This is a genomic window from Providencia sp. NPDC089933 (genome assembly GCF_049545585.1).
Taxonomy (GTDB): Bacteria; Pseudomonadota; Gammaproteobacteria; order Enterobacterales; family Enterobacteriaceae; genus Providencia; species Providencia huashanensis.
Genome location: NZ_JBMWDT010000014.1, coordinates 1 through 57,671, shown reverse-complemented (window position 1 = coordinate 57,671; position 57,671 = coordinate 1). Strand labels below are relative to the sequence as shown.

General features: G+C 40.0%; 64 protein-coding genes. 28 read left to right on the top strand and 36 right to left on the bottom strand.

Annotated elements, in window-relative coordinates; translation table 11 throughout:
• Positions 1-28: 28 nt before the first annotated feature.
• On the bottom strand, positions 29-448 hold the full coding sequence (locus ACPEH5_RS18105; protein WP_281111257.1) for a DUF805 domain-containing protein: 420 nt from the start codon (positions 446-448) through the stop codon (positions 29-31).
• A 36-nt stretch (positions 449-484) separates the two neighbouring features.
• Here ACPEH5_RS18105 and ACPEH5_RS18100 point away from each other — a divergent pair, with 36 nt between their 5' ends.
• The 5 genes from ACPEH5_RS18100 to ACPEH5_RS18080 all read left to right on the top strand — a co-directional run bounded on the left by ACPEH5_RS18100 (position 485) and on the right by ACPEH5_RS18080 (position 6,804).
• A complete protein-coding gene (locus tag ACPEH5_RS18100) occupies positions 485-1,114 on the top strand; it encodes a DUF1454 family protein (protein ID WP_181468839.1) in 630 nt (209 codons plus the stop codon).
• Positions 1,115-1,292: 178 nt separating this feature from the next.
• Positions 1,293-2,063, top strand: a complete 771-nt coding sequence (gene tpiA, locus ACPEH5_RS18095) for a triose-phosphate isomerase (RefSeq protein WP_042846683.1) — start codon at positions 1,293-1,295, stop codon at positions 2,061-2,063.
• Positions 2,064-2,488: 425 nt separating this feature from the next.
• Complete coding sequence (locus tag ACPEH5_RS18090) at positions 2,489-3,433, top strand: OmpG family monomeric porin (RefSeq protein ID WP_131680474.1); 945 nt, start codon at positions 2,489-2,491, stop codon at positions 3,431-3,433.
• A gap of 425 nt (positions 3,434-3,858) precedes the next feature.
• Positions 3,859-5,739: a glycoside hydrolase family 3 protein gene (locus ACPEH5_RS18085; protein WP_042846685.1), complete on the top strand. Its 1,881-nt coding sequence runs from the start codon at positions 3,859-3,861 to the stop codon at positions 5,737-5,739.
• Between the two features lie 108 nt (positions 5,740-5,847).
• Entirely contained in the window at positions 5,848-6,804 is a 957-nt protein-coding gene (locus ACPEH5_RS18080) for an OmpG family monomeric porin (RefSeq protein WP_042846686.1), read from the top strand.
• 157 nt (positions 6,805-6,961) lie between these two features.
• Here ACPEH5_RS18080 and ACPEH5_RS18075 read toward each other — a convergent pair whose 3' ends face one another.
• The 6 genes from ACPEH5_RS18075 to ACPEH5_RS18050 all read right to left on the bottom strand — a co-directional run bounded on the left by ACPEH5_RS18075 (position 6,962) and on the right by ACPEH5_RS18050 (position 12,971).
• Positions 6,962-7,975, bottom strand: a complete 1,014-nt coding sequence (locus tag ACPEH5_RS18075) for a sulfate ABC transporter substrate-binding protein (protein ID WP_042846687.1) — start codon at positions 7,973-7,975, stop codon at positions 6,962-6,964.
• Positions 7,976-8,213: 238 nt separating this feature from the next.
• A complete protein-coding gene (gene pfkA / locus ACPEH5_RS18070; protein ID WP_042846688.1) occupies positions 8,214-9,191 on the bottom strand; it encodes a 6-phosphofructokinase in 978 nt (325 codons plus the stop codon).
• Positions 9,192-9,595: 404 nt separating this feature from the next.
• Positions 9,596-10,540: a phosphatidate cytidylyltransferase gene (locus ACPEH5_RS18065; protein WP_042846689.1), complete on the bottom strand. Its 945-nt coding sequence runs from the start codon at positions 10,538-10,540 to the stop codon at positions 9,596-9,598.
• Positions 10,537-11,178, bottom strand: coding sequence for a lysophospholipid acyltransferase family protein (locus ACPEH5_RS18060; RefSeq protein ID WP_042846690.1), 642 nt, complete (start codon positions 11,176-11,178; stop codon positions 10,537-10,539). The genes ACPEH5_RS18065 and ACPEH5_RS18060 overlap by 4 nt, the downstream gene beginning before the upstream one ends.
• Positions 11,179-11,408: 230 nt before the next feature.
• Positions 11,409-12,161, bottom strand: coding sequence for a M48 family metallopeptidase (locus ACPEH5_RS18055; protein ID WP_048605737.1), 753 nt, complete (start codon positions 12,159-12,161; stop codon positions 11,409-11,411).
• 228 nt (positions 12,162-12,389) lie between these two features.
• On the bottom strand, positions 12,390-12,971 hold the full coding sequence (locus tag ACPEH5_RS18050; RefSeq protein ID WP_042846692.1) for a HutD/Ves family protein: 582 nt from the start codon (positions 12,969-12,971) through the stop codon (positions 12,390-12,392).
• A gap of 318 nt (positions 12,972-13,289) precedes the next feature.
• On the opposite strand from ACPEH5_RS18050, the gene ACPEH5_RS18045 reads away from it, so the two are divergent.
• On the top strand, positions 13,290-14,024 hold the full coding sequence (locus tag ACPEH5_RS18045) for a hypothetical protein (protein ID WP_423727132.1): 735 nt from the start codon (positions 13,290-13,292) through the stop codon (positions 14,022-14,024).
• A gap of 31 nt (positions 14,025-14,055) precedes the next feature.
• On the opposite strand, the gene ACPEH5_RS18040 is transcribed toward ACPEH5_RS18045, so the two are convergent.
• Both ACPEH5_RS18040 and ACPEH5_RS18035 read right to left on the bottom strand, forming a co-directional pair.
• Positions 14,056-14,307: an ogr/Delta-like zinc finger family protein gene (locus ACPEH5_RS18040; protein ID WP_112860265.1), complete on the bottom strand. Its 252-nt coding sequence runs from the start codon at positions 14,305-14,307 to the stop codon at positions 14,056-14,058.
• 50 nt (positions 14,308-14,357) lie between these two features.
• Positions 14,358-15,482, bottom strand: a complete 1,125-nt coding sequence (locus tag ACPEH5_RS18035) for a phage late control D family protein (protein WP_423727131.1) — start codon at positions 15,480-15,482, stop codon at positions 14,358-14,360.
• Positions 15,483-15,636: 154 nt separating this feature from the next.
• Between ACPEH5_RS18035 and ACPEH5_RS18030 the strand changes: the two genes are divergently transcribed.
• From ACPEH5_RS18030 to ACPEH5_RS18005, 6 genes are read left to right on the top strand one after another with little or no spacing between them, the layout of a single operon-like run.
• On the top strand, positions 15,637-16,824 hold the full coding sequence (locus ACPEH5_RS18030; RefSeq protein WP_423727130.1) for a phage tail sheath subtilisin-like domain-containing protein: 1,188 nt from the start codon (positions 15,637-15,639) through the stop codon (positions 16,822-16,824).
• A gap of 3 nt (positions 16,825-16,827) precedes the next feature.
• Positions 16,828-17,340, top strand: a complete 513-nt coding sequence (locus ACPEH5_RS18025; RefSeq protein WP_181468846.1) for a phage major tail tube protein — start codon at positions 16,828-16,830, stop codon at positions 17,338-17,340.
• 55 nt (positions 17,341-17,395) lie between these two features.
• A complete protein-coding gene (locus tag ACPEH5_RS18020) occupies positions 17,396-17,695 on the top strand; it encodes a phage tail assembly protein (RefSeq protein WP_181468847.1) in 300 nt (99 codons plus the stop codon).
• The gene (locus tag ACPEH5_RS18015) at positions 17,695-17,847 is read left to right on the top strand and encodes a GpE family phage tail protein (protein ID WP_336298706.1); all 153 of its coding nucleotides are present in this window, start codon (positions 17,695-17,697) and stop codon (positions 17,845-17,847) included. The genes ACPEH5_RS18020 and ACPEH5_RS18015 overlap by 1 nt, the downstream gene beginning before the upstream one ends.
• Complete coding sequence (locus tag ACPEH5_RS18010) at positions 17,844-20,666, top strand: phage tail tape measure protein (protein ID WP_423727129.1); 2,823 nt, start codon at positions 17,844-17,846, stop codon at positions 20,664-20,666. The genes ACPEH5_RS18015 and ACPEH5_RS18010 overlap by 4 nt, the downstream gene beginning before the upstream one ends.
• Positions 20,667-20,671: 5 nt before the next feature.
• Positions 20,672-21,100, top strand: a complete 429-nt coding sequence (locus tag ACPEH5_RS18005) for a phage tail protein (RefSeq protein WP_423727128.1) — start codon at positions 20,672-20,674, stop codon at positions 21,098-21,100.
• A 27-nt stretch (positions 21,101-21,127) separates the two neighbouring features.
• Here the strand turns inward: ACPEH5_RS18005 and ACPEH5_RS18000 are convergent, their stop codons facing one another.
• From ACPEH5_RS18000 to ACPEH5_RS17925, 16 genes are all read right to left on the bottom strand, one after another.
• On the bottom strand, positions 21,128-21,658 hold the full coding sequence (locus tag ACPEH5_RS18000; protein ID WP_423727127.1) for a tail fiber assembly protein: 531 nt from the start codon (positions 21,656-21,658) through the stop codon (positions 21,128-21,130).
• 15 nt (positions 21,659-21,673) lie between these two features.
• Entirely contained in the window at positions 21,674-23,152 is a 1,479-nt protein-coding gene (locus ACPEH5_RS17995) for a phage tail protein (protein ID WP_423727126.1), read from the bottom strand.
• Positions 23,149-23,760 (bottom strand): phage tail protein I, encoded by a 612-nt coding sequence (locus tag ACPEH5_RS17990; protein WP_423727125.1) that lies wholly within the window; start codon positions 23,758-23,760, stop codon positions 23,149-23,151. The genes ACPEH5_RS17995 and ACPEH5_RS17990 overlap by 4 nt, the downstream gene beginning before the upstream one ends.
• A complete protein-coding gene (locus ACPEH5_RS17985) occupies positions 23,753-24,661 on the bottom strand; it encodes a baseplate assembly protein (RefSeq protein ID WP_423727124.1) in 909 nt (302 codons plus the stop codon). The genes ACPEH5_RS17990 and ACPEH5_RS17985 overlap by 8 nt, the downstream gene beginning before the upstream one ends.
• A gap of 3 nt (positions 24,662-24,664) precedes the next feature.
• Positions 24,665-25,003: a GPW/gp25 family protein gene (locus ACPEH5_RS17980; protein ID WP_181468853.1), complete on the bottom strand. Its 339-nt coding sequence runs from the start codon at positions 25,001-25,003 to the stop codon at positions 24,665-24,667.
• Positions 25,000-25,629, bottom strand: coding sequence for a phage baseplate assembly protein V (locus ACPEH5_RS17975; protein WP_423727123.1), 630 nt, complete (start codon positions 25,627-25,629; stop codon positions 25,000-25,002). Before ACPEH5_RS17975 ends, ACPEH5_RS17980 begins: the two co-directional genes overlap by 4 nt.
• The gene (locus ACPEH5_RS17970; protein ID WP_423727122.1) at positions 25,626-26,267 is read right to left on the bottom strand and encodes a phage virion morphogenesis protein; all 642 of its coding nucleotides are present in this window, start codon (positions 26,265-26,267) and stop codon (positions 25,626-25,628) included. Before ACPEH5_RS17970 ends, ACPEH5_RS17975 begins: the two co-directional genes overlap by 4 nt.
• Positions 26,268-26,280: 13 nt before the next feature.
• On the bottom strand, positions 26,281-26,691 hold the full coding sequence (locus ACPEH5_RS17965) for a phage tail protein (protein ID WP_423727121.1): 411 nt from the start codon (positions 26,689-26,691) through the stop codon (positions 26,281-26,283).
• 151 nt (positions 26,692-26,842) lie between these two features.
• Positions 26,843-27,352, bottom strand: coding sequence for a lysis system i-spanin subunit Rz (locus tag ACPEH5_RS17960; protein ID WP_423727120.1), 510 nt, complete (start codon positions 27,350-27,352; stop codon positions 26,843-26,845).
• Entirely contained in the window at positions 27,342-27,887 is a 546-nt protein-coding gene (locus ACPEH5_RS17955; RefSeq protein WP_423727119.1) for a lysozyme, read from the bottom strand. The genes ACPEH5_RS17960 and ACPEH5_RS17955 overlap by 11 nt, the downstream gene beginning before the upstream one ends.
• A complete protein-coding gene (locus ACPEH5_RS17950; RefSeq protein ID WP_112860283.1) occupies positions 27,887-28,168 on the bottom strand; it encodes a hypothetical protein in 282 nt (93 codons plus the stop codon). The genes ACPEH5_RS17955 and ACPEH5_RS17950 overlap by 1 nt, the downstream gene beginning before the upstream one ends.
• Positions 28,169-28,170: 2 nt before the next feature.
• Entirely contained in the window at positions 28,171-28,371 is a 201-nt protein-coding gene (locus ACPEH5_RS17945) for a tail protein X (protein WP_423727118.1), read from the bottom strand.
• Entirely contained in the window at positions 28,371-28,856 is a 486-nt protein-coding gene (locus ACPEH5_RS17940) for a head completion/stabilization protein (RefSeq protein ID WP_154632856.1), read from the bottom strand. The genes ACPEH5_RS17945 and ACPEH5_RS17940 overlap by 1 nt, the downstream gene beginning before the upstream one ends.
• 93 nt (positions 28,857-28,949) lie before the next feature.
• Positions 28,950-29,747 carry a phage terminase small subunit gene (gene gpM / locus ACPEH5_RS17935; protein ID WP_423727117.1) on the bottom strand — a complete coding sequence of 266 codons (798 nt, stop codon included), beginning with the start codon at positions 29,745-29,747 and terminating at the stop codon, positions 28,950-28,952.
• Between the two features lie 53 nt (positions 29,748-29,800).
• Positions 29,801-30,853, bottom strand: a complete 1,053-nt coding sequence (locus ACPEH5_RS17930) for a phage major capsid protein, P2 family (protein WP_154632858.1) — start codon at positions 30,851-30,853, stop codon at positions 29,801-29,803.
• 29 nt (positions 30,854-30,882) lie between these two features.
• Entirely contained in the window at positions 30,883-31,731 is an 849-nt protein-coding gene (locus tag ACPEH5_RS17925) for a GPO family capsid scaffolding protein (RefSeq protein WP_423727116.1), read from the bottom strand.
• A gap of 150 nt (positions 31,732-31,881) precedes the next feature.
• Here ACPEH5_RS17925 and ACPEH5_RS17920 point away from each other — a divergent pair, with 150 nt between their 5' ends.
• Positions 31,882-33,597, top strand: coding sequence for a terminase large subunit domain-containing protein (locus tag ACPEH5_RS17920; RefSeq protein WP_423727133.1), 1,716 nt, complete (start codon positions 31,882-31,884; stop codon positions 33,595-33,597).
• Positions 33,598-33,599: 2 nt separating this feature from the next.
• Positions 33,600-34,631 (top strand): phage portal protein, encoded by a 1,032-nt coding sequence (locus ACPEH5_RS17915; RefSeq protein WP_423727115.1) that lies wholly within the window; start codon positions 33,600-33,602, stop codon positions 34,629-34,631.
• A gap of 382 nt (positions 34,632-35,013) precedes the next feature.
• On the opposite strand, the gene ACPEH5_RS17910 is transcribed toward ACPEH5_RS17915, so the two are convergent.
• From ACPEH5_RS17910 to ACPEH5_RS17865, 10 genes are all read right to left on the bottom strand, one after another.
• On the bottom strand, positions 35,014-36,147 hold the full coding sequence (locus ACPEH5_RS17910) for a helix-turn-helix domain-containing protein (protein ID WP_423727114.1): 1,134 nt from the start codon (positions 36,145-36,147) through the stop codon (positions 35,014-35,016).
• A 10-nt stretch (positions 36,148-36,157) separates the two neighbouring features.
• Positions 36,158-36,751, bottom strand: coding sequence for a hypothetical protein (locus tag ACPEH5_RS17905; RefSeq protein ID WP_423727113.1), 594 nt, complete (start codon positions 36,749-36,751; stop codon positions 36,158-36,160).
• Between the two features lie 201 nt (positions 36,752-36,952).
• Positions 36,953-39,355, bottom strand: coding sequence for a replication endonuclease (locus ACPEH5_RS17900; protein WP_423727112.1), 2,403 nt, complete (start codon positions 39,353-39,355; stop codon positions 36,953-36,955).
• Positions 39,348-39,671, bottom strand: a complete 324-nt coding sequence (locus tag ACPEH5_RS17895) for a DUF5405 family protein (protein ID WP_112860296.1) — start codon at positions 39,669-39,671, stop codon at positions 39,348-39,350. Before ACPEH5_RS17895 ends, ACPEH5_RS17900 begins: the two co-directional genes overlap by 8 nt.
• A gap of 3 nt (positions 39,672-39,674) precedes the next feature.
• Entirely contained in the window at positions 39,675-40,481 is an 807-nt protein-coding gene (locus ACPEH5_RS17890; RefSeq protein ID WP_423727111.1) for a DNA adenine methylase, read from the bottom strand.
• Entirely contained in the window at positions 40,474-40,770 is a 297-nt protein-coding gene (locus ACPEH5_RS17885) for a DUF3850 domain-containing protein (RefSeq protein ID WP_423727110.1), read from the bottom strand. Before ACPEH5_RS17885 ends, ACPEH5_RS17890 begins: the two co-directional genes overlap by 8 nt.
• Positions 40,771-40,772: 2 nt before the next feature.
• Positions 40,773-40,994 carry a TraR/DksA C4-type zinc finger protein gene (locus ACPEH5_RS17880; protein WP_423727109.1) on the bottom strand — a complete coding sequence of 74 codons (222 nt, stop codon included), beginning with the start codon at positions 40,992-40,994 and terminating at the stop codon, positions 40,773-40,775.
• Positions 40,987-41,208, bottom strand: coding sequence for a hypothetical protein (locus ACPEH5_RS17875; protein WP_423727108.1), 222 nt, complete (start codon positions 41,206-41,208; stop codon positions 40,987-40,989). Before ACPEH5_RS17875 ends, ACPEH5_RS17880 begins: the two co-directional genes overlap by 8 nt.
• 72 nt (positions 41,209-41,280) lie before the next feature.
• Positions 41,281-41,715, bottom strand: coding sequence for a DUF5347 family protein (locus tag ACPEH5_RS17870; RefSeq protein ID WP_423727107.1), 435 nt, complete (start codon positions 41,713-41,715; stop codon positions 41,281-41,283).
• A gap of 185 nt (positions 41,716-41,900) precedes the next feature.
• The gene (locus ACPEH5_RS17865) at positions 41,901-42,182 is read right to left on the bottom strand and encodes a Cox family DNA-binding protein (RefSeq protein ID WP_423727106.1); all 282 of its coding nucleotides are present in this window, start codon (positions 42,180-42,182) and stop codon (positions 41,901-41,903) included.
• Between the two features lie 108 nt (positions 42,183-42,290).
• Here ACPEH5_RS17865 and ACPEH5_RS17860 point away from each other — a divergent pair, with 108 nt between their 5' ends.
• Together ACPEH5_RS17860 and ACPEH5_RS17855 are read left to right on the top strand one after the other, a co-directional pair.
• A complete protein-coding gene (locus ACPEH5_RS17860) occupies positions 42,291-42,590 on the top strand; it encodes a helix-turn-helix domain-containing protein (protein WP_423727105.1) in 300 nt (99 codons plus the stop codon).
• Positions 42,591-42,656: 66 nt separating this feature from the next.
• Positions 42,657-43,628, top strand: a complete 972-nt coding sequence (locus ACPEH5_RS17855; RefSeq protein WP_423727104.1) for a phage integrase — start codon at positions 42,657-42,659, stop codon at positions 43,626-43,628.
• A 256-nt stretch (positions 43,629-43,884) separates the two neighbouring features.
• Here the strand turns inward: ACPEH5_RS17855 and ACPEH5_RS17850 are convergent, their stop codons facing one another.
• Complete coding sequence (locus ACPEH5_RS17850; protein WP_048605735.1) at positions 43,885-44,454, bottom strand: Spy/CpxP family protein refolding chaperone; 570 nt, start codon at positions 44,452-44,454, stop codon at positions 43,885-43,887.
• 150 nt (positions 44,455-44,604) lie between these two features.
• Between ACPEH5_RS17850 and cpxR the strand changes: the two genes are divergently transcribed.
• The 12 genes from cpxR to ACPEH5_RS17790 form a co-directional block, all read left to right on the top strand.
• A complete protein-coding gene (cpxR, locus tag ACPEH5_RS17845) occupies positions 44,605-45,303 on the top strand; it encodes an envelope stress response regulator transcription factor CpxR (RefSeq protein WP_042846693.1) in 699 nt (232 codons plus the stop codon).
• Positions 45,300-46,670 (top strand): envelope stress sensor histidine kinase CpxA, encoded by a 1,371-nt coding sequence (gene cpxA / locus ACPEH5_RS17840; RefSeq protein WP_042846694.1) that lies wholly within the window; start codon positions 45,300-45,302, stop codon positions 46,668-46,670. The genes cpxR and cpxA overlap by 4 nt, the downstream gene beginning before the upstream one ends.
• Positions 46,671-47,153: 483 nt before the next feature.
• Entirely contained in the window at positions 47,154-48,593 is a 1,440-nt protein-coding gene (locus ACPEH5_RS17835; protein ID WP_129467178.1) for a capsule assembly Wzi family protein, read from the top strand.
• A gap of 621 nt (positions 48,594-49,214) precedes the next feature.
• Entirely contained in the window at positions 49,215-50,012 is a 798-nt protein-coding gene (locus ACPEH5_RS17830; protein ID WP_240133649.1) for an alpha-1,2-fucosyltransferase, read from the top strand.
• Complete coding sequence (gene gmd / locus ACPEH5_RS17825; RefSeq protein WP_144140849.1) at positions 50,012-51,118, top strand: GDP-mannose 4,6-dehydratase; 1,107 nt, start codon at positions 50,012-50,014, stop codon at positions 51,116-51,118. The genes ACPEH5_RS17830 and gmd overlap by 1 nt, the downstream gene beginning before the upstream one ends.
• A 10-nt stretch (positions 51,119-51,128) precedes the next feature.
• A complete protein-coding gene (gene fcl, locus ACPEH5_RS17820) occupies positions 51,129-52,091 on the top strand; it encodes a GDP-L-fucose synthase (RefSeq protein ID WP_144140851.1) in 963 nt (320 codons plus the stop codon).
• Positions 52,092-52,105: 14 nt separating this feature from the next.
• Complete coding sequence (locus tag ACPEH5_RS17815) at positions 52,106-52,582, top strand: GDP-mannose mannosyl hydrolase (RefSeq protein ID WP_144140853.1); 477 nt, start codon at positions 52,106-52,108, stop codon at positions 52,580-52,582.
• 6 nt (positions 52,583-52,588) lie between these two features.
• Positions 52,589-54,004: a mannose-1-phosphate guanylyltransferase/mannose-6-phosphate isomerase gene (locus ACPEH5_RS17810; protein WP_240133648.1), complete on the top strand. Its 1,416-nt coding sequence runs from the start codon at positions 52,589-52,591 to the stop codon at positions 54,002-54,004.
• 19 nt (positions 54,005-54,023) lie between these two features.
• Complete coding sequence (locus tag ACPEH5_RS17805; protein WP_240133646.1) at positions 54,024-55,454, top strand: phosphomannomutase; 1,431 nt, start codon at positions 54,024-54,026, stop codon at positions 55,452-55,454.
• Between the two features lie 65 nt (positions 55,455-55,519).
• Positions 55,520-56,284, top strand: coding sequence for a glycosyltransferase (locus ACPEH5_RS17800; protein ID WP_281111254.1), 765 nt, complete (start codon positions 55,520-55,522; stop codon positions 56,282-56,284).
• A gap of 23 nt (positions 56,285-56,307) precedes the next feature.
• Positions 56,308-57,543: an O-antigen ligase family protein gene (locus ACPEH5_RS17795; protein ID WP_144395995.1), complete on the top strand. Its 1,236-nt coding sequence runs from the start codon at positions 56,308-56,310 to the stop codon at positions 57,541-57,543.
• A gap of 32 nt (positions 57,544-57,575) precedes the next feature.
• The coding region (locus ACPEH5_RS17790) for a hypothetical protein (RefSeq protein WP_349488890.1) at positions 57,576-57,671 on the top strand (96 nt) is incomplete at its 3' end.

Below are 57,671 nucleotides of genomic sequence, written 5' to 3'. Positions count from 1 at the left end.
AGGGTAGTTTTGGCTCCATAGCCTCACGCTATAGATACTCAACGGGTTCTGTTTTCTCACCATACTGATTCGCACTTTCCATTCCCAAAAAAGCGCCGCAATCTAAAACCATGATCATGGTAATTAGCAAAGGTAAAAAACGGCCTATTCCCCATTGCCATATCGGCTCAAATTGGCTGACATCTATCGAAAACAGGACAAATGCGAGTACGATTAACCCGAACCAGCCCCCTGACTTACCTCGGTCATGTAAACGCTTCACAAAAATCGCTGCTAGGGGATAAAGTAATACAATAAAGAAAACTAAAGAGAATATTTCAGGCAATAAAAATACATTTTGTAATAGTGCAACAGCCGTTATTAAAATAAAAGTGGCGGCAATACCTACCCAAAATGGCCGGCGACCGATACGACCTTTGAAGGAAAAAGCCCATTGTTGTAATGTCATTACCTATAATCCTGATACAATATGAAAACCCAAAGAATGAGTGTCAAAAAAATGCCCCAAACCTTATTTCGTTCTATATACGCCATCATAACCATTTTTGCGCTTAGTGTGCCACAATTGGTCTTGGCTCAGAAAGTGCCAACAATGCCAGATACCGACGTTGAAGTCGCCTATTTAGCTCCTGATGCCCCTTCTTTTGACCTCACCATTCCTAAATTGCGCAATCAATTTAACCAAACTTATAAAGATTTATATCTTCACGAATATAAAGTGATTGCCAGCCAAGACATTTCCGCACCTTATATTCGGGCAGCTTCTCGTATAAACCAATACATATACTCATCCGCGGTTTTAGAGCGTGGAAGCGAAAAAATTAAGAGCTTACAAATTACGCTACTCCCCGCAGAAAATAGCCAAGAAGCACAAGCAAACCAACAGTTAATGGAACGCTATACCATCGCAATTATCCACCAATTTGCCCCCGATGTCCCACTTGATAAAGCTCCTGAACTCACTGAGGCATTAAATAAAATTATGGCAGACAAAAACACAAACCGGGCTGAAGAAGCTCGCTTCGGGGTATTGAGGTATATTTTAGTAAAAAGTGACAATAATGTGCTTACTTTTGCTGTTGAACCGATTAAGCTAGAACAACAAACGCCCTAAACGGGTAGTGATCACGCTCTCAGAATAAGCATGATAAAAAGCAAAGCTATTATCATCTATTGTTCTTATAATACGAAAGGTGAATGGCGACAAAACTGTCACGTTGCGCGTACAACATCAGCGCGTAATGAATAACTTATTGATTAATCATTCAAACTCTCTGGTTGGAGGAAACAACATGCGACATCCATTGGTAATGGGTAACTGGAAACTAAACGGCAGCACCCATATGGTCAATGACCTGATCGCAGGTCTGCGTAATGAACTTAGCAGCGTTGATGGCTGCGATGTAGCAATTGCGCCACCAGCAATCTACCTGACTCAAGCTAAACATGCATTGGCAGGTAGCCGTATTGCATTAGGTGCACAGAACGTTGACGTTAACCTGTCTGGCGCATTCACAGGCGAAACATCTGCTGAAATGCTGAAAGATGTCGGTGCCAAGTACATTATTATTGGTCACTCAGAGCGCCGTACCTATCACAATGAAAGTGATGAATTTGTTGCTAAAAAATTCGCTGTATTAAAAGAACAAGGTTTAATCCCAGTTCTGTGCATTGGTGAAACAGAAGCAGAAAATGAAGCAGGTAAAACTGAAGAAGTCTGTGCTCGCCAAATCGATGCTGTACTGAATTCATTAGGCGCAGAAGCATTCGAAGGTGCAGTAATTGCTTATGAACCAATTTGGGCTATCGGTACTGGTAAATCCGCAACTCCAGCCCAAGCACAAGCAATTCATAAGTTTATCCGTACTCATATTGCGAAAAAAGATGCTGCAATTGCTGAGCAAGTGATCATCCAATACGGTGGTTCTGTGAATGCAAGTAATGCTGCTGAGTTATTTACTCAACCAGATATCGACGGCGCTTTAGTTGGTGGTGCATCACTAAAAGCTGACGCATTTGCAGTCATTGTAAAAGCAGCAGCTGAAGCGAAAAAAACTAAATAACCTTATTAGGTTATTCATGTTTATTCTTAACCGCCATTTATTGGCGGTTTTTTATTAGATAATAGTTATATTTAATGGAATATATTAAATACTTTCTAATACTTTTTGTTCACATAATAAAATATAGCTTTAGATTTAAAACCTGAAGTTATTTAAATTTAAAATAATTAAAATTAATCTTCAAATTAATTAATAAACAAATGATTAAGAAAAACCAGAGAGCATAATTAAGACAACATTCAAATATAAACAAAGTAAAAATAAAACCATTAAAATCAATTGACTATATAGATTTACTCTTTTACATTACAAATATCATCCCTCATAAATCAAATAATAACAGTAGACTAAAAATAAAATATAATTCAGATTTATCCAACTTAAAAAATCAACAATGATTATTCATCTCATCATAAAGGATAAATATGAAATATATAGTTAGTCTAATTTATAGCATCATAATTATATTCCCGACTATTTGCTTTTCTGAAAAAAAACAGGATGCTTGGCATATAAAAACCAATGTTTATCTAGAAATAGAAGAATATCGCGGTCAACGTGATGCATTCAACAATAAAGTCTACGACAAAATCAGCACTGTTGGGAAATTAAAGCTAACCAACCCCGCATCAGACTGGCATTTTGCTCTAGAACACAGGGAATCATTAAGAAACCATGGGCGTAATTTTAGCCCATCTCGGGACGCTTATATTCGCAACCGAACCCAATTTGATATCACAAAGAAATTGGTTAAATCAAAACAATCTGATCTCGACCTTAGCTTCCGCTATCGTAAAGAATCCAATGACTCTGCTCCAGACACCAAAGCTCGCTCATCAAATCGCTTATATGCATTAACTCCATCAGGTAACTATTATTTTAACGATAATTTGTCATTTAATTTTTGGCTTTCTTATCTTTACTATAGTAACTATTTTAATTCCAATAGTTATGAAGCAGAAACAGAATATGGTATCACTTATCAACATTCCGATGCATTGAAAGCCAAACTAACCGTTTATATAGATAAACTATGGGATAACAGTTTCAGTGACCGGTTTATACAGTCACAGCTTCGGGCATATTTTCCCATTACTCTTAATGACAATTGGCAGTTTACACCTTACTTTCGCTACTATTTAAGCGAACACACTTATGATGAAAACCATTACTTAACGCAAAAAGCTAAAAATGGTTTCCGAATTGGTGCTGATGTGGAATACCATGTTACTCCCTCATTAACGTTATGGGGAGGTGCCGCTTACGAACCCACTACATGGCAATATTCTAAAAAGAATGACATCACCTCTGGCGATAATAATAAACAAATACTCTATCTTGGAAAAATTGGGGTAAAATATACTTGGTAACCCTTAATTCATAGGGCTTAGTTATTTTTTATAGAAAAATAAGCCACGTTGCTTTTATATGTGGCTTTAATATTTTTGCTCGCCATTTACTAATTTTATAAAATTAAATCAAATAAAAACCAAATTGCCCGATGAAACAATAAAGCATAAACAAGATACAAAGATATATATACTATTTAACCATATTTAAGGCTTAGGTCACACAACGAAATAATACCAAAATGAAATTATTCCAGGTAATAATAAACTATTCCGGGATAATTATTGTTTAATATCATACAAATGAATCTGCTATATCTAAGTCACTATTTCCTCGCTATTCCCATTACCTTAAAATGAAGAATAGTATCAACTGTGATTTTTCTCACATCATAAATAAATTTTGGCACTTATTATTCCTCGAAAAATAACCTAGAGAAAATAATATGAAAAAGCTTACCTTACTGGCTGCATGCCTTTTCAGTGCATGGTCAATCGCCGACCCAATGACACAAGCCCAGCTCAATGATTTATGGAAAAATAAACAGAAATCAGCTGAAGAAATCGTTAATAACATGTCTGAAGCAGAAAAAATCGGCCAGTTATTTATGTTGGATTTCAGATATTGGAATAACGATAGCAATGGTGACCCAGCCCCATTCCTTGCTATGAATGATGAAGTCTCTAAAGTGATCAACCAATACCATTTAGGGTCTGTTATTTTATTCCGTGAAAACTTAATAGATACACCACAAACCGTTGAACTTATTAATCAATTACAATCATCTCGTAGTAATTTACCCTTATTTATCGGCACCGACCAAGAAGGCGGATATGTAACACGCTTGAGAGTTGGGACTGAAATGCCGGGAAATATGGCCTTAGGCGCGACTCGTAACCCGGCACTTGCTGAACTGACAGGGATGATCCACGGATATGAGTTATCTAGCCTTGGGTTTAACATCAACTTTGGCCCTGTCGTTGATATTAATAACAACCAAAATAACCCTGTGATTGGTGTCCGCTCGTATTCTGATGATAAAAACCTAGTTGAAACATTGTCCACCAGCTATATAAAAGGGATACATAAATATAACCTACTGACTTCTATTAAACATTTCCCAGGACATGGTAATGTTTCCGCCGATTCCCACGTTGATTTACCTGTGGTGAATTCTGATACAAAAACGTGGCATTCTACTGAACTCGCCCCATTTAAATATGCTTTAGCACATGGCGCAGATGCGGTCATGACCGCTCATATTATTGTCCCTGCCCTTGATGACCATAAAATCACAACGTTGGCGGGGAAAAAAGTTGGCACCCCAGCAACCTTATCCAAACCTATTTTACACGGTATCTTACGCGATGAGCTAAAGTATGATGGGCTAATTATCACTGATGCAATGGACATGGGGGCAATAGCTGACAACTTTGACATTAATTGGGCCGTCGAAACATCGCTGTTAGCGGGTTCCGATATTGTATTAATGCCAATAAAGATGTGGGATACAGAAGCAATTACACGCCTAGATAACATGTATCGTTACTTAGAAACACAAGCGGCGAAAAACCCTGAGTTAAAAAAACGTATTGATGAGTCGGCGAAACGAGTCGTCTTGAAAAAACTTCAACAAGAAATTACGGCGCAGCCTATTAACCTCACTGAGGCTAAACAAATTGTAGCGTCTAAAAGCCATAAAGACCTAGAAAATATGGTTTCTGAACAAGCAATTACATTAATTAAGAATGATAATATTCTGCCCTACCAGCTAAAACCTCAAAACCGTATCTTAGTTATTTCTGATGAAAAACCACGTAATGCGTTAATCCAGAAACAGTTAAGTGATATTGCGGAAGAAACAGACGTAATCATTAATAGCAGCGACAATGTAATAAAACTAAATGAAAATACGCTATCAAAAAGCGAGGCTAGAGATATCGTTAAAAAACAAGATTTAATTTTACTGACAACCTATAACCTGAAAGATACCCCAACAAATGCTCAGCTAATTATTGATGCTGCTAATAACGCAAATATACCGCTTGTTGTTATTTCTTCACGTAATCCATATGACATTGCCTATTTAAATGATGTTAAAGCTAACATTGCTATTTATGGGATCACTGGCTTCGATGTGACTAATAATAACCGCAATTCGTTGGAAACTAATATCCGTAGCGGGCTACGTACGCTGTTTGCTAACCGCGCTGCACAACCTCTAAACCCACCTCAAGGGTTGCTCCCCGTCAATATCAAAAACCCACAAGGGGACAAAATCCTATTCCCTTATGGTCATGGTGAAAACTACCACACCACATATTAATTCTTATTAACAAATTAGCCTTTATACCTCCACGGTATAAAGGCTAGATACTCACGTCCGTCACAACGGCACTAAAAATAAAAAACACATAAAAAATAAAGGGTTAAAATGAAAACTTCACTGAATGGTTTATTTCTTACCGCACTATCTGGGCTAACAGCATCTGCTTTTGCGGCAGAGCCAGTAAACAATGATTATTGGCGAATATCTTCTAACGTATATATGGAACTCGAAAAATTTGAAGGCCACCATAATACTAATGATCGCAAAGTTTTTGATAAAACCAGCATGATAGGCCAGCTATTTTTAGTTAACCCAGAGTCAAAATGGAGCTTTTTCCTTGAGCACAAGGAATCATTACGTAGCTATAACCACGACTTTTCAACTTCAAAAGATTCGTTTATTCGTAACCGTACACAAATTGGCGCAACGCGAAAAATGTATTCAAGTGATATTGGGCAGTTCAACTTAAATGTAACTTACCGAAAAGAATCAAATGATTCTGCACCGGGTACACAAGCACGCCCATCGAATACCATGTTTTGGTTAATGCCTAGTGGAACCTATAATTTTAACGACAAATGGGCATTTAACTTCTGGGATGCGATATACCACTACGATAATTTCCATGCAGCGAATAGTTATGAGTGGGAGTCTGAACACGGTTTAGTCTATAAAATCAATGATTCTGCAACCGCAAAAGTCTATATGTATACCGACTGGACATGGGATAAAGACTTCAATAAGACGTGGGAACAAAATCAAATTCGCGGCTACTTCCCAATAACACTCAACCAAGATTGGAGCGTTATGCCCTATTTTCGCTACTATTTAAATGAACATAACTATGATAGTAACAAACGTACAACGCAAAAAGTGAAGGATGGCTATCGCGTCGGGACTCAAGTTTTCTATAACTTAACACCAAAACTCACTCTCTGGGGTGGCTTCGCCGTTGAGCCAAGCACTTGGGAAAACCCTAAAAATGCAGGGATCACCTCTGGAAGCAACAACCGCCAAACCTTCTATCTTGGCCAATTAGGTGTGAAATATCAGTGGCAATAAATTAACCTCATTCCTAGTCTGCCCCTCACAGGCTAGGAATGATATCCCACTGATTATTAGTTAGACTCAAAATAGTTCGCGCTAAGCTCCCCTAGATGCATACACCAATGGTTAATCAACGTAGCCAACAGCACTACAGTGTGAAATATAAAACGTATTAACGCTGAATAATTTCATCAAACACCCCACCATTGGCAAAATGCGTGCTTTGTGCCGCCTGCCATCCGCCAAAGCTTTCATCGACGGTCAGCAATTTAAGCTCAGGAAACTGCTGACGATATTTTTTAGCAACTTCACTATTTCGTGGGCGATAATAGTTTTTCGCAGCGATTTCCTGCCCTTGTAAGGAATATAAATGGGCTAAATAAGCTTCAGCAACAACTCTGCGGTCTCGTTTATCAACGGTTTTATCCACCACAGCGACTGTTGGTTCAGCTAAAATAGAAATGCTGGGTGTCACTATTTCAAACTGGCCATTTTCCCCTAATTCATTGATAGCGAGTAACGCTTCATTTTCCCAAGCTATCAATACATCACCGATCCCACGCTCAACAAAGCTATTCGTTGCACCACGAGCGCCGGAGTCTAATACTTCAACATTTTGATAGAGCCGCTTTACAAATTGCTTTGCTTTTTCAGAGTCTTGTTGGTTTTTATCTAAGGCATAGCCCCATGCGGCTAAATAATTCCAACGAGCCCCCCCAGATGTTTTCGGGTTAGGCGTCACCACAGAAACATCCGGACGAATTAAATCATCCCAATCTTGGATATTTTTGGGGTTATCTTTGCGGACTAAAAAAACAATAGTCGATGTATAAGGAGCTGAGTTATCAGGAAGTTTTTTGGCCCAGTCTTTATCAATACGGCCACTTTGCGCGATAGCATCCACATCATAAGCTAATGCCAATGTCACCACATCTGCTTCTAAGCCATTCATCACCGATATCGCTTGCTTACCTGACCCACCATGAGATTGGCGAACAGTCACACTATCACCGGTTTTATTTTTCCAATAATCGCTAAACTCCTGATTATATTGTTGATAAAACTCTCGGGTTGGATCATAAGATACATTCAACAACTGAATATTTTTCGCCCAAGTGCCTGTAGTTAATACTAATAGCAACGCTGCTGCCAATCGAGACTTTGTCACCTGCCATGAATGCGTCATCTTTTACCCCATCAAGTTTTAGATAAGGAAGAGGCTGACAGATAGAATCAATTACGAGAAATAATTAAAAAGAAAAACTTATGCGTATGGGGAATATGTAGAATAAAAAACAAGCGGGTCGCAACAAGACTACAAAACGAATATTAACTCAACAACCTAGCTGTCTAGGGCGAAAAATAGCATCAAACCTGCACAGTAGAAACCAACCATGCAGGAGAGATTTGCAATTACAGAGGGATTAATACAATTTTTTCGCTGTATCGAACCAGTCTTTCTTGAAGACCCTTTTCATATTCATTACAGCATCAATAATATCATGGTGTACTAATTTCTCATTTTGGATACCAACACAACGCCCGCCATAGCCTTCAAGCAGCAACTGTATTGAATAAGCCCCCATGCGAGAAGCTAAAATACGGTCATAAGCCACTGGGGAGCCACCGCGCTGAATATGCCCAAGAACCGTCGCACGTGTTTCGTGATGCGTCTCTTGTTCAATATATTTTGCTAATTCACCAACATCACAAACGTGCTCAGTGATAGCCACAATCGCATGGCGTTTGCCTTTTTCGATGCCGCGTTTAATCTCTGATAACAGCTCTTCACGGTCAAATGCCATTTCCTGTTCTGGTAATACCAAAAACTCACAACCGCCGGCAATGGCTGCGGATAGCGTTAAGTCACCACAATAGCGCCCCATCACTTCAACAATAGAAATACGTTTATGGGATGTTGAGGTATCACGTAGGCGGTCAATCGCTTCAACAACGGTTTCAAGCGCAGTAAAATAACCGATAGTGTAATCCGTACCCGCGACATCATTGTCGATTGTCCCCGGCAGGCCAATACATGGGAAACCAGCTTCTGTCAGTGACTTAGCCCCTAAATATGAACCATCACCACCGATAACCACTAATGCATCTATATGGTTTTTCTTCAGATTTTCAAACGCAACAGCGCGCACTTTTTCATCACGGAATTGTGGGAAACGTGCTGAACCTAAAAAAGTACCACCACGGTTAATCATATCCGACACACTGTATCGGTCTAATTGTTTCATTCGGTTTTCATACAACCCGAGGTACCCATCAAAGATACCCATGACCTCTAAGCCTTCGCCTAGCGCTGCGCGTACCACGCCGCGGATCGCTGCATTCATGCCCGGTGCGTCACCACCACTCGTTAAAACCCCAATTCTTTTAATCTGCTTGACCATGATGACCTCTGATTAATGAATATAAAATTGCAAATCTATAAACTCATTGAGTTACTTAATTTTTTCGTGCTAACTGCGTTTAACTACAAAGCTGAATTGATTCACCTAGCAAATAATACGGCAAATAGGTGATTATGCCTCTGCTTTCCATCAAGCTTTTATGCTTTATTGTGATCTAGTTTACATAATTCTAGCTGATGACCCCAATAGGTAAATATTTCAGCACTAAATAAATGTAATGCCCTAGACTAACCAGCTATAGCCCTAGATCGCATCTTAGTTTGAAATAAAAATTAAGTATTGATGATAACACTTAAATTCATCCTATGCTGTATCTGTCAAACAAAAGAAAAGCACCTTACGGTGCTTTTGAATAAACGAACAAAAACGAAAACGAAATACCTTTATGTATAGTAATATCGCGTTAAATGGAAAAAAATTGGAGCAGCAAAACACAGTGAGTCAATTCTATCTAACATCCCCCCATGCCCCTCAATAATAGCGCCGAAATCTTTAATTCCGCTATCCCGCTTAATCGCTGACATGCATAAACCACCAACAAACCCCATAATCGTGATCGCTAATGACATCAGCCCGGCAACCCACCAGCTAAAAGGTGTCACCCAATAAAGGGATATCCCGATCAACACAGAAGATAAAATGCCACCGACAAAACCTTCTATCGTCTTGTTTGGGCTAAGTTTTGGCACAATAGGGTGCTTACCCATCAGTTTGCCAAATACATATTGAAGCACGTCTGAAATCTGCGTCACGATGATCAAGAAAAGTAATAATTTTGCATTTTCCCCTTCATAACCTTCAATATTTAACATCAACAAAGCAGGAACATGGCTTAAACAGAAAACAGCGACTAGCATTCCCCATTGAATTTTAGCGGTACGTTCAAGAAAATGAAAAGTATCCCCAGCTAAGGCAATTCGGGTCGGTAAAAACAAAAAGACAAAAACAGGAATAAAAATCGAAAATAACCCATACCATTCAATACCAACAAGCAAGTATTGCAACGGAATGAACACGAAGAAGCACCAAAATAGGGCTTCATGGTCACTTCTACGTGTTGGCGTTAACGTAATAAACTCTCTTAGTGCGAAGAATGATATCAAGGCAAATAAGATCACCACACCAATATTACCTAACACAACGGCAAGCACACAGATAATGCACATAACCCACCATGCACGTATACGCGCATTTAAGTTATCAATGGTTGGGTTACTTTTCTCACCAGAATAGCGATAAGCTAAAATGCCGCCGATCACACTCGCAAACACTAATATACCAAATACACCAGATAATAATAAAACGAGCTCACTGTCCCAAATACTCATGGCATCAACTCCTCAAGTGCTGCTTTTGCGCGTTGCAAAAACACCGTTTTATTTTCATTTTCCATTAGAGGTGCCAATGGCTGACCCACCATTGCAGAACAAATTATTGGAACAACAAGTTTGGTGCCTTTAGGTAATACCCGATTTAAGTTTTCCAAATACACGGGAACCACTTCAACGTCAGGGTATTTTTTCGCAAGGTGATAAAGGCCGCTTTTAAATTGGCTCAACGTTTCGCCATCACCCCTTGTCCCTTCAGGAAATAAAATCAAAGAATGCTTAGCATCCAATACCGACTCAAGCGGTTGCAAAATAGCATTTTGTGCAGGTTTGTCCCCTTTTCTTTCCACCAATACTGCACGAAAGACTTTATTAACAAGATAGCGGCGAAAAGGTGTTTTATCCCAATAGTCCTTCGCCGCTACAGGGTGAACAAAATGGCGCATAAGAGGGGGTAAACCAGACCAAATAACTAGGCCATCAAGGTGGCTTGAGTGGTTTGCATAATAAATACGGGGGGTCATTGATGGCTGGCAGCCCACCCAACGAGTGCGAACGCCTGTTAATAAACGACAAGTTCCCGATAACAACATGCCCATTCCCTTCGCGAGAAGAGAAATTTTCTGCACTTTTTCCATCTTTTTTCCTTGCTAGCGTTTTATCACAAGTAAAACTGCAAAATTACGAAAAAAACTGAATATCGTTAATTGGTTAAGATAGAGAGTCAATAACAAGAGTACAACGGGGTAAGTTCTGATTTATATCATCAAATAATATAAGGACAGCGATACTAAGACAAACAGCAGGGAATAACAAAGGTGTAGCGGCATGTATTTACGCCGCTACACTGAGTAGACAAAATTAATAATTATTTTTTGTCGGCCGCAATACGGTCACGAATATTTTGCGCACGTTCGCTTGATGGTGGGTGAGAGTCAAACATACTTGTCTCTTGGCTACCCATTTTGGCTAGTTTTTCAAAACCAGTCACTAAACCTTCCGTCTTAATGCCACGTTTTTTCAGCAGGTCATAAGAGAAGTTATCTGCTTGGCTTTCTTGGTGTTGAGAGAACTGAGAATTAACCAGTTTTTCACCTAGAGCAGCCAATTGAGATGCACTTAATTGTTCTGCAACGCCACCCACTGATGCAGCTGCTGTACGTGCTGCTACGGCACCGTATGCAACTTGCATAGCTTTACGTGTATGACCTAATGCAACGTGGCCCATTTCATGGCCTAAAACGCCTTCGACTTCGTTATCATTCATAACATCCATCAAGCCGCTATATACACGGACACAGCCATTTGCCATCGCCCACGCATTCACATCGCTAGTCAGATAAACTTTATAATTTACTGGAGTACCGTCAACTTCATTACCTAGTGCTTTTGCGATTTTATCTAAACGTTTAGCGTATTTGCTAGAAGCGGGAGCAATTTTGTTTTGTGCATCCATCTCTTTACAAGATTGATCGCTTAGCTGTTTAACATCTGAATCACTCAATGTTGCTGCTTGGAATAACTGCATACCAGAGTTAGTCAGCATCCCTTGGTCTAAGTTTTTACAGCCCGTTAAGATGACAGCAGAAACAGCGACCGCCACAAGTGCCTTCATTTTCATAGAACATTTTTCCTTTAGAATATATAAGTATTATATTTTTTAGTAATGCTAAAGCCTATAAATTCTGCGGAAAATAACAATAGGAATAAAGCCATAATTATTCAATATATGAATTTGATAATGTTTTTATTAAAATTGCAAATTTGTCAGAACATTATTCTGACAAATAACACTTTAAACATTTAATTCACAGAAAATATGCAAATATAGAGTCATCATAAATTGCAACTACCTAATAAATAACTCAATTATACAAAAATCACTTTCCTTATTTTGTTCAAGACTAAAATTCAAGACCCGCTCATTCCCTTTAACCAATAAGGTTTCAGATTGATTTAAATAAACGTTTTCTAAATTGATTTCCATATTTAAACTATGGCTATTATTAAATATTAAAATTTCGTTGGCATCACTATGCCAAGAATTAGCTGACGTTGAATTAACCCATTGTAACCGAGCGGCATATTTTTCAGGGTTATAAATCAAGTTAAAATCACGAATGGGGCCGTTAATTAGTTCGGCATGTACGTCACTTTCACCATAAAAAGCAAAGAATGATTTAGATTTCAGTGCAACTGGCGCATTATTATCGACATGTAAAATAAGCCCATCCCCCTCTAGTACACCAATGATACGCTGCCGCCCCATAAAATGAGAAAATGGCCCCGCCGTTTTTACATCAGCAATCGACACTCGCCAATCAAAGTCATCTAAACCCTCACCATGACTACGAGCCACTTCAAGGGTTGAACCTTGGCCATTTTTCCAAGGCATATTGCGATAATCTTGTGTTGTTAATATCTGAATCATAAGGTGAACCCTGCTTTTGATGGATACGTTATTTTATCATAGCGACCCTAATTGAATTGCTAACTATAGCTAACAACTATAAATCAAAAGCGAGTGTTGCGATAAAAAAAAAGCCCCTAACAGGGGCTATAAAAGACAGGGATGGTGTTCATTATTTTAAAGTAAGTTATTGTTATTTAAAGCCTTACAATTCACACCGTCCACGTTCCGTCCACATCGACCATTATTGACCCAAAAGCCGCTTTTTTTAAGCGGCTTGCTATTTCAAATTTGATGCATGACCATATGTTGATTTTACTTAAAACATATGGTGAACAAATGGAAAAGGTCATTGTTGCAATATCCTCTCTTGGATTTATCGCATTCATTTTAGGTTTAATAAAACCGAAACTAGTTTTCATGCCTAATAGAAAAACTTCCTCTCTGATTTATTTAGCTGTATTTCTTGGTGCTGCTGTACTTGGTTCTGTGTTGTACCCACACCAAAACACTACAACAGAAACAACCAAACAAGATAAACCACAGCAAAGCCAGCCAATAGAAAAGCCTTTCAAATACGCGGAGCTAACTCTTAAAGAATATAAAGATGAGACTCAAAAAGAGCGTGAAAAAATAGTTAATAACTACTTGGAACACAAACAACTTCCTCTATCCAATAAACCTCTGTTTTATGCCTGTATCAGTCAGCTTTCATATACAAAAGCACCTGAATTAAAGCTAAACGAAACGTTAAGCTGGTGCTATGCAGACTTTAGCCGCGACCCTAATTCACTCAATGATAGAGTTAATTTAGATGTCTTTGTTTCAAACTTTAGTAAATGGGATGGGTCATACCGACCTTTAGAAAAGCTCATCAAAAATAATATGAATGATGACGACAGCTATAAGCATGATGAAACAACGTTTCGTTTAATGCTTGATGCAAAACCACCTTATGCCATTGTCAGTACAACCTTTAGAGGAAAAAATGCTTATGGCGCAATGGTCAAAAACAATATGAAAGTAAAAGTAGATATTGCTACAGGCGATATTTTAGAAATTATCCCCCAATAAAACTTAACCCCTCATTCGAGGGGTTTTCTTTTCATATCAGCAACGAAAGTTGATTCTCGCCATAATGGCTTTTCGGAAACGCATCACCTGGTAATTTAAAATCAGCCGGTAACGGTTGAGGATTGGGGATCGTTAAATATCGCTCGACACTTTGTAATGTCGTAAACGTACAGCCACATAAAACATTTTGACACTGATGATAACTGCGTTTTGTTTCTTCGGTTACTGGTTCACTCGTGCGAGTGTAAGATGCGGCGCCGCATTTTGGACAATTAAACGCCATTGTAAAGCCTTGGTTCTTGGGTTTGCCTAACCTAATTATAACACGTTATATCAATTGGTTGAATTATCACCATCGACCATATTGTCATTATCAATTTTTAATTCTAACTCCAACTGCGTTTGAAACCCGTTATCACCGATTTGATGTACTACGCGAGAAATGATCCAATGGTGGCTATCAATCACCGTTTTAAAACCAACCACCGTTGCCGGCATTTCAGGGTATAAATCAGCCCTTCCTCTCGCAAGCGTAATACTAAATTCTGCTGCCCCCCTTTGCAGTTTTAACCACTTCGCGGCTGCAGCTCGCTTTGCGGTTTCTTCGGTTTTATAGGTTTGGCGCATCACATAAACGTTACCCTCTGCCCCTTCTAAATATTCACCCTCTTTACTACTAGATTTAGCCTTTTTCTCTTTTTTTGGCGTATTCGTTTTTTTCTTTTTACGTTTAACGCTCGTGGCTGGCTTTTTACCGAAATTAAGATCTAACCAATTAGCTTTAACACCGGTGTAAGCGTCACGGTCTGCCACTCTGAAACTGTGCCTATCGCCAACATCACGCTTAATGATTACCTCTGGTATTGGCGTTCCACTTTGAGTTAACCCCCTATTGGGAATAATAAACAATAAATTGCCATTTTTAATCGTTGCAATAGCACCGAGCATTTCAGCCATACGGGATAAAAAACTAATGTCGCTCTCGTTTGTTTGGTCTGCGTGATCGATTTCAATATCAATTAACTGTTTGCTCACTGCAGGCGTTAAGTTATAGCGCCCCGCTATCGCACTCACGACTTTCCCTACCTTGATATCATGCCAACTGTACTCACGCTTAACGTTAAATTCTTGGCGAAAGTCTGCAGACCTGGCAGTGATAACCACTTGGTCAGGCGCACCGCTATGACTGATTTCATCAACAGTAAAAATACCTTTGTGTACTAGCGGCTCTCTCAGCCAGCCAATCGCCACACTCACTTCAACCCCACGCGGCGGTAACTCTATTTTCCCGTCCGTATCGTCAATGGTAATTTCCAGAGTATCAGCCTCAAAGCCGCGATTGTCGGTTATCGTCAATCCAATTAACCGATCATTCAAACTCAGGATTTGCTTACCCCCTATCGTGATATCAAACGCCGGTTGTTTTACGAGATCAGAATCAAAATATTGTTCAAACATAGCCCCTCCCTGTATGCCGACACTTTCCCACATCGCGCGCGCGAGTTGGTATAGCTTTTCCTTGTCGTGTTGATGCAACAAGTCAAACTGCATGATTTTACAGGTTTTTATTACGACAATATCTGGACTGATATTATTCTAGTGAGGTTCAATCATGACTTATCATCACGGCATGGAAGTCAACGAGACAACAAAACTCACCACATTAATTCGTGACTTAAACACCTCAACAATTGGTGTTGTCTGTACGGGTGATGATGCGGATGAAAGTTTGTTTCCTCTCGATACGCCCGTCTTAATTACACGTATTGATAACGTGTTAGGCAAAGCCGGCAAAACCGGCACATTGTATAAAACGCTCAAAGCTATTTCTGACCAGTGTAGCCCAAAAGTTGTTGTTATCCGCGTGGCTGACGCTGCCAATATTAAGTCTGATGAAGGCGAAACCAAAACACAGGACCAACTTGTAATTGGTGGAAATGGTGCCGATGGTCGTTATACCGGTATGTATGCCTGGTTAACCGCTAAAGCAAAAGTGGATGAAAAGCCGCGCATTCTGATCGCACCTTGGCTAGACACTAAGCCGGTTGCACTTCAAATGGCTATCTTTGCCGAAAAACTCAAAGCGTTTGCTTATGTTTCTGCAAATGGCTGCGTCACCATTTCAGAAGCAAAAGAATACCGTAAAGACTTTAGCCAACGTGAAGTCATGGTGATTTATCCTGATTATTTAGGGTTCAATACTGAAACGGGTAAAAATGAAGTCATTGCTTCACCGGCTATTGCTGCTGGCTTACGTGCTCGTATTGATGATGAGCAAGGTTGGCATAAATCACTGTCTAACGTTCCGGTTAATGGCGTTCTCGGTATCTCGGCTGATGTGTACTGGTCATTGCAAGACAAAGATACTGACTCAAACGACTTGAACGAAAAAGGCATCACCACCTTAATTAAATACCAAGGTTATCGTTTTTGGGGCAACCGTACTTGCGATGAAGAAACCTATGTATTTGAAGTGTATACCCGTACCGCTCAAATCTTATCTGAAATGATCGCAGAAGCTCACTTTTCCTATATTGATAAGCAGCTTACCCCGTCATTGATAAAAGATGTGATTGACGGTATTCAAAAGAAAGGTGACGAGCTAGTTACACAAGGTCGTCTACTTGGCTTTAGTTGCTGGTATGACCCATCAGCAAACCCAACCACACAATTACGTGATGGTCACGCCGTTATCAAATATAAATACACGCCAGTACCACCACTTGAGCGTCTAAGTTTAGAGCAGACCTTCACCGACGAGTATTTTGCCGTATTCAACCAATTAGGCTCAGGAGCGTAACACATGGGAATGCCTAAAAAACTCTATATGTTTGACCTTTTTATTAACGGTCAAACCTACCTTGGACAAGTAGAAGAGGTAACGCCCCCAAAACTAACGTTAAAAACGGAAGACTACCAAGGTGGGGGAATGCTCGGCTCTGTCGCACCACAATTCGGCTTTGAGGCTGGCGCGTTAGATATGGATATCACAATGGGCGGTCTAAACATTGAACTTATCAAAGATTGGGGCGGCACAATTGACGGTACACAGTTCCGTTTCGCTGGCTCTTACTACGATGATTCAACGGGTGAAACCACTGCCTATGAACTTCAAACTCGCGGACGTTTTAACGAACTTGACCAGGGAACCGCTAAAGCCGGTGACAACACTCAGCATAAGTACACGTTAAAAAATACGTACTGCAAGATCACGGCAAACGGTGAAACGCTCATTGAAATTGATTTACTCAACATGAAATGGATTGTGGGTGGTGTAGACCGCCTTGCCGAGCACCGCGCCAATATTGGTCACTAATTTCTAATAGCGTCACAGCGTGGCGCTAATACCCTCTTTTGATGGAGAATAAATAATGTCTATTGTTAAATTTAATACCCCTGTAAAAATCCAAGGTGGTCGTGAAATTACAGAAGTCACAATCACAGATACGATGCGACAAGCTGGCGCATTACGCGGTTTAAAATTGTGGGAAGTGGCAACCGGTGATGTGAACTCGCTGATCACATTATTACCACGCGTTACGCAACCACGACTCACCGAACAAGATATTGCCTCAATGCCGATTGATTGTTTTGCTCAACTCGCTAATGAGGTCGCGACTTTTTTAGCGCCGAGTGCCCCACTCGAAGAGATGGACGCACAGGAAAACTAATCCCCGAAATACCCGCAATCGATATTGATGACATCATCGCAGATATTGCGATGGTGTTTCACTGGTCACCGGCTTCTTTTTCCGAAATGACAATTTCAGAATTGATAAAGTGGCATAGGCTCGCGGCGGCTCGCATAGGACAAAACGAATGACAGATCGTAATCTTAACATTCGGGTATCTCTCAGCGCCGTAAACCGCCTAACATCACCGGTTAGTGCTGCACAACGCAGCGCTGCCGGTTTTGCTTCTCAAATCAGGGCAACTCAAAACAGTATTCGAAACCTGGCAAGCCAAGCCGGCACATTTGACAGACTCTCACAGTCCGTCAAACGCAATAATACGGCTTATGAAGAAGCGAAAACGAAAGTTAAGGCACTACGTGATAGTTACCCCGCATTAAATCAACGTACTGAAGAACAAAAGCGCGCACTTGAACAAGCGAGGCTTGCCCGTGACCGTCTTGGTCGTTCACTGGATAGTGAAAAACGAAAATTACAAGCGTCTGCAGCACAGCTATATCGACACGGTGTTTCTGTTCGCAACAGTGATAATGCTACCGCTCAAATTACCAGGCGCACCGAAGCATATAATCGGCAACTTGACATGCAGCGGCAGCGACTCGCCGCAGTGACCCGCGCACAAACTCAATACGAAAAAGCAAAAGAAACCCGTAATAAATTAGCAATGGGTGGTGCTGCCGCAGCTGCAGCCGGGGGCGGTGCTCTTTATGCCGCCTCTCGCATTATGACGCCTGGACTGGATTTTGATGAGGGCATGTCTGGCGTACAGGCATTAACTCGGCTAGATAAAAATGACCCACGTTTAAAAATTCTACGGGATCAAGCTCGTGAACTTGGCGCAAGTACCGCTTACACCGCCACGGATGCAGCATCCGGTCAAAAATTCTTAGCAATGGCAGGCTTTACCCCCGAAGCCATTAAAGCCGCGTTACCTGGCGTCTTAAACATGGGCTTAGCCGGTGATATGGATCTCGGCGAAGCCTCTGATATCGGCTCTAACGTCTTAACTCAATTTAAACTTGATGCAGACCAGATGAACCGTGTTTCAGACGTACTCACTGCAACATTCACACGAAGCAACACAGATTTACGTATGCTTGGTGAAACAATGACGTATGCAGGACCCGTAGCCGCACAACTTGGCGTTAGCCTCGAAAGTATGGCGGCAATGGCGGGTACAATGGCAGATAACGGTATTCGTGGCTCTATGGCGGGTACATCGTTACGAGCGGGTTTATCTCGACTGGTTGCGCCAGTTGGCAAAGGTCAAGCCGCTATGAGCGCCCTAGGCGTTTCTATCAAAGATGCCAACGGGCAACTGCGCGATAGTGGCGAGATTTTAAAGGACGTTGGTAAGGCATTACGGAAATATGACCAGGCTAGTCAAATCCGCATCAAAAAAGATATTTTTGGTGAAGAGGCGATGGTCGGTATGGGTGCAGTTATCGATGCAACACTGAATGGTCGATACGATGAACTTCTAAAATCAAACCAAGGCGCCGAAGGCGAAGCGGACAAAAACGCCAAAGTAAAAATTGATAACTTAAAAGGGGATTTCAAACAACTGCAGTCTGCCTGGGAAGATCTCGGCATTCAGATGCAAGAAAGTGTTGATTCCCCATTGCGTAATTTAACGCAAGGCTTAACTGGTGTTGTCACGAGCATAGGTAAATGGATGCAGGCTCACCCGCAGTTAACTTCCATGTTAATTAAAGCCGGGTTAATTATTGCAGGTCTTACTGCTGTTCTAGGCACATTAGCTGTCGGCGCTGCCGCTGTTATGCTCCCTTTCGCAGCTATGCGACTTAGCCTAAGCTTGCTAACTGGTGGTCAAGGCTTGCTTGGCGCCCAAGGCGCATTTTCTAGTTTCTTTAATGTAATAAAAGTCGGTAGTGGCATTGCTCGATTTGCCTTATCAACCATGTTTGGACCTATTGGCTTGGTTGTTGCTGCCCTGGTGATTGCAGCATTAACCATTTACAAATATTGGGATTATATCAGCGCATTCTTTAGTGGTTTCTTTGAAGGTCTAATGATAGGTCTTGCACCTATTCGAGAAGCCTTTAGCGGGGCATTTTCTGTTGTTGCTCCTATTTTTGATGCGATATGGACAGCTGTTAAAAAAGTGTGGGAATGGTTATCTGAACTATTTGCCCCTATTAAAGCCTCCGACGAAGCATTAAAAGATTGTACCGATGCAGGGAAAACATTTGGTGAAGTGGTTGGCTTTGCCATTTCCGCATTAATGACACCGATCACAATGGTTGCCAAAGGGATTAACTGGATACTTGAAGCGCTAGGTATGGCGCCACAAGTTGCGAGTGATACGGTAAACCAGATTAATAAAATGAAACCTGTTGAACTAACAGCAGAAACCAAAGCTGTTATGGATTCATTTAATTCGCCGTTACAAAGTATTGCTGCAGTTCTTCAAGCCGGAAACCAAGAACAAGCTAAAACCAACAAGGAGACAGAGAAACATAATGATGATGTAGCCAAGGGCAACATTACCCCGCCAAAAGTCAAAACGCCTGATTTTGGTACGGCGGTTTATGATCCTGGTGAAGCGAAATCAAAATCTAAAGGTTCTAGTGGCGGCGGTTTATCGACACCGGAAAAAGAAACACGCGACCCGAATAAACTCGGTGAAATTGTGTTTAAAAACTTCCCTGCCATTAAAGCCGTTGATGGACTTTACCAAGACCCAACTCTGCGTGGTGTCTCTGTTCCTAACGTGGTTGCCACTTCCGATATCACGCCGGCAAAAATGGAAATGCAACGTCCAGTTAAGCAAGATATCAAACAAGAGGGAGATAAGTACGAGTTGCATTTTCACGGTGTCGATATGCGCGATGCAAAAAATATTGCGTCCATTGTTCGCCAAGAACTGGAAAAGATTAAACGTGAAACCGACACGCGCCGGCGTTCTCTGTTAACCGATATAGGATAATCACTATGATGATGATTTTTGGTATGTTTGTTTTCATGCTTGAAACCATACCGTATCAAAACTTACAACGCTCAATGAGTTGGCGTTATGCGAAAAATGACCTTATCGGTCGTTCCGCATCTTACCAATACATTGGTGCTGGTGAAGATAAGATCACATTAACCGGCGTGTTAGTTCCCGAAGTGACCGGCGGCGATCTTTCCTTGGAGTTATTACGTACATCCGCCTATCGCGGGCGTCCTTACCCACTGATAGAGGGCACAGGCTTAATTTATGGCATGTATGTCATGGATAGTATGAGCGAAGGTAGGACGTTATTTTTTGGGGATGGTAAAGCTAAACGAATCGAATTTACGATTACATTGACCAAAGTAAATGAAGATTTGCGAGAAAGGCTAGCTGGCATGGAATTCAACGATTTAATTTCTTTTTAAAATTCAAGGGGCTTAACGCCCCTTTTCTTATTCTGGTTTTGCTGGAAAATTGATATCTGGTGCTAATGATGTATCAGTATTTTCTACTTTCACACTGTATATTTCCCATGCAACTAGTAAATCTTTCTCATCGTCCGTTGCCATGCCCAATCTAACTTTCCGCTCTAAAATCGTGATATTTTTTTCAGCTTCATCAGCCAATAATTGCTTCTTAGACTCAGCGATTGTTATTTCTTCTTCATGTGACAAAACCAGTGGTTCGATTTTTCCGTCAATAAATAAATAGCCATTTGTATCAGTAAGGAAATCTTTCGGTATTTTTTTTGGTGATACCTCAGCAACTGATAAATTAGTCGGCGTTAACGTACTGACATCAAAACTATGCGAAACAATTCGATTTTCATCGTCAAAGAGGATTTTTAACGTATCGTCTTTAAAGCTTTTTTGTAAATCATACCAATCGTTACCCGTTTCATCTTCAAGCACCAAAACGAAATCAGGGTACTTTTCCAAAATATCTTTATTCTTACTGATAGTGAAATTTTTATAGCTCACCATGTTTTTAATCTCCAATTAAACACTAGCAGCATTAACCCAAGTGCCATTTAAGTTATATTGAATAGCGCGTTTTCTATAGCCGCCAAAGTTAACTGATGAGCTACTGCCTGTTTCCCAGAAAGTTAAACCCGTGACAACTTCTCCATTCCCGAGACTAAATGCACCAGTCTTACCTAAACTAACTTCAGAACCAAGACGAACCGCGGAAATGCCGGCTGATTTTATTTTTGAGTCAACCTCTGCTCTGGAATAGACTTGAAGGTTATTTCTAGCGGATGCCACATCTCTAGCACCTGTACCACCACAATTAGTGGGAATGAGTCCAAATGTCATCAATCCGTCACCATTGAACCCCCACACATAAGATGTGCCGCCATACACGCCACTATTAACATTATCATTGATAAATAAATAGTGTGTGCCAGAACCATTTAATACCTGTGCTTCATGACCTTGTACCTTATATCTTTTATTGCTTGGATATAACGCATCTGCTTGAGCCTGAGTTAATGCGCCTACGTCACTGGCATTAAGTGTAATGTCGGTCGATAATGGTTTACCGTTGACCTTACGAGTGCTAGGCACTCGACCATTCGCATTATTATTTGCGTTGCTTGCCGCTGTATTTGCATTAGCCGCAGCTGTATTAGCGGCGTTTGCTGTTGCTTGCGCATCTGTTCCCGCTTTTTTGGCATCAGCAACACGCGTGTCGGTTTCTGCCTTGGTGTATGACCCAACATCACCCGCACCCAATGAGATATCTTCACTCAGCGGCTTGCCATTGACTTTCCGTGTACTTGGTACTCGGCTATTTGCATTGGTATTTGCTGCATTCGCTGTCGATTGCGCATCCGTTCCCGCTTTTTTAGCATCAGCAACGCGAGTATCGGTTTCTGCTTTGGAATACGAACCCACATCACTTGAATTTAACGTTATATCTGTGCTTAATGGCTTACCATTCACTTTACGGGTGACTGGCACCGCTCCAACGTCACTAGCTGTCAAATCAGAAATTCGCTTATCTAATACTTGAATAGCATCATCAACATATTTTCTTGTTGCTAATACGACTGTTGGATCAATTTTAAGCGTGACCGTTTCAGTATGACTCACAATTAAAATCATGCGGATAGTCTGAGTTCTCCCAGAACCTTCTGCCATAGTTGGTTTATAAGTCTCAGGCGCATTCGCTACAGCAACCAGCATCCCCGATTTATCAAACAACCCAATTTCACGTATCCACCAACCGCCCTCATTTTCAGGAATAACCTGTTCTGCAATGATTTGATTCGGGTTTACTGGATCAATGAACAAGGTATTAATCGCGGCTTTTCTGCGCTCATTGATTAGCTTCGTTTGTTTAGTGTCTGGTGCAGGCAATGAACCGCCTCCATCGCCAACTGACATGTGTGTTAATTCAATTTTTGTGCCGAGAGCTGTCGCCTCTGCGAGCACCTTTTCACCATAGGTGGTGAGCAATGCAAAATATTTCATTGGAGAGTAACCCTCATTTCATCAATAACATGAACTGCAGCACCAGTGGAAACACCACCACCGACACTGATCACATCCGGTGAGTATGGATAAACTGTAAGTTCATCCCCGCCATAGCTCGCAGCTGCGCAAAAAATATTGCCTTTAGTTTCCAGTTGAATAGTTAGCCCGACGAGATGCCGACTGGCTGGCTTTGCATCAAAAATAAGCGCCTCCAACTCACGGTACATTTCTTCTGTAATACCCGTTTCTAGCACGCCAATATCAAGCCTAAACGTTCCTGGTGTTTCGTTAGTTTTCCACCACTCAATAACTCGAATTAAATAGCCCAATGGCTCAACAACACGACGCAATGCGCCTATTGTTCCTTTATGCTTATGAATAAACATCGCGGACTTAATCGCGTCACGCTTGGCTTTTTCTGTCCAGCTTTTATCCCAACGGTCAACACTGAACGCCCAGGCTAAATAAGGTAATAAATGCACAGGGCATAAATCAGGGTTCCATAGCTCGCGAATAGGTACGGGGACTTTTTCAATTTGAGCGCAAGCCTCTGCCGCTGCAATCTCCAACTTTGAAGATCCAACGGGTAATAATCGGCTACTCATCGGAACCACCTAGCGTCACGTTAATATTGGTACAGTAGCTGGCTTGTGTTTTATCCAATTTAATATCGGCGGTAGGTTTCTTGATTTCGACCCGCTGAACCCCCTGCACATGCAAAGCGGCATAAATAGCGCTTAACACAATGTCACGCCCTAACCGGTGTTGTTGTGTTGTATATCGTTTTAGCTGCGCCTCTGCAGCTTCGGTGATTGGCTCGTATTCGGGTGCTGGATAGCAATAAATCACGGCTTCAATTTCGTAATTCACTATCTTTGCTGATTGCACAGTGACACGGTCTGCCACTGGGCGCACATCTTCATCGTTTAAAGCCACAGTCACTTTATCAACCAGATCAACCGGTGCAGTGCCATCCCCTTCTCGTGACAATACCGTGACCGTGACATATGCCGGTTTTGGACTAATGACGGATGCATCAGCCACACGACCATCTGCAGAACGCGCATGATATTCATAGCTACCAATAGGACCCGCCACACTCAATGCTTCAAATGCACCAGGTATGCGAACCCGTAGATCGGAATCGGATTCATACTCTGGTGGTATAGGCGGGATCGCGTTTTCATCACCGGCAAACAGTACCAGGCGCTTAACACCATTATTTGCAGCCAATTGGTCAAGGTCTGCGCCTGTAGCAAATGCAACCATTGAGGCTCTTGCCGCCTCATTCACACGTTGTCGTAAAAGTAACTCACGATAGCAGTTAACTTGTAATAACTTAGTTAGCGGCTCAGACTCTAACTCTAACGTTCGCGCAATTGCTGCTCGCTGTTCTTTTGGCGTCGCTTCAATTAATGCGGCTTTGTATTCTGCAAATAACACTTCAAAATCAAGCGACTCAACAACATCCGGCGGTGGTAATAAACTTAAATCAATCGTTGGCATGATTTACCTCACAGGGATCATTGTTGTTAAAGGTTGACCGTCATTTTTCATACACTGCAGATAAAGCGTTGTAATCCCCTCATCATTTTGTTTCACTTCAATTTTTTGCAAACTGATACGAGGTTCCCAACGTAATAACGCCATATAACAGGCACTCATTATTTTTAAACGCAATGGCTTGTTATCCGCTTGGTCAATCAATTCCATCAATAGTGAACCATATTCACGGCGCATCACTCGCGAACCAATCGGCGTGATGAGAATGTCATTAATGCTTTGGCAAATGTGCGCATCATCATTAATTTGTCGCCCTGTATTTCTGTCAAATCCGCTATACATCATTGAGGACCATCCGTTTGACTACCACCTCGCTCGACACCACCATGTTTATGAGTATGCAAAGTGATGCCATTCGATTTAATGCTGCCGTTTTTATGATTAAAGTTACCGGTCATTTCACCGCCTTTTTCAACATTCAACGTGGCACACGTCAGATTGTCTGAGCACACAACTTTTGGCGTATTGAAATTAATTTGACTACTAGCATTAACCGTGACTGTTGGCGCCGTTGCATCGATTTCAGCACTGGCATTAATCACGGCTTTTTTAATACCGGTCACAGATAATTGCCCCGTTTTTGGTTCGTACTCAATCACAGCACCATCACTAAACGTCTTATGCATCGCCTCTGCTGAATGACTTGGTGCATCATGATCAAAGCTATACAACGAGCACAAAATAAACGCGGTAGTCAATTCGCCACCAATAGCGCCGATTAATACTTGCTCACCCACACTTGGCGCCCACCAAGAGCGACCCGCGCCAGCGCGGTCAACCCCCCACTTAATCCAGTCAGTGAGGTTTTCGCCCGTTTTTACACGACAAACTTTTCCCTTTAAGTCGATTTCAGTAACGATACCAACTCGCAAAATATTAGAAATTAGGCGCTCAAGCTCAGTAATACTCATTTTGCACTCATTAAATCCTGGTAAATAATTTCCAATAATCCGATTCGCTCATTAGGCGATAAGCCTAATAACTCACGTTGTGGGTACTGCGTTTTTGCCAGTTCGTTAATCGTTCCGTTAAGTCCATATTGGTGCTGTCTTGCAATCGCTGCAGCCCGCCCTTGAAATCCTACAACGGCAGCATCTGATGTTGATTGCATCCGTAAAAATTTAGCTGTTCTAAGTCGCTGAAACATAGGATCGGGGCGCTTAGTGCTTCGACGGGTTTCCGATAAATTGATGGCTAAAAATTTATCAATATCACTACGGTAAAATGACCTTAACGCACCGCGCTCCTCATCAAATCCTGTGATCATTCGACCATTGCGCCCTTTCGTACTTCGCCAACTACGTAACCGGCGAACCTCACCTTTATAAAGAAATTCAACGCTTTGTTTTGAGCGAAGCACTTTTGTTTTTCGTGCCTGGTAGGCTGATCCATCCGAGTTTTTCTGGCTACGAATACGTTTTTGTTGGTCTGTTCTAATCGCTTTTGCCAATCTGGCAGATAACCGGCGACGATAAGCGGGGCTTGTTGTTGAAAGCAACCGTGACAATTCATCATCTAACTGTGCAAACAGTGAATTTTCATTACTCACGATTTACCCCACTTTATTTAGGCTGAAATTTAGGTTCGGGTAGATGTGTGATCACATCTTTACCGCTAGAACTATCAACGGTGACGCGCTCAGTCACTTGTAAAACAATCAAAATATCGGCGGTGTCGTTATCTAAAATATCCGCATCAAAACGAATACCGGCTTCGCGTTTATCTGGGTTGAATATCAAATCTGGTTGCTGGTCACGCACCCACTTCATCACTGGCAGCGTTAAATTATCGAGCGGATTGGGGTAATCCATTGCTAGTACATTCAGTTTGTAGCGATATAAAAATGAATTACTCGCCGTTCCAGTTGCAATGACTTGCCCCTCAGTCACATAGACTTCAAGTGCCTCCGCGCTTTGCTGAAAAAACGGATCACTATCCGCAATAAACTCTCTTAATAATTTCGGCTTTAACATCATTGCCCCCGGTAATGCTCAATGGCACGAACACAGCGTTTTTCAAGACTGGTTTTATCCACTTTGCAACTGTTATCTATTGAGATATAAAAACTAAATCCCCAAAAAACACACAGATACAAAACAATTGCGATTAAACAAAATGCCTTTTTCATGGCGCTAACCTGCATTGTTTTTCAAGCTTTACCGCTCTATCTTGCCAATAATCCAATTTTATTTGGTCACTGATAATTCCGTCTCGGATATCGTGAATAAGCTGTCCAGCTTCTGCAGAGAATCGGATTTCGGCTCCATTGCCCACGCTGGCGCTGCTGGTATTTCGACTTGCTGACAACTCACAGGTAGCAAGGTCGGCTTTGGCGAACCGCAACCGCTTATCACCATTAGCCAGGGAGCGACGAAGACGATCATTTTCATCAAGTGCATTTTTAAGTTTTCCTGAATGTTCAGCATCTAATTCAGCCGCAGTACGTTGCGCTGATTTCATACGCTCAATCACTGAGTCACTGTGCAATTTCGCTTCAAGTGCTATCGCGGAAATGGTCGTTTCATGCATCACCGTTTGCAGCGCAATTTTTTTGTCGTAATGCCACTTACCCATAACGACCAATAACGACAACCCGATAATGAGATAAACGGAAACAGCACTTTTATTCATCATCAAGCCCCCAACACGCTAGCGCTGACTCTTGATCTCGCCGTTGCACTTGCCCATAACAGCCGTCTTTCTTACCTTTTGTTTGACGGCAATCTTTGCCACCATCAAAAATCCAACGCTTAATTTCTTGGCAGGCACCTTTTTTATCGCCACTATTCAGCTTTTTATAAAATGTTGATGTGAAACATTTATTAGGACCAATATTGTAGGGGCAGAAGCTGGCAATACCGGTGACTTGGGCGTCGGTTAACGGTACTTTGACATTACGCAGTACCCAGTTAACGGCTTTTTCCGCTTCAATGCGGTTAACCTTAGCGCACTGCTCATCGGTCAGTGTCATACCTTTTTTTACTGGCTTGCCGTCAATCTGTGTCACACCTCTGCAGATTGTCCAAACACCGCCGGCATCTTGATAAGAAGTCAGTAAATTCCCTTCTTTTTCATCAAGAAATTGGTCAAGGATAGCGGTTGCACCGGCGCCACCTAATAACAAACCTATCATTGCTTTGCTGAATAAATTCAATTGATTCTGTTGCATCACAAGTCCTGTTTAGGTGCGGTGATAAAGTCTTTAACCGATTCTGTCGAATCACCTAATTCACTCTGTTTTTTTAAGGTGTCCACATAATCAGCCCATATTTCCGTCCGTTTTTGCTGCGAACGGCGATTAAGCAAATAGTTCAAAATCCCCAATACAACACTGACAATAAGCCCAAATAGAAAGCCAACTTCATAAAGTGTGAAACCAGAAAAGAACGCGCCAACGGTGGCAAAAAAGTAAGTCAGTTTGCTGTGAAGTTCGCTGTAAAATTCGTCCATCCCTAATCCCACAATTGAATAATGTCTTTCTGTTTAGGCTCGGTAATATCCGGCATATCAACCCATTGACCGGCGTTTAATTCGGTTGTCAGGCACAAGTTGGGATTAGTTTCTAAAACCTGTTCAACAACACCTTGTGTTCTCCCGTAATAACGAAAACACAATAAATCAACGGTATCGCCTTGATGTGCCTGAATTTTCATTACGCTAACTCCGCAATCATTCGCTTCTCGCCGGTCAAGTCGCGGATAGCATTTTGTACATCTCGCTTTAAATCATCGATTTGAGTGCTCAATGCCTCAGCGTGTTTTTCTCCATCGCGAGTCGTGTCGATATCACGATAGTTTTCAATCAAATACGCTTTGGTATAGCTATACACCGCATGGCGGTATAAAAAGGTATGTTTGGTTTCATTATTCACTGGCGGTGATGGTATTTTTTCCAATGCATCAACCACTTGCTTACTTTGCCATGAATGTAATAAGTCATTGACGTAGATAACCGAATTCGTTGTGGCATGTTTTAGCCTGGCTGTCGTTACGGTTCCATTAATGCGCATCGCCCACCGGAGATCCGAAAGCTTAATCTCAGGGTAAAAAGGGATGGTTTTTACGGTTTCGCCCTGGTCATTGATATCAATGGTTTCATCTGTTGGCGCAATGGTTTTCTTCGCAACTAGCCCGTTCATTTGGTCACCTCAATAAAAAACGGCGGTGGACGATGAAACAACGTTATTTACCCTGTTTCATCGTGCCGCCGTGGCACACGGGGGTGCATTAGGTTAAGACGCGGCTTTTTTCCGTGTCGTTGTTGTCTTTTTCGTGGTGGTTTTCTTCGCCGCCGCCTTTTTAGGCTCTGGTTTTTCTGAACTTGTAGGCTCTAGCGGTGGTGTTTCGTCTTGTTTTACTGTGGCTTTTTTAATTTCCCGCTGCAGTAGTTCAATATCACGCTTAACACCCACTTTTTCATGCAGTAACAATGCGCTTTGCATCAGCTCAACGGCTCGCGCCTTGTTGTTTAAGTCATCATTTAAACGCAATGTATAAGCCAATGATTTATAGAGTTTTGCGCGAACTTCATTAGGCACATCGTATGATTTAGTCAGGTCGTTTAAACGTTCTAATACATTGATAGGAATTAATTTTTTCTTATCAACGCCGGCTGCAAATAATGTCAGTGCTTTATCACAGATCTCATCAATCACCATTGTTGCCGGTGTACGGTTATAACGTTCCGGTAATGGCAAGTTATAAGCGAGAACGTAATCAGCCATATCAAGCGCACGATCATAATTTTCACAATCAATTTGCCAGACCAAAATGGTTGTAAAGACTTCATCTGATTGACCGGTATTGGCAGATAACACACCGTCAATCCAAGGTTCATACTGTTCAAGTATTGTTTTTTTGTAATCAACCTTAAATTCCGTACCTTGAATATGGCTAAGTCGGGTTTGGTCATGACGCAAACGGTGTAAAATTTGCTCGTATGCCGTCATATTTTCGGTTGTTTGTTCATCGCCTCGGCGTTCTGCCATAACTTGACGCCAATGTTTTTGCGCCGGTGTGAGTTGTTCCATTGCATGTTCCCCGTGAAAATACCGGTGCCACAATGACACCGGTGGTTTTACTGTTACTCTCCGCTCTCTGCACTAGCAAAGGTAATGCCTTCAATCAGGCAACCTAAACCGTAATCTTCCACGGCATAACCATCATTACTTTGTGCATAAGTCGCGATGCGGTTATATTCCGGTTCATTTTTGATAAAGCGGGTTAATTTGCCTTTCTGCCAGTACAGTGACAGATTTTTCATTGTGGTAATAAACACGGCACCATCAGGCATATAAGGCACCTGAACCGTAGGAATGCCACCTAAAGCACTTAGTTTTAACAATTCATTACCGGCGAGCAGTTCCATATTGGGATTTTGCTGGCTGTGCTGGTTGATAACCTTGAAGTTTTTCTGTGTGACCAATTTGCGACCAACAATGGCAACTAGACCCGCAGCCTGTTGATGCCACGGATCAAGTAAGCTACCCACAGCATCCATCACGAGCGCGTCAATGTTGGCATACAATCCTTTTTTAATGATTTTCCCATCTTCATCACGCGATGTTAGTGTGACTCCCTTCATCACACGCTGCGGAGCGCGTTCACGCATTAATTGCAGCCAACCGATATTGACATCTTGTAACAATGGGTAGGTTTCACGGTTGGATTTCAACTCGCATTTCTCACCGTTAAAACCAATCATCAAACGGTCTAAAGCTTCACGCTGTAAAATTTGCTGGTTAATCAAATTCTGAAACTCAGGATGACCTGCCCAGGCATCTAACTGCGTATAAGAAATCATGGTGTCAAAGTTGGTTTGCTCACATGAATATCGATTTGCAGCCAAGTCATGCACCGCTTGCGGCTCACGGCGTTCTGTCGTTGAGGTATTACGACCCGCAATAGGCTTGTTCACTGAGATTAAAATCGTTTCGCCTTTTTGCTCGGTAACACCAAACGAGTTAATTTCTTTTAGAAATGGGTGATTCTCCATCACAGCCTTTTCAATTTTTTGCTGCACTGACGGATCAACCGAAAATTGCAGACTGTCACCGGTACGGACGGTGTGATTTAAGCGCGCTTGATTATCTAAGTAAGATAAATACGCCTTTTGTACTTCTGGTGTGTATGACATGTTGGTCATTCCTTAATAATCGGGTTTAATTAATACTCAGACTGAACAAACCCGCCGTTACCGGTGGAAAGTTGGCGTTGTTCACCGCCTGCATCAGAATTACTCAGCTGCGTTTTCAGCGCTTCAAGCTCTTGCGTAAGCTTGCTGATATCACCCGCTTGAGCTTCATTTTTCGCTTTGAGCGCTTCCACTTCTTTTAACGCGTTAGCACACGTTGTTGCCGTGAGGTTAATCCCCTCTCTTAGCGCGGAAATTTCTTGTGATGCCGTATCACGCTGCATGCCTAATATTTTCTTCAGTCCATCCAAGAATTGCTCTGATAATGACTGTTTATCATTCTTATCTTTCACCGCTGCAGCCGTCAGTTTCACAACAGTTTCCAGTGATGCCGTATACGTATTGTTTGCATCATCTGGTAATCCACGTTCGCGATTACTCAGTTTGATAACTTGCGTACCAAATGCCGCCGGTGTGTCTGTTAACGCAACACCGGTCAGATAAGCCCCTTTTGCGGCATCATTCGGGCAATCTGGTAAAAATTCGATACTCGAAAAAATTTTTTGACCACTTTGATTAAGCGCTAATAATCCTGCGTCTTTTACGGGATCAATGGTGGCGGTAATTTCTAAGGCTAACTTTCCCTTTAATGGACCATCTTCCAATTCAATCGCACGAACGGAATCCACCATTGAAAAATGGCGCCATTGGCTATCAGGAAAAAGGCTAGTGATGTGTTCAAGGTTTAAACGGGCTGCATACAGCTGTGGGCTGTAGTTGTCCGCCATCTGTTGGATTTGGTCACGCGTTACAGCAAAACCGTTCAGCGTTCCACCCTCGGTACAGACGATGGCTTGTAGTGTTTTATTGTCCTTTGACATTGGGTTTTCACTCCGAAGATAGCGACAATTCTGTGTGCTTATATCTTCGCAAGTGCTTGTTTCCGATTCAAAACCTTTGCCTTGTTATGTCGATGTGACAAGTTAAAACCGTGGAGGACTACGCGCGCGATGTGGGAAAGTTGACACATGATGACAGATTCTCAACGCGATCCGAGACAGGAAGCGAAAAGCCTCTATTGGCAGGCTTACAGCATTTCACAAATTGCCGCTCACTTAAATGTGAGCGCTAACACTATTTATTCTTGGCGCCGGCGGGATAAATGGGATGAAACCGAGGTGATGCAACGCCTTAGTGGTGAAACCCATGTTCGTATATTGCGTTTAATGTCTAAAGAGAATTTGACCGCCCATGACTTTAAAGTCATTGATTTTTTAGGTCGTCAACTCGAACGCTTTAATAAATCGAATGAACACCACGAAAAAGAAAACAAACCAAAAACACCTAAAAACCATTTCACCGATGAGCAAATAGACCAACTGCGCGAACTCGTGCTTGATTCGCTCTATGAGCATCAAAAGAAATGGTACAAGCAGAAACACCGGCGTAACCGGATGATTTTAAAGTCGCGGCAAATCGGGGCGACTTGGTATTTTGCCAGGGAAGCATTAATTCATGCGTTGGAAACTGGCAATAACCAAATATTCTTATCAGCAAGTCGTGCCCAGGCATTGCAATTTAAAGTGTTTATCCAAGCACTTGCGAGGCTTGTCGGTGTTGAATTAAAAGGCGGTGACAAAATTATTTTAGCCAACGGTGCTACGCTGTTTTTCCTTGGTACATCAGCAGCTACCGCACAGTCATATACAGGTGATCTTCATTTTGATGAGTTCTTTTGGACGGCTAATTTTATGGAATTACGTAAAGTTGCCGCGGCAATGGCAACGCAAATTGGTTTGCGCCGCACTTACTTTTCGACTCCATCATCAGAAGAACATGAAGCCTATCCATTCTGGACGGGGGATTTTTTCAATAATGCACGGGCGGAAAGCAAAAAAATTCTCATTGATACCAGCCATAAGGCATTAAAAAACGGGCAATTAGGCGGTGATAACATCTGGCGGCAAATCGTCACTATTCATGATGCACTTAACTCTGGTTTTGACCTCGTTTCCCTAGAAGAAATTGAAAGTGAAAACACGCCTGATGATTTTGAAAACTTATACAACTGTCAGTTTGTTAAAGCCGGTGAACGCGCGTTTGATTACAACGCCCTCATCGCTCGTGGTGTTGACGGCTATAACCGAGATGTTTGGTCGGATTGGAAACCTTATACCAACCGTCCGCTAGGTAATAAACCAGTGCATATCGGTGCTGACCCAACTGGCACCGGCGGTAATGGTGACGGCTTAGGTATTGCCGTTCTTTCCCCGCCTGCTGTTCCTGGCGGTAAATGGCGAGTCGTTGAAGCATTACGTTTTCGTGGTATGGCATTTGAAAAACAAGCCGAAGAAATCAAAAAATTAACTCTGCGTTATAACGTTATCGGGATCACGATTGACGGAACCGGCGGTACGGGTGAAGCCGTCTATGAGTTAGTTAAAAAATTCTACCCTGCAGCAACCATGATTGGTTACTCCGCGCCGGTTAAACGTTTGATGGTGCTTAAAACACAAATGTTAATTCGTAACGGTCGTCTTGAATATGATGCCGGCGCACAACACATACCATCATCATTTATGACAATTAAAAAAGTGATCACACCTGGCGGTATTGTGACTTATGTGTCAGAGAGAACACGCGGTGTTGATCACGGCGATATTGCCTGGTCAATCATGAATGTTTTATATGGCGAGCCAATTGGCAGCGAAACAGTGAACGAAGGTTCCTGCATATCGGAGTTTTAATAATGGAAACTGAATTACCCGTTGTAACGAATACAACAAACTTACCCCCTGAAAATCAATGTGCAGCGTTTACCTTTGATAACCCTGTTCCCATTATGGGCGCCTATGATCTGCTTGATTGTATGGAGTGCGCCAAAAACGGCAGATGGTACGAAACACCGCTTGATTTTTATGGTATTGCTCGCGCATTCCATTCTGCAGTGCACCACCAATCACCTTTGTTTTTTAAACGTAATGTGATCATGAGTTGCTTTATTCCGCATAAGGCACTGACTTATAAAGAAATGAGCGCCTATGTTCTTGATTACTTGGTGTTTGGAAATGCGTATTTTGAGAAACGAGTTAATCGCCTTGGCGGTTTACTGCAGCTTAAGCGCTCACCAGCGAAATATACTCGCCGTGGTGTTGATCTGGATAACTATTTTTTCGTCCAAAACTTTCGTGACGCTCACGAATTTAAACGCGGTAATGTCTTTCACTTAATCAATCCCGACATTAACCAGGAAGTGTACGGACTGCCTGAATATCTTGCCGGTTTAATCTCAGCTACACTCAACCGTTCAGCGACAACCTTTCGTGTTAACTATTATGAAAACGGTTCACACGCCGGTGTGATTGTTTATCTCAATGACACCCTAGCCGATCCCAATGGCGTCAATGACTTAAAAGAATCGTTACAGAAATCACGACAAGGCGGGGCATTTAAAAACCTATTTGTTTATGCGGCAGGAGGAAAGAAAGACGGGATTCAAATACTACCGTTCAGCCAAATAGCGGCAAAAGATGAATTCATGAGCGTGAAAGATACAACACGCGATGATTTACTCGCCATGCATCGCGTACCGCCACAACTCATGGGTATCGTGCCAAGTGGTTCAAGTAACTTTGGTGATATAGAAAAAGCCGCTAAAGTCTTTTCTATCAATGAATTATCCCCAATCATTGAAAGTTTAAAATCAATCAATGAGTGGTTAGGTGAAGAAGTTGTACGCTTCAATACATACGCTTTGTTAGATGCCCTGGGTAGCAAGTGATGACGGAATAAAAATACTTATCCTCTGTATCAAGCTGCACGCTATCACATAGCTTTCAATTATTACCTATAGCTAGCCTCGTTTTAATTTAAAACGCTTCAACCTACCCCATACAGGCGCGAAATGCGCCTTTTTTTATGCCTCAAACGTGCGAAAAAACAACCCCACCTACAACCCATTGCGCGCGATTGCTCCCCCGCCTCGCCCGCACGCAAAAGGTGTGCTTTTTTGTGCAGTTATGCCGATCACCAAAACCCGCACCAGTACAGGCACTGAGTAATAAATCAGTTAACGTTAAATTTGTGCGATTTAATGCAAAATTGTGACCTAATTTTAGACAATAAAAAACCGCCATTATGGCGGTTTAAAAACAGAATCTAATTCAGCTACAAGCTAATCTATATGAAGACAATGAAACAACATTGTCATGATTAAGATTTGATTTTGATTGTGACTTGAATAAATTTTTTTCTGAATACTTTTCATTGATAAGCTCCCTTAACATTTCTGGTAAAATATTAAGACGCTTAGATAAAGACTCTATATCTGAATATACATCATTTAATAAAACATCCATTGCGTTATAAAAAAGCTCTGGTTTTTCATGTGGAATTAAACAATCTTCTTTTTCGTCAATAGCTTCTCCTTTACGCTTTAGTCCAAAGAATGCGGTTTTATATTGTGTATCAGTCAATAATGACAACTGATGAGCACGATAAATTATCGCAGCTTTACTAACCTTCCACGTTAATTTGAATTGACTTAGCCCTTTCCAATCGATTCTACCACCAATAGGTTTAGGAAAATATTTTGCCATTGCTGATCTAGGTAACAAAAGAGCTGAAGCAAACCTATTAGCTTGCGATTCCGTTATCCTATCCCCTGTTGATATACCACCATGAAAAATCAAATGTCCAACTTCATGAGCGATATCAAATCGTTGCCTACATGGTGATTTTTTAGCCGTATTCCTTACAATAAAAGGACGCTCTAAAGGTACAGATAAGGCATCTACGTCATCAGATACTGAATCAAAAGAAGTTACAAATGCCCCAAGCTTTTCCGCAAGCCTTGTCATATTATCAATAGGACCGAAACCTAATCCCCAATCAATTCGGCATTTTTCAGCTGCTTTTTCAATATCTTCCTGAGTTAATACCTTAATTTCAGGGAATTTTACTGGAGGTAAGTTTAAATTCTCCTCAAAAACATCAATTAAACGTCGGTATAACTCAGCTTTTGCCAAAGTTGCTAGTTTAGTCGCAACTCTTGTAGCACTTCTTTTTCTGAAATGAACTATTTCTTCATTGACTGGAGACGGCTCGTTATCATAAAAAAAATCAGGTAATACAAATAAAACACATGCTAATTCATTAGTAAGCTCTTTTGTTGGTAATGCATAACCTGATTCCAAGCGCTGAATATATTGGCGGGTTTTACCAACCCGCTCAGCAACTTGTTCCAGTGATAACTCGTGATACAGACGAGCCAATCGCAAATTAGAGCCGTTAAACACGTTTCACCTACTATTTCTTTATCTGTTTTTTGGTTTCATCAGGCAAGGATGCACTGATAGGATCAAGTTCAATAGTCACAGGCGTTGGTGGAGTATTATCTGTAGAATGTAATACTGGTACTCGACCTTCACCATAAGTCCATTTCGATATTTGTTCCTCTAGCGCATTATAACCAAGAAAATGCACTCTAGCGCCTTCACCTTCGAATTCTGGTTTCTCAATAACAAACCTGTGAACTATTGGAATATTTTGCTCTGGTTCCCACAATTGATCCACCTGATTCCGACGAAAGTAACCTTGTTTTTTCGGTTGCTCTGGGTCATCAGAAAAAAAGCGAACAGGTATGTTTTCGATATTAAAAGTAACATCCATCCCTGGGTTTGTTAATGATAGCCAATCATACTTATCGCTCATACATAACTTGATCAAAAGCTGTCTTTGGCGACCAAAAGTACAAGTTCCTTTTGTGTAATTATCATCTAATGGTGTTGATAACTGTTCATACGTATGATCCAACACACGTAACAACTCTTCTGCAATAATACTTAAACGCTCTTCTGTTAATTCAGGGTAAAAGTCCCACGGTGCCTTGTATTCAGCCATATCACGCCCTTAATGGTGCAAAAAATAAAGTTTGTCAACCTGAATAATGGTGCAAATTCTATAGTTTGTCAACCTAGAGGAATTCACATTTTTCTGTTTTTTAACCGCTCCTTATTTCGCATATTTTTATACATTGAATTTCAAAGCAATAAACCTACGCATAAAACTAAAACACACCAAAGACTGATGAATACTAGATACTTAGTTAGCATTTTTTGTCCTTAACTTTGTGATTCTCGCCAATGCATCAGCGCACCGTTGTTTATACTTCTGACTTCTAGCCTCATTTTGTGCTGCTATTTCTTGTTTTCGTTGCTCTTTTCCATCATCGTTTAACTCTAACCTCAGTCGTTTCCCGTCTAATTTCAGATAATAGTTACCATCACCAACGCCCATACCTTTAATGAACATAGTTTCAACGTGTGGAATGTCAAAATCGATACCTACCTCATTGGCAAAAGTGACTATTTCAGGCTGAATTTTTTTATCACTCTCACTTAATTCAATTTTTGATATCTGCCTTTGCTGATTACCCTGTGAAATTTCGTAACCTGCCGCGTTATTAGCGTCCTTTTCTATAAACGCGAAACCGTATTCCTTTATGTTACATACTTCGCCTGAACCCTGTTCAGGCTCGTAAAATTGCACATCTGATAGATTGGATGTGATCCGCGATCTACAGTTATTGACAGGACTCCGAGGCGCTCCGCTGTCGCTTCTTAAAAGATTAAGGTCAAGGTCAACGGCGCTTTTCTTGACGATTTGATACTTTCTGTCGCGTGTTTTGATGACTGGAGAAGCAGATTTTAGTTGGTTATAAATACCCACAACTTTGTGAACATCTTCCCCGTAAACATTTACGTCACTGATCTCACGAGCAACACGTATTGTTTCTTCACGCCTACGAATGCATGGACCACCTTGTGACATGACATATTCAAAGAAATCACCACTATCTGCAGCCGCGCGAACACGCTCGGCTACTTCGCCAAGTTGATCAGCAATAGATACACCACGCAGGCAAGAACGACGGCACTCTCGATAAGCGCCTTTAGATGGGAGTTTATAAAATTGAAATTGTGGTATGCGCCAAGTTGAAGCCCACGCAGTAACTGCAGCCGCCATGCTTTTTAAATCTTTGCCGGTTTCGTGGTCTATCTCACCATCGAGCGCATAACCATCAATATTTTTAGCAATGTATTTTGCAATGTAGCCCACGGCGCCGCCGCGATTCATGTGTTTACATTCAAAACGATATTTGTGTGCGCCAGCTTCGTCACCATCTTCTTTTAATGCGCGTTTACGCATAATCTCAATAGCTTTTGCACGGTTGGCTTTATCAACAAATAACAACATATGCCAGTGAGGAGTACCGTCATGATGAGGTTCAACAACACGAACACCATAAACATCAATGTTATTGTCATTAAATGCAGACCGAATACGCGACCAAACTTTAACTAAATACTGTTGCCCGTCCTTTGGTGTGTATGCCTCATTTTTCCATTTGCTATTAAGCACTGCGATCACGTCTTTTTTACGCTTGCGTAGCTTTGTTGGGTGATATTTTGATGGGCAAGTCATGGTGATAAACATACCAATGTCACCACGTTCTTTTGCTACGCGTTCAATACCCGCCATTTGAGCCATAAGCTCCATGCGTCGAATCTCAGGGTTAGAAACACTCGCCATAACTTTGTCGAAGAGATCAAAGCGTTCACCGGTTTCAACATCCTGAATATCCATTCCTTGTAGGTATTGCATATTGGACAAACGCTGCGCTTGCACTGCGCGAATAGCCTGTTTACTTGCGTAAGGATTGCGATTTTGGCAAACATCCATATTTGCAATCATTAAAGCTTCCAGCCACTGAGTACGATGGGCTTTTAACTTACGGTTCCAATAATCGACATTCACTAAGCGAGATACCGCAGCAATAACTTTGCGAACCTCTAAATTTTGTTTACCTTTGCCTTTCTTACGATTTTTCAAAACTCGGCAATAAGCTTGATAATAAAGCGGTGCAACGTGTAACCCCTGCACCAATTCAGCCAAATGCCCGTAGATTTCGGTTTGTACTGCATCTTGATAGATAATTTCACGATCGCCGTTATTCTGCTCTGTAAACTTATCGCAGTAGGTTTCATATAAATTAAAGAAACCTGCAGCAACTATTTCAGCAAGTTTTTTTACCGACTTGTCATTCAAATCAAATAACCGATTATATTGACTAATATCCGGTGATAACCGAGTTGATATTGTCAATAATGCTTTGGTTTCAATTTCATAGCGCGCATTAATGACAAGCAATCTTTGCCATATCTGCTCATGAAAGCGGTAATATAAAAAATCATAGGCTTTACGTATCCCATGTTCTTTTAATAAATTATCGTAGTGCTTTTGGTATCGATAGCGCAGAACACGCGGTAATGTTTCAATATCTCTTAAAATCGCTTGCCCCTGAACAATTTGCTCACGGGTAAGCGGTCTTTCGATGTCAGATTTATAATAATTATCTTTCTCAGGCTTATTCCACGGATACGGAAATACCATATCCGCAGTATAAGTCAGCGGTAATTTAGAAAAATCGAATACCTTAGACATTAAGTGCACCACCTAATGTTTCAGGTCTTAATAGATTGATTGCTGTTTCACAACGACGAGAAATGATATCTACCGCTTCACGGTAAACATCCAACGTTTTAATGCCTTTACCTTTAACGTTTTGAACATGATAAGAAACTAAGTCAATTGCCAGCATCCACGGATCGGAATGACAGCAAACGAGGCTATAACAACGAGTACGACGGTTATATGACAACAACCGCCAGATAATCTTATTATTTTCTGTATCAACATGACGCTGAATAGCAAAGCGCGTCCCACTGATATAAACACCATCGATAGGATCAAGCATCATTACTTAACCCCCTAAAACAGCAATAATTTCTGTTACTGGCTTTCTACTGCCCTTTGCAGCAATGCCGCGTGAAGCTGTAATTTCATAAACTTTAAATCCCATATCGAGATACATTTCTTTCGCATCAATTGAGTTAGAAATAGTTGAAGGCACATCCAATTCAGTCCAAAAAATACTTAATGACTTGGCTAAATCTTCATGTTCTTGCGCACTAAATCCAATCGCGTTATAGCGAGAAAATGTATTGAGATATGGAGGATCGCAATAAATACCATCCCCTCTAACAACTTGGTTTAAAGTTTCTTGCCAGGCTTGTGCTTTAAAACTTGCCTGCTGAGATTTTGCTAAAAATAGCCCTATTTCTTTTTTAGGAAAATATGGTTTTTTGTAATTACCGAATGGAACATTAAAACCTGTTTTTTCACTGTACCGACAAAGCCCGTTATAACAATGGCGATTTAAATATAAAAAATTTACAGCCATTCCTTGTAATGACATGTGTTTTTTAGTCGTATTAAATTTTTCTCTTATATCGTAATAGCTATGTTTCTGGTTGAACGTCTGAAAATAATATTCAGCATTTGAGATAAAATTATCTGGCAATGATTGCATTGTCAGATGAAAATTAATCAAATCATCATTGATATCAGCAATATGATACTGCTCATAGTCAGTATTCATCATCACAGCACATGAACCGGCGAACGGTTCAACTAAGCGTTTAGTTTTTGGCAAGTGCGGGCGTAGCTGCTCCATAATGCGAACTTTAGAACCTGCCCACTTGAGAATGGTTTTATTAGATTTAGCCACGAAAATTATCCTCAATTCGAATAATTGAAAAAGAAATCATCACAAATTCAGGTAATGGCTTTAGTTCAGGATAAACATCGTTAATCTTTGTGATGTCAGTAATTAAGCATGAAATAGCATTACCCGTGTAACTGGCATATGGCTTATTGATTGAATTGAATTCACGTAAAAACAACTCGTCACCCACCTGAAAATCTCTATCAGCACGGCGAAATTCTGCTGTTTTCAAACCATCTTGAACCAATCGAAAGTAACGAGGTGCCAGCTTAAGCTCATGTATTCTTTTCACCGTCACACACTCCGATAATGTTTGCTTTTAAGCTCTGATACCGTTTGGCAGTCAATACATAAAGTGCAACCGATGGATGCAATTCGGCGATTTTCAGGGATTGGCTTTCCGCAACATTCACAAATGAAAGCAGACACGCCACGCGGGCGGTCAGTAATCGCTTTTATTTGTTGTTCGCGGATTAACATTTCGTGGTCACTGGCGCGGTCAATCTCTTTAGACATGATTTAGCTCCGCTGCTTGGTTCTCTAAATAGTCAGCTTTACTCATCAATAATTGATGTATTTCTCCATAACTCAGTTTTTCACTTAAAACCTTGTAAGCTAGTGAACGCTGGCGATCAGCAAAACCACCAATGAGCGACTTACGCTCATCTTCTCGGTTAGCTTTTATGTTTTCTGCTACAGGAGTAAATATTGGATCAGGAAATGCTCTCATGTTCATTACCTATATTTTGATTGTAAAAAGCCCTGACGAATAAACGTCATTATTTTTAATAACTAAATTAAATTAGATTGGCATTACTATATGTGTTGGTAACAATGCATTTAATGCCTTTATTTGATTAAGTGCATTAATAAACTGTTTTTGTTCGCTAGTGATTAAATCATCAAATCTCATTTCTTTTTTTTCACTTAAATTAGCAAGATGAAAGATCATATCTAATATTCTTTTATCTTGTTTACGTAAATAATCTATGAAACCTGATAATTGTTGATTTGTTGGTTCTTCATTACGGCATTGTAGTAACTGAGTTCTCAACTCTGCTGCTTTGTTCAATGCTGCCGTGCGCTCTGTGAGTGTTCCTCCATCATTAGAGTACCGTTCGTATGACTTCCTTTTTACGCTAGGGGCATCAATCAGCTTTGATTGAAAACTAATAATCTCGGCTGTATTTACTTTCTCGCCTTTATTATCTATTTCTTTCATCGCCGTGTTACCCATATTAAACCCCGTAAAGTTTATCTATATATCTTGTTGCTTCTGCCATTGCATCAAATAACCCGAATGATTGTTCATTCTGTGAAACTTGATATCTCGTTATTTGGCGCAGCTTATTACGTGGTATTTTTTTAATTGTGAAACCACGATAAATAAAGCAATGAGATTTAATCTGTAATATTTGCATACTACAGCCCCACCCATAACAACCACGCATCACGCTGTTCTTTTGGTCGATTTAAAAATGCGTCACGCATAGCACGGTTAAATTCAGGGATGTAAATCCAGTTCTCTGCACGTGCTCCTGGCTTTTCTGGATCTTGCCAAGGTATTAACGGAAGCTTGTTTTTATTAACCATATTGCTTACTGCTGATTCTGTTTTACCAACCAATTCTGCGAATTTTTGATAAGGCACGGCATCCACTGGATAGTAAACCTGCATATACCCGTCTTTGTTCTTCTCCAACATGTGGCATAATCTCCTTGGTTGCTTGTGGAGGCTTTAGTAAGCCTCTATAGGCTTTTCACAATTAACAAGTACTTAAATTAGGACTAATATAGTCCTTGGATTAATACCATGTCAATAGATTACTCAAAGAAACTTCTGTGTATACGTAAAGCTGAGGGATTCACTCAGCAACAATTTGCCGATTTAGTGAATATATCTCTTAGCACTGTAAAAAATTATGAAACGGGTCAGCAGCCGGCTAGAGCGGCAATAATGGAATCTGTTATACAAGTTGAAAGATTTGAAAAATATGCACTATGGCTAACGATAGGAAAAACAAATGAAGCTCTTGGGCAAATTAGTCCAACTCTCTCCCCTGATGGGCAAGAAAGGGCAGCATTACCCCACTCAGAGCAGAAAATTGGCTAGACCTACATTATGAGTTTATAAATTGGATTGAATATCAATCGCTTTGCCATATCGAGGAGGCTAATCATGCCTATTAAAAAACTCGATGATGGTCGTTATATGGTGGACATTAGACCTCTTGGACGAAAAGGAAATCGAATCCGAAGAGCATTTGACAGAAAAGCAGAAGCTGTTGCCTTTGAACGTTACACAATGGCGAATGCAAAAAAAGCAGGAACAAAAGCAGATAGGCGGCTTTTAAGCGATCTACTAGAACTTTGGTGGCTTTATTATGGGCAAACAACCGAGAATGGCTCAATAGAGAAAAGGCAACTTAATAAAACAATTAAGTTTCTCGGTGACCCTGCTATTAATCGATTGAATAAACAAGTATTACTTGAGCATCGTAGTGATAGGTTACTAAGTGGAACAAGTGCAGCGACTATCAATCGCGACATGTACCGTTTATCAGGCATGATTTCTACACTCAAAAAACTTGAAGTCTTCAATGCTGATAACCCACTTAAAGGCTTACCGCCACTGAAAGAAACGCCTCCTGAAATGACATTCTTAACTCATGATGAAATTAGCAAATTACTAGCTCAATTATCATCAGAAGAAAAGAAAATTGCCGTATTTTGCATGAGTACTGGCGCAAGGTGGGGAGAAGCAGTAACACTACAAAGCAAACAAGTAAAAAATGGGCGAGTTACTTTTCTAAAAACTAAAAATGGGAAATCTCGTATAGTTCCTATTTCTGATGAACTAGAAAAGGAAATCAAAACTAAACAAACAGGTTTATTGTTTGATGTTGATTACGAAAGTTTCAGGTTAAAGTTAAAAGCTGTAAAACCTGATTTGCCAGAAGGGCAAGCTACCCATGTTCTCAGGCATACTTTTGCTAGCCACTTTATGATGAATGGCGGAAATATTGTTGCGTTACAACAAATATTAGGTCACGCCAATATTCAGCAAACGATGGCTTATGCCCACTTAGCCCCTGATTATTTGCAGTTTGCTATCACGCTAAACCCATTAAATGGGAAAATTAGTATTTAAGCCTCTGTAGGCGTCCAGAGTGTCCACGGATTGTCCACACTTGTGACTTTTCAAAACATTTCTGGATGCCTAGCAAAAAATTATTGCATTGATAAATAAAGGAATTATTTGTTTTGTAATAAAAAAAAGCCCCTTAAAAAGGGGCTATAAAGACAGGGATGGTGTCTATGGCAAGGAAAAACTTCACTTATTGCTACTTCACTACTTACATAAAAACTCAAAATATAAAACTAACTAACTTGCATTACTACGATACTTACTGAAACTGCATCGCTTGGTATTCAGCCATCTTGTGTTGGTGAATTTGCTCAAGTTCTGCTTTCTGTTCTGGCGTTAACAACTGGTATAATTCATGATGAATTCGTGCCATTTCAACACGTTGTTCCAGTTCTCTTTGCATTCGTTTTTCAAGTTGCTCGCGAACCGCTTTGCCATCAAAGCTATCCGCTATAATTAATTTGTGCAGTGCTTCACGTTCACGAATGGAAGCCGTGTTATCAACATGATAATGACGCTGCGTTGCCATTAAATCACGTAATTGCTGACGTTGTTTCTCATTTAACGTGATACCATTAAACATAAAGGTGCTGGCGCGTTCTTCACTGCTAAACATTTCATGATGCTGAAATGGCACAACGGCATGCCCTGTTGATGAAGTTTGCTCAGATTGCATTTGTAGCATCAAAGGTGCCGAACTTTCATTTGCCGCACTTTGCGAAACTTCTGCAAAAGCAACTGTTGGGCCAAACACAAATGCAGAAGCTAAAACTAACATTGCGGTTTTATGTACTGTATTATGTACTTTGCTATGTGTTGTTCTCAGCATTTGGTTCCTTGTCTATGAACTGTGCTCGTGATTCAATGTGAATGAATATACACCTGTGGCTGCAAACTAGCGTCAGAGCATGTAAAAGAACGTAAAGTGATGGAATCGTAAAGATTGTTATCGTATTTTGGCAGTTGGAGGACATATAAAATGCATAAAATCCTATTAGTTGATGACGACCGTGAACTCACGTCGCTATTAAAAGAACTGCTAGAAATGGAAGGCTTCAATGTTGTCATCGCTTATGATGGTGAACAAGCATTACAACAAATTGACTCATCCATTGATCTACTCTTACTTGATGTCATGATGCCGAAAAAAAATGGTATTGAGACATTAAAAGAACTGCGTCAAATACACCAAACGCCGGTGATCATGTTAACTGCCCGCGGCAGTGAACTAGATAAAGTACTGGGCTTAGAATTAGGTGCAGACGATTACTTACCAAAACCATTCAATGACCGCGAACTGGTTGCCCGCATTCGTGCTTTATTACGTCGCTCAAACTGGAGCGAACAAACGCAAGGCGACAACAGCAATACCCCTGTCTTGCAAGTTGATAAGCTGCAGCTTAACCCTGGTCGCCAAGAAGCTAGCTTTGATAACGAAATTTTGGACTTAACAGGGACTGAATTTACTTTGTTATATCTGCTTGCACAGCATTTAGGCCAAGTAGTGTCTCGTGAGCATCTTAGCCAAGAAGTTCTCGGGAAACGCTTAACACCGTTTGACCGTGCAATCGATATGCATATTTCAAACCTACGTCGTAAACTTCCTGAACGTACTGATGGCCAGCCATGGTTTAAAACCTTGCGCGGTCGAGGGTACTTAATGGTTTCTGCCACATGATCAACAGCTTAACCGCCAGGATCTTTGCGATTTTCTGGTTCACCCTCGCACTAGTATTAATGCTAGTGCTGATGGTGCCCAAGCTCGATTCTCGGCAAATCACCGTCCTTATGGAAAGTGAACAACGCCAAGGGGAAATGCTTGAGCAGCATATAGAAGCAGAACTTGCGCAAGCTCCAATGAATGACTTACTTTGGTGGCGTCGCATCTCTAATGCCATCAAAAAATGGGCACCGCCTGGGCAACGGTTGATTATCGTCACCAGCGAAGGTCGTGTTATCGGTGCAATGCCAAGTGAAATGCAAGTTATTCGTAACTTCATTGGGCAATCAGATAACGCCGATCACCCCAAAAAGAAAAAATACGGTCGCGCTGAAATTTTAGGGCCTTTTTCTATCCGTGATGGAGAAGACCACTATCAACTGTACTTAGTTCGCCCATCTAGCAGCCCGCAATCTGACTTTATTAACTTATTATTTGATAGGCCATTCTTATTACTGATTGCCACAATGCTAATCAGTGCTCCGCTCTTATTATGGCTATCTTGGAGCCTCGCACGCCCTGCCCGTAAATTAAAAATGGCGGCAGATGACGTTGCCAAAGGGAACTTGCGGCCCCACCCTGAGCTGGAAGCCGGTCCACAAGAGTTCCTTTCTGCGGGGAACAGCTTTAACCAGATGATCAGCGCTCTTGATGGCATGGTTAGTGCTCAACAACGTTTAATTTCTGATATCTCCCATGAATTACGCACTCCGCTGACACGGTTACAATTGGCAACCGCATTACTGCGTCGTCGCCATGGTGAAAGTAAAGAACTTGAACGCATCGAAACAGAAACGCACCGTTTGGACAGCATGATCAATGACTTGCTTGTTCTGTCCCGTAGCCAGCACAAAAACGAAATCCTCCGTGAAAACATCAAGGCAGATGAACTTTGGGGTGATATTTTAGATGACGCAAGTTTCGAAGCGGAACAAATGAACAAAACGCTTGATGTAACTTCTCATCCAGGCCCTTGGCCGTTGTACTGTAACCCTTCCGCGGTGGGTAGTGCATTTGAAAATATCGTGCGTAATGCTTTGCGTTACTCAAACACCCATATTGCTGTTGATTTTAAAGAAGAAAACAACGGTATTCTGATCACTGTAGATGATGACGGCCCCGGTGTTAGCCCTGCTGACCGTGAACATATTTTCCGCCCGTTCTACCGCACGGATGAAGCTAGGGACAGGGAAACTGGTGGTACTGGGTTAGGCCTTGCTATTGTTGAAACAGCCATAACACAACACAAAGGTTGGGTGAAAGCCGATGATAGCCCACTTGGTGGTTTAAGGTTACAAATTTGGTTACCTGAACACGGCCGTTAACCTAACGCTTAGTTTGAACCTTAAAGCCTTCTATTTTAAATAGAGGGCTTTTTTATTTCTACTCACAAAACATGTACTCAAAAACTATTATGGAATATTCTTATATTGGATGCAAAAGCAACAATCCCTAAACACGTCACCAATATAAAATGCTTTTTATCTAAAAAAATACAGAAATTAAAGAATATTATTGAGAAATAAGGAATATTTTAGAGATATAAAATCGCAGTAATGTATATCGCTATATATCTTAATGTGTTATTACTTCCTATGCCTAATATATTAATCTGATATTCTATTTTACGTGATTTACGCGTGGTGTTTAATAGAGCGGCAAGAAGGCACAGAAGCCCAACTCGCTTCAAATTAAGATACTTATAATATGTGCTGATACTAATCACGTTTTAAATCGATTTAATTTATTGGTTCTTATTTATTAACCTGTTCAATATTAGGCGAACTCAACTTCAAATGGATTTATCAATGAAAAAATTCAAGCTCACCAAGCTGGCTATGCTTGCTGTACTGAGTGCCATAAGTACACACAGCATTGCGGGGGGATTAGTACTACCGGATAACAATTTACGTAGTGATTTGGCTTGGCTTTCAGAGCGTAACGTTATTCAGATTAGTTTATCAACTTGGCCACTATCCCAAGAAGAAATTACACGTTCTTTAAATAATGCGAATATTACTAACAGCGAACAAGAAGCGATTATTCAACGTATTAAAAAGAACCTAAACCGCACTAAAAACAGTGTTCAGTTGGAAACGCACTTTGCATCTAGCCACAATTCTATGCCGCAAGGCTTTGCACAAAGCGAATATAGCGACATCCGTTATACCGTTTCCGGCAACTATAGCACTGACGATGTAGATTTAAACCTCACCGCCAACGGTGAACGCGCCCTACGTGTTGAAAACGGTTCAGACTATAACCTGAATGGCTCTTATGGTGGCGTAAAAATTTGGAACCAGTGGGTCACCTTTGGTGAGATCCCTCAATGGTGGGGGCCGGGTCATGATGGTAGCTTAATTCGTACCGATGCCGCTCGCCCTGTCACGGGCTTTTTGCTGCAACGTGCTGACCAAAGCCCATTTGAAACCCCATGGCTTTCTTGGATTGGTTCATGGCAATATCAATTAACCGCTGGGCAAATTAAGCAATACTCTTCCCAACCCAATACCAAACTGATTGGTTTGCGTATGACCATGAACCCTACTGATTTCTTTGAACTCGGCGGTTCACGCGTCGTGATGTGGGGAGGCGATGGCCGCCCTAACAATTGGAACTCGTTCTGGAACGCTATGGGTGGTAGGGATAATACTGGCGACTATAATGATGACCCCGGTAACCAATTAGCTGGTTTAGACTTTAAACTAAAACTTTACCCATTAATTGACCTCCCTGTCAGCGTTTACGGGCAAATGGTCGGTGAAGATGAAGCTAACCTTTTCCCATCGAAAAATGCCTTTATGGGCGGTATTGAGGGCTACCACACCCTATGGGGCCAACCATTAAATTGGTACATTGAAGGCGCCAATACCCATACAGAGTGGGATAAAGACGGCGTAATGTACCGCCACTTTATTTATAAAAATGGTTATTACCAACAAGGTGCATCACTGGGCCACGCGATGGGCGGTGACGGCCGTATGCTCACCACCAAAGTGGAATATACCCTTGATGATGATAACCGTGTTAGCACCCGCCTAATGTATGCGAAGGTGAATAAATCTAATTTCGATGGTAATAAACTGTTCCCTAAATCAGAAACTATCAAAGGTGCAGACTTAGGTTGGTGGCATAACTTTGAGAATGATATCAGCACAGATGCCAAAGTGTGGGTTTCTAAAACAGATTATGAAACTCGTAATGACCTAGGTGCCGCTGTTACGGTAAACGTGCCGTTTAAATGGTAAAACACGCCTATTTCGCGTAACTTTCTTTTAAACGGGTTATGTTTTATACATAACCCGTTTTTTTATATGTTGAATATTTCTATTTTCAAACAAATATACATTAACTTCTTAGATGTTATCTAACCATTCAGTTAATTAATATAATCAATTACCCATACTATTCATCTGTTAACACTCTTAATTTGGATAATTTTAGATATATTTCCATTGTAAATTAATTTGTTACATATCGAAAGCAATGATATATAAGGAGTAACCTAACTAAAATATTTAATCGTGCTCAGAATGTGATAATGGAATTATAACCTAATAATTTAAAATAACTTATTCAATAGATACACCTGTTAGGACTATTCTCTAAGGCTATCACAATGATAGTCACTATATATATTTAGTGGTATTATTAGGCGCTTTTACTTGACCGGACAGGGCTCGAAGCATACCCTTGGTCGGTCAAAAAACGATAAGCAGTGCTTATCAATTGAACAGGTTAGCAAAAAATGTAACGTTTTCAATTGATAAGTATGCATTTACAATTTCAATGGTGCTCTGGGACCCGACAACCCAGTGCGGTAGCTATGGGTGTTATTGTGAAAGACATCACTAAACAGTGAGGACAAATTGAGAAAAAAAGAAACTATTTTTTTAATTGGTGGTTTTGGAAATAATCTCTTTCAATTAAATCGAGCTTTCGAGCTTAAAGAGAATGGTTATGATGTAATAATAAATACTAGACTATTAAGAAAAAGTTTTATTTCCAAGATACTCAAGTGGAGCATACATCCTTCCAAAATGACAGAAGATATATGCACTCAATTTAGAATTGAAAAAAAAATATCGCTAATGGGATATATAGTATTATTTTTCATTTTCACTTTAAAACAATTAAAAATTTTTGATTTTCAAGATTGTAATAAACCAAGTAGATTATTTGGGTTTGCTATTGGATATTGGCAAAAAAATGTTGTTTTAAATAAAAACTTAATCACATTGCTGAAAGATAAATTCCATAACGAATCAACATATGAAAATATTAAAAATAAAGTTATACTACATGCCCGATTAGGAGACTTCCCTCCAGAAATAAGAATAAAAGATGATTATTATTTAACAGCTATACAAACTTTAAATATAAAAGAAATCATTTTAGTCACAGACACACCGGATTACTTGAAGAAATTGAAAAAAAATCTACCGTCTGATTTTGAAATAACCTTATCAGCAGGGATAAGTATGCTGGATGACTTTTTATTAATGGCTAATGCAACTAATTTAATTATTTCCAACTCCACCTTTTCTTATTGGGCTAGTCAGGTAAATCCAGTGAAAAATCTAATTTATCCCTGCACAATTGCTCCTGAAACTCCTTGGAATTATCCATTACTAAATAAGTTACAACAAAAAATTAGGAGTCACTAATGAAAACTGCACTAATTACCGGTATCACAGGCCAAGATGGCTCTTATCTGGCAGAATTTCTATTAGAAAAAGGCTACGAAGTTCATGGTTTAATTCGTAGAGCCTCTTCTTTCAATACGGAAAGAATTGACGCTGTCGTTAATAATAGCGATAAAATTAAATTACACTATGGTGATTTAACTGACACTTCAAACTTAATCCGTTTAGTAAAAGAAATTCAACCAGATGAGATTTATAACCTAGGCGCAATGTCACATGTGGCTGTCTCTTTTGAATCCCCTGAATATACTGCTGATGTCGATGCTATCGGAACACTACGTTTATTAGAAGCTATTCGTATTAACGGCCTAGAAAAGAAAACCCGTTTTTATCAAGCATCAACATCAGAACTTTATGGAGAAGTTCAGGAAATACCACAGAAAGAAACCACACCTTTCCATCCTCGCTCACCATACGCTGTAGCGAAAATGTATGCTTACTGGATCACAGTAAATTACCGTGAGTCATATGGCATGTATGCATGTAATGGTACTTTATTTAACCACGAGTCCCCTCGTCGTGGCGAAACTTTTGTCACTCGCAAAATAACTCGTACCATTGCTAATATTTCACAAGGCTTAGAACAGTGTTTATATTTAGGTAATATGGATGCATTACGTGACTGGGGTCATGCTAAGGATTACGTTCGTATGCAATGGATGATGTTACAGCAAGAACATGCTGATGATTTTGTTATTGCTACAGGCAAACAAATTTCCGTACGTGAATTTGTACGTATGTCTGCTAAAGAGGCAGGAATTGAGCTCTCATTTAGCGGGGCTGGTGTAGAGGAAATTGCAACCGTTACTAGCGTAAATAATACACTGGCACCAAATGTAAATATCGGTGATATCATAGTTCGTGTTAGTCCCAAATTCTTCCGTCCAGCAGAAGTTGAAACCCTTCTAGGTGATCCTTCTAAAGCAAAAGAAAAATTAGGTTGGGTACCGGAAATCACAGTGGAAGAAATGTGCTCAGAAATGGTTGCATCTGATATAGAAAAAGCAAAACAACATGCTTTACTTAAATCAAATGGGTTTGATGTTGCTATTTCTTTAGAGAATTAAGGATCACTCCGTGAAAAAAAGAGTTTTTGTTGCTGGCCATAATGGCATGGTTGGCTCAGCAATAATTAGACAATTACAAAATCGTAACGACATTGAATTAATAACAAAATCACGCCACGAGTTGGATCTCACAAACCAAATGGCTGTTGATAGTTTCTTCGAACAAAACAAAATTGACGAAGTCTATTTAGCAGCTGCCAAAGTTGGTGGCATCCACGCAAATAATACCTATCCAGCAGATTTCATTTATGAAAATTTAATAATGGAATGCAACATTATTCATTCTGCTCATAAACATAATGTTCAACATTTACTGTTTTTAGGTTCATCTTGTATTTATCCAAAGTTAGCAACACAACCGATGTCTGAAGATGCACTGTTAACGGGTATTCTTGAATCAACCAATGAACCTTATGCAATTGCAAAAATTGCTGGTATCAAACTTTGTGAATCATATAACCGACAATACGGACGTGATTATCGTAGCGTGATGCCAACCAACTTATATGGTGAAAACGATAATTTTCACCCAGAAAACTCACATGTTATTCCTGCGTTAATGCGCCGCTTCCATGAAGCTAAACTGAATAATGACGAAGAAGTTGTTGTTTGGGGCACAGGAACACCTATGCGTGAGTTTCTTTATGTCGATGATATGGCTGCGGCCTCGGTCTATGTTATGGAATTAAACAAAGAAACATACCAAGCAAACACCCAACCAATGTTATCCCATATTAATGTGGGTACAGGTGTAGACTGCACGATTCGTGAAATGGCTGAAACTATGGCTAACGTTGTTGGCTTTAAGGGAAGAGTATCGTTCGATAGCACTAAGCCTGATGGAACTCCAAGAAAGTTAATGGATGTATCTCGCTTAAAGAATCTAGGCTGGACATATTCAGTCAGTCTTAAGGATGGATTGAGTCAAACTTATCAGTGGTTCCTAAAAAATCAACATAATTTTCGTAAATAACGGGCTAAATAAATATGGCGCAACGATTATCATTAGACACGTTCAAAACTATCGTTGCATCTACCCCTTTAGTTTCTATTGATCTGGTCATTTGTAATTCAAAAAACCAAGCATTGTTAGGACAACGTAACAATCGTCCCGCTCAAGGTTATTGGTTTGTACCAGGTGGGCGTATTTGCAAGGATGAAACATTTGACATCGCGTTTCAACGTTTAACGATCAATGAGCTTGGTATAAACTACAATATTAATAACTCAAAATTTATTGGCCATTACCAACATCTTTATCAGGATAATTTTTCTGATGATAATTTCTCAACCCATTATGTCGTTTTAGGATATTTCATAAAAGAAGATCTTGACCTAAATAAATTACCTTTGGAACAACATAGAAATTATCAATGGTGGAATATTGATGAACTTCTTAATTCTTCCGAAGTTCACGATAATACAAAAGCCTATTTTATCAATAATCATCTAAGTCTACGGTAAATTATCATGTTATTGCCTGTTATTATGGCGGGAGGCTCAGGTAGTCGTTTATGGCCTCTTTCTCGTAGCCTATATCCAAAACAGTTTATCAGCCTAACTAGTAAAAAAACTATGTTGCAAGAAACCGTTGCGCGGTTAAAAACACTACAACATCAACCCGCTGTATTTATCTGTAACGAAGAACATCGCTTCATTGTTGCAGAGCAATTGCGACAAGAGAATGTAAAACACAGTGGCATCATCTTAGAACCTATTGGCCGTAATACAGCTCCTGCCATAGCACTAGCCGCTATTAAGGCAATACAAAATGGAAACGACCCTTTATTATTGGTTTTAGCTGCAGATCATGTCATACAAAACCAAGCAGGGTTTACTCATTCTATTGAAAAAGCTATTGAAGCTGCTGAAAAAGGTGCTTTAATTACTTTTGGTATTGTTCCGACAACACCTGAAACTGGGTATGGTTATATTAAAAAAGGCCCCCCAACCGGTAGTGCAACTTATCAAGTCGCACGCTTCATTGAAAAACCAGATTTAGTTACAGCTGAAAACTACCTTTCAAGCGGTGAATATCTATGGAATAGCGGTATGTTTCTCTTTAAAGCATCCTGCTATCTGAATGAATTAAAGACGCACTGCCCAGAAATTTTAAATATATGCGAGCAAGCAATCAATCAATCACAAAATGATTTAGATTTTATTCGTATACAATCTAATATTTTTAATTCATGCCCTGATAATTCAATAGATTATGCTGTTATGGAAAAAGCCAGCAATGTTCAAGTTGTTCCAATGGATGCAGGCTGGAGTGATGTTGGCTCCTTCAGTTCACTTTGGGAAGTATCTCCTAAAGATGTTCAATCTAATGTAATTATTGGTGATGTTCTAACTGAAAGTACAACAAATAGTTATATTTACGCTCAAAACAAACTCGTATCTACTGTAGGTATTGATAATTTAGTCATAATCGAAACTAAAGATGCAGTGCTAGTTGCTAATAAAAACAATGTTCAAGATGTAAAAAGTATTGTTACACAGTTGAAAGATGCAGGCCGTTCTGAGTGTGAACAGCACCGCGAAGCCTACCGTCCTTGGGGAACTCATGACGATATTGCTGAAGGTCAACGCTTTCACGTTAAACACCTAAAAGTAAAACCCGGTGAAAAAACAGCATTACAAATGCATTATCATCGTGCTGAACACTGGATTGTTGTTCAAGGTACAGCAAAAGTAACCAATGGTGATAAAACATTTATACTTAGTGAAAATGAATCAACCTATATTCCTATAGGTTCCCCACATAGAATCGAAAATCCAGGCAAAATTGATTTACATTTAATAGAAGTTCGTTCAGGCAACTATTTACAAGAGGACGATATTATTAGGATAGAAGAATATAACAATAATATTAATCGTTCCTAAAAATATGGCTTTAATAATCATGATGAATAGCTCCGATATAATCAAAAATTCAAAAATTCAATTTGGCACTAGTGGTGCACGCGGTTTAGTGACCCAATTTACTAAGAAATCCTGTGCTGCATTTACCCATGCATTTATTAATAGTATCAAAAATAAATTTGATTTTGACCAAATAGCCATCGCCATAGATAATCGCCCAAGTAGTGAATTTATTGCGATTGCTTGTATAGAGGCAATAAAGCAACAAGGAATAGAGCCTCTATATTATGGCGTAATTCCAACACCGGCCCTTGCATATACTGCAATGAAAAATAATATTCCTTGCATCATGGTAACGGGTAGTCATATTCCTTTTGATAGAAATGGATTAAAATTTTATCGTCCCGATGGTGAAATCTCTAAAGTTGATGAAGTGGCTATTTTAAATAACAACTTTCAATTTGAAGTCTCCGATATAGCACCACAGCCCCTATTAATAAATACATCAGCGACTGAAGAATATCTCAATCGTTACTTATCTATATTTGATGAAAATCTATTAGATGGTAAACGTATTGGTATTTATGAACATTCAAGCGCAGGGCGCGATATATATCCTATTTTGTTCAAAAAACTTGGGGCTGAAGTTATTTCTCTAGAACGTAGTGATCAATTTGTTCCTATTGATACAGAAGCTGTCTCTGAAGAAGACAAGGTAAAAGCAAGAAATTGGTCAAAGCTACACAAACTTGATGCTATTTTTTCTACTGATGGAGATGGAGATCGCCCACTTGTAGCTGATGAAAAGGGTGAGTGGTTGCGAGGAGATATATTAGGTTTGTTGTGTGCATTAGAGATGAACATAGAAGCACTAGCAGTTCCTATTAGCTGTAATACTATCATTTCGTCTCATAAAGCTTTTAAGTGCGTAAAACAAACTAAAATTGGTTCACCCTATGTCATTGAAGCATTTACCCATTTAACTAAAGACTATAAGAAAATTGCAGGGTTTGAAGCTAACGGTGGTTTTCTACTTGGTTCTAATATTGAGATAAATGGCAAACAACTATCTGCACTACCAACCCGAGATGCAGTATTGCCATTTTTGATGTTACTATCTGCAACAAAAGGAAAAAGCATCGCTAAATTAGTGAACGAATTACCACAACGTATTACTTTTAGCAATAGAATACAAAATTTCGCAGTTGAAAAAAGTAAATTACTTGTTTCAAGAATTAAAAACGAACCTCAAGATTTATTAAACTATCTTGGATTTTCTGATGAAAAAATAGTGAGGTTAAACACATTGGATGGAGTAAGATTAACATTAACTAATAATGTTATCATTCATTTCAGAGCATCGGGAAATGCTCCAGAAATGAGATGCTATGTAGAAGCACACAGTGAAGATATAGCAAAAGCCATTGCATTAGCTTCATTAACCTACTCTGAAACGGTAGCTATTTCGTAAGTTCTTCATTATCTCGAATTATACTATAACTATATTTTTTTATAACAATTGGTAAATATTATCATATGAACACTCGACCATTAATTAGTGTCATCATAACAACTTACAATAGACCTAACCATGTTATTAATGCTATTAATTCTGTAATTAACCAAACATACAGAAACATTGAAATAATCGTTATAGATGATAACTCAACTCTTGAAAATTTTAATATTTTAACTAGTTTAATGAAAAAATTAGACTTTGATATTATTGTAATAAGAAATACAGAAAATAAAGGTGCTTGCTTTTCTAGAAACGAAGGAATAAGAGCTGCCAAAGGTGTATATATTTGTGGTCTTGATGACGATGATGAGTTTACACCAGACAGAATATGGAAGCTGTTTGAATTCTACCAGTCATTTAAAAAACCACCATCATTAGTTTGTAGTTATTCAAAAATCATCAACTTAACCACAGGCAAGATACTAAATGAAAAGCATACAAATAGTAGAATCACACTTAGCACTATATTAAAAACAAATAAGGTTGGTGCTCAAGTTTTAGTAACAAAAGAAAATTTAATAAACTCAGGATTATTTGATGAAAAACTACCAGCATCACAAGATCATGATATGTGGGTAAGAATAATAGAAAAATATGGTGATGCTTTTAAGTTGAATGAAATATTATACATTTCATATGTAGATGAAAATATAGATAGAGTTTCCAAAAAAAGAGTTTCCGGCCTAATATTGTTTATAAAAAAGCATAAAAATAAAATGAATTTTTATCAATATATTTTCAATATACTTAGATTAATTAAAATGAAGTTAAAATCATTTTAATTTCTTTAGGAGACAACTTAAAATTGACTACTATCAACAGGAAAACATTAATCTTTTCATTTTTTTTAATGATTTTCCCTCTATCTATAATTGGCAATATAGCATCTGCTTTTGATTACACGATAATATCTTATTTAAAATACTCTAGAGGTACTGCATATACCTTGTCATTTATATATTATATTTTTTTCTTTCAATATTACTTAACACTAAGCAATCATTCAGGGAAAAAAGGATTACTGATATTCTCAGTGGCTAACCTTATTATACTCATATTTATCATACAAATAATTTATCACTATGACATATCAGGATATACCAGTATAGATAATCCGGATAAAGTATCTAGTATTAAGTATAATATACCTGTAATAATTTCCTACGGCGCTATGCTATGTATTGGCATTCACTACACTATGTTTTTAAATGACAAAGGGAAAAAAATAGCTATATTTTGGTTTATTAGTTCTATTTTCATACTAATTAATACCAACTATACATATTGGTCTTTAAACTTTTCAGAAATGCAAAACCCCAGTGATAGATCATTTACATTAGCCATGTCTGATTGCTATGCAATATTAAGCTTATCATTATATTTTTACTTTAGAAAACTATCTAAATTATCTTTTTTATTATATGTTTTCATTTCTATTTTATGTTTATTCTTTATCTCATCAAGAACTGCTTTGATTGCGTTCACTTTAGCTATTACTTTTTCAGAAATTTTATCCATCAAATCAAAACCTAGTAATATAATTATCTTCATAATTTGTTTCTTTGGCTTATCATTAATTTATTTTTATCTTCAAGATACCGCGACTGGATATTCTTCTAGGCTTTTTTCAATAAGTGAAGAAGACACATCCATCTCTGGAAGAAGGAACATGCTAAACATTGGGCTAAACGCAATCTCAAATAACATATTCATCGGGGACTTTGCAGGCCAAGTAAAAATAGCAGGAGATGGACTTGGGGCTAGATGGGGTGGATATATGCACAATATACTATCATTTTTTAGACAAGGTGGGGTAATTGTTTTCGCTCTTGTAGTTATAATACTTATTAACTCCTTTACTACCCTATATCAAATAGTAAAGAGAAACCTTTTATCATCTTTATTTGGTGTTATTTTATATATTATTGTTGTTAGTTTATTTTCTCGCTCCTATGTATACCCTTGGATCTTCCTACTTGCAGGTATAAACATATCATATATCCTTGATTCTAAGGGTACACAAACAAAAAGCACACTATAACTTTATAAATTTTAGTTAAACGAGTTTTAAATATGAAAATAGCAATCGCAGGGACCGGCTACGTCGGCCTATCTAACGCCATGTTACTGTCACAAAATCACGAAGTGGTTGCAGTCGATATCATCCCT

What these genes read in the sequence shown, in the direction of transcription:
- ACPEH5_RS18105 (WP_281111257.1), bottom strand. Translation starts at nt 448, where the DNA reads ATGACATTACAACAATGGGCTTTTTCCTTCAAAGGTCGTATCGGTCGC.
- ACPEH5_RS18100 (WP_181468839.1), top strand. Translation starts at nt 485, where the DNA reads ATGAGTGTCAAAAAAATGCCCCAAACCTTATTTCGTTCTATATACGCC.
- tpiA (WP_042846683.1), top strand. Translation starts at nt 1,293, where the DNA reads ATGCGACATCCATTGGTAATGGGTAACTGGAAACTAAACGGCAGCACC.
- ACPEH5_RS18090 (WP_131680474.1), top strand. Translation starts at nt 2,489, where the DNA reads ATGAAATATATAGTTAGTCTAATTTATAGCATCATAATTATATTCCCG.
- ACPEH5_RS18085 (WP_042846685.1), top strand. Translation starts at nt 3,859, where the DNA reads ATGAAAAAGCTTACCTTACTGGCTGCATGCCTTTTCAGTGCATGGTCA.
- ACPEH5_RS18080 (WP_042846686.1), top strand. Translation starts at nt 5,848, where the DNA reads ATGAAAACTTCACTGAATGGTTTATTTCTTACCGCACTATCTGGGCTA.
- ACPEH5_RS18075 (WP_042846687.1), bottom strand. Translation starts at nt 7,975, where the DNA reads ATGACGCATTCATGGCAGGTGACAAAGTCTCGATTGGCAGCAGCGTTG.
- pfkA (WP_042846688.1), bottom strand. Translation starts at nt 9,191, where the DNA reads ATGGTCAAGCAGATTAAAAGAATTGGGGTTTTAACGAGTGGTGGTGAC.
- ACPEH5_RS18065 (WP_042846689.1), bottom strand. Translation starts at nt 10,540, where the DNA reads ATGAGTATTTGGGACAGTGAGCTCGTTTTATTATTATCTGGTGTATTT.
- ACPEH5_RS18060 (WP_042846690.1), bottom strand. Translation starts at nt 11,178, where the DNA reads ATGGAAAAAGTGCAGAAAATTTCTCTTCTCGCGAAGGGAATGGGCATG.
- ACPEH5_RS18055 (WP_048605737.1), bottom strand. Translation starts at nt 12,161, where the DNA reads ATGAAAATGAAGGCACTTGTGGCGGTCGCTGTTTCTGCTGTCATCTTA.
- ACPEH5_RS18050 (WP_042846692.1), bottom strand. Translation starts at nt 12,971, where the DNA reads ATGATTCAGATATTAACAACACAAGATTATCGCAATATGCCTTGGAAA.
- ACPEH5_RS18045 (WP_423727132.1), top strand. Translation starts at nt 13,290, where the DNA reads ATGGAAAAGGTCATTGTTGCAATATCCTCTCTTGGATTTATCGCATTC.
- ACPEH5_RS18040 (WP_112860265.1), bottom strand. Translation starts at nt 14,307, where the DNA reads ATGGCGTTTAATTGTCCAAAATGCGGCGCCGCATCTTACACTCGCACG.
- ACPEH5_RS18035 (WP_423727131.1), bottom strand. Translation starts at nt 15,482, where the DNA reads ATGTTTGAACAATATTTTGATTCTGATCTCGTAAAACAACCGGCGTTT.
- ACPEH5_RS18030 (WP_423727130.1), top strand. Translation starts at nt 15,637, where the DNA reads ATGACTTATCATCACGGCATGGAAGTCAACGAGACAACAAAACTCACC.
- ACPEH5_RS18025 (WP_181468846.1), top strand. Translation starts at nt 16,828, where the DNA reads ATGGGAATGCCTAAAAAACTCTATATGTTTGACCTTTTTATTAACGGT.
- ACPEH5_RS18020 (WP_181468847.1), top strand. Translation starts at nt 17,396, where the DNA reads ATGTCTATTGTTAAATTTAATACCCCTGTAAAAATCCAAGGTGGTCGT.
- ACPEH5_RS18010 (WP_423727129.1), top strand. Translation starts at nt 17,844, where the DNA reads ATGACAGATCGTAATCTTAACATTCGGGTATCTCTCAGCGCCGTAAAC.
- ACPEH5_RS18005 (WP_423727128.1), top strand. Translation starts at nt 20,672, where the DNA reads ATGATGATGATTTTTGGTATGTTTGTTTTCATGCTTGAAACCATACCG.
- ACPEH5_RS18000 (WP_423727127.1), bottom strand. Translation starts at nt 21,658, where the DNA reads ATGGTGAGCTATAAAAATTTCACTATCAGTAAGAATAAAGATATTTTG.
- ACPEH5_RS17995 (WP_423727126.1), bottom strand. Translation starts at nt 23,152, where the DNA reads ATGAAATATTTTGCATTGCTCACCACCTATGGTGAAAAGGTGCTCGCA.
- ACPEH5_RS17990 (WP_423727125.1), bottom strand. Translation starts at nt 23,760, where the DNA reads ATGAGTAGCCGATTATTACCCGTTGGATCTTCAAAGTTGGAGATTGCA.
- ACPEH5_RS17985 (WP_423727124.1), bottom strand. Translation starts at nt 24,661, where the DNA reads ATGCCAACGATTGATTTAAGTTTATTACCACCGCCGGATGTTGTTGAG.
- ACPEH5_RS17980 (WP_181468853.1), bottom strand. Translation starts at nt 25,003, where the DNA reads ATGATGTATAGCGGATTTGACAGAAATACAGGGCGACAAATTAATGAT.
- ACPEH5_RS17975 (WP_423727123.1), bottom strand. Translation starts at nt 25,629, where the DNA reads ATGAGTATTACTGAGCTTGAGCGCCTAATTTCTAATATTTTGCGAGTT.
- ACPEH5_RS17965 (WP_423727121.1), bottom strand. Translation starts at nt 26,691, where the DNA reads ATGTTAAAGCCGAAATTATTAAGAGAGTTTATTGCGGATAGTGATCCG.
- ACPEH5_RS17960 (WP_423727120.1), bottom strand. Translation starts at nt 27,352, where the DNA reads ATGATGAATAAAAGTGCTGTTTCCGTTTATCTCATTATCGGGTTGTCG.
- ACPEH5_RS17955 (WP_423727119.1), bottom strand. Translation starts at nt 27,887, where the DNA reads ATGCAACAGAATCAATTGAATTTATTCAGCAAAGCAATGATAGGTTTG.
- ACPEH5_RS17950 (WP_112860283.1), bottom strand. Translation starts at nt 28,168, where the DNA reads ATGGACGAATTTTACAGCGAACTTCACAGCAAACTGACTTACTTTTTT.
- ACPEH5_RS17945 (WP_423727118.1), bottom strand. Translation starts at nt 28,371, where the DNA reads ATGAAAATTCAGGCACATCAAGGCGATACCGTTGATTTATTGTGTTTT.
- ACPEH5_RS17940 (WP_154632856.1), bottom strand. Translation starts at nt 28,856, where the DNA reads ATGAACGGGCTAGTTGCGAAGAAAACCATTGCGCCAACAGATGAAACC.
- gpM (WP_423727117.1), bottom strand. Translation starts at nt 29,747, where the DNA reads ATGGAACAACTCACACCGGCGCAAAAACATTGGCGTCAAGTTATGGCA.
- ACPEH5_RS17930 (WP_154632858.1), bottom strand. Translation starts at nt 30,853, where the DNA reads ATGTCATACACACCAGAAGTACAAAAGGCGTATTTATCTTACTTAGAT.
- ACPEH5_RS17925 (WP_423727116.1), bottom strand. Translation starts at nt 31,731, where the DNA reads ATGTCAAAGGACAATAAAACACTACAAGCCATCGTCTGTACCGAGGGT.
- ACPEH5_RS17920 (WP_423727133.1), top strand. Translation starts at nt 31,882, where the DNA reads ATGACAGATTCTCAACGCGATCCGAGACAGGAAGCGAAAAGCCTCTAT.
- ACPEH5_RS17915 (WP_423727115.1), top strand. Translation starts at nt 33,600, where the DNA reads ATGGAAACTGAATTACCCGTTGTAACGAATACAACAAACTTACCCCCT.
- ACPEH5_RS17905 (WP_423727113.1), bottom strand. Translation starts at nt 36,751, where the DNA reads ATGGCTGAATACAAGGCACCGTGGGACTTTTACCCTGAATTAACAGAA.
- ACPEH5_RS17900 (WP_423727112.1), bottom strand. Translation starts at nt 39,355, where the DNA reads ATGTCTAAGGTATTCGATTTTTCTAAATTACCGCTGACTTATACTGCG.
- ACPEH5_RS17895 (WP_112860296.1), bottom strand. Translation starts at nt 39,671, where the DNA reads ATGATGCTTGATCCTATCGATGGTGTTTATATCAGTGGGACGCGCTTT.
- ACPEH5_RS17880 (WP_423727109.1), bottom strand. Translation starts at nt 40,994, where the DNA reads ATGTCTAAAGAGATTGACCGCGCCAGTGACCACGAAATGTTAATCCGC.
- ACPEH5_RS17875 (WP_423727108.1), bottom strand. Translation starts at nt 41,208, where the DNA reads ATGAGAGCATTTCCTGATCCAATATTTACTCCTGTAGCAGAAAACATA.
- ACPEH5_RS17870 (WP_423727107.1), bottom strand. Translation starts at nt 41,715, where the DNA reads ATGGGTAACACGGCGATGAAAGAAATAGATAATAAAGGCGAGAAAGTA.
- ACPEH5_RS17865 (WP_423727106.1), bottom strand. Translation starts at nt 42,182, where the DNA reads ATGTTGGAGAAGAACAAAGACGGGTATATGCAGGTTTACTATCCAGTG.
- ACPEH5_RS17860 (WP_423727105.1), top strand. Translation starts at nt 42,291, where the DNA reads ATGTCAATAGATTACTCAAAGAAACTTCTGTGTATACGTAAAGCTGAG.
- ACPEH5_RS17855 (WP_423727104.1), top strand. Translation starts at nt 42,657, where the DNA reads ATGCCTATTAAAAAACTCGATGATGGTCGTTATATGGTGGACATTAGA.
- ACPEH5_RS17850 (WP_048605735.1), bottom strand. Translation starts at nt 44,454, where the DNA reads ATGCTGAGAACAACACATAGCAAAGTACATAATACAGTACATAAAACC.
- cpxR (WP_042846693.1), top strand. Translation starts at nt 44,605, where the DNA reads ATGCATAAAATCCTATTAGTTGATGACGACCGTGAACTCACGTCGCTA.
- cpxA (WP_042846694.1), top strand. Translation starts at nt 45,300, where the DNA reads ATGATCAACAGCTTAACCGCCAGGATCTTTGCGATTTTCTGGTTCACC.
- ACPEH5_RS17835 (WP_129467178.1), top strand. Translation starts at nt 47,154, where the DNA reads ATGAAAAAATTCAAGCTCACCAAGCTGGCTATGCTTGCTGTACTGAGT.
- gmd (WP_144140849.1), top strand. Translation starts at nt 50,012, where the DNA reads ATGAAAACTGCACTAATTACCGGTATCACAGGCCAAGATGGCTCTTAT.
- ACPEH5_RS17815 (WP_144140853.1), top strand. Translation starts at nt 52,106, where the DNA reads ATGGCGCAACGATTATCATTAGACACGTTCAAAACTATCGTTGCATCT.
- ACPEH5_RS17810 (WP_240133648.1), top strand. Translation starts at nt 52,589, where the DNA reads ATGTTATTGCCTGTTATTATGGCGGGAGGCTCAGGTAGTCGTTTATGG.
- ACPEH5_RS17805 (WP_240133646.1), top strand. Translation starts at nt 54,024, where the DNA reads ATGATGAATAGCTCCGATATAATCAAAAATTCAAAAATTCAATTTGGC.
- ACPEH5_RS17800 (WP_281111254.1), top strand. Translation starts at nt 55,520, where the DNA reads ATGAACACTCGACCATTAATTAGTGTCATCATAACAACTTACAATAGA.